Raw genomic sequence first — 48,246 nt, forward strand, 5'->3', positions numbered from 1 at the left:
GGCGTGTGTGCGCTTCTGGTTGTCGCGCTTGATCGCGGCGGAGTCGTTTGCCGGGCAGGACGTGTTGATTCACGATCCGATGGAGTTTGAGCTGCGGCTAGCCCAGCGGCAGACGGTCAATACCCCGCTGCCTTTCGCCCTGTAGGAGCGAGCATGTCGAATCGTCGCACCGTCGCGATGGTGGTTAACGATGACGCGGGGTGCCTGACACCCCGCGGTGCTGGGGATTTCTTCGCGAGCATGCTCGCTCCTACAGAGAGCTGGGTTGTTACAACGACTCCAGGCACCCCGCCAAATCATTCCCCAACTTCTCCAAAATCTGCTCATACCCCTGGGCGGTCGCCGGCGTATACCCGCCCAGCGCATCCAGCTCCGCCAGTTTCACCGGGAGCCCGGCCACCAGGGTTTCCGCCAGGCGCGGGCGTAGCGGTGGTTCGCTGAATACACAGGTCTTGCCGACTTCCTGCAGCCGCGCACGCATCGCCGCCACATGCTGGGCACCGGGCTGCACTTCGGCGGCGACACTGAACACACCGGCGTGCTTCAGGCCGTAGGCGTCTTCGAAGTAGTCGAACGCTTCGTGGAACACGAAGTAAGGTTTGCCTTCAATACCCCTCAGGCGTTTCTTCAGGCGTGCATCCAGCGCATCGAGGCGCTCGTCAAATGCCTTCAGGTTGCTCTGGTAGCGTGCCGCGTTGACCGAGTCGGCTGCACTCAGATCCGCCGCCATCTTCGCTGCGATAACCCGGGCGTTGGCCGGCGATAGCCACAAATGCGCATCCAGGCTGCCCGGGCGATGGTCATGGTCATGTTCGTCCGCTTCTTCAGCGTGGGAATGGTTGTCTTGGGCGAAATGTCGCAGTTTCAGGCCAGGAAGGTCCTGCACGGCAACGCTCGGCAGCGTACGACCATTGAGCACTCGCGGCATGAAACCTTCCATGTCCGGCCCGATCCAGTACAGCAGATCCACCGATTGCACCTTCCGTACGTCGGATGGGCGCAAGGCATAGTTATGCGGCGAGGCGCCGGGTGGCAACAAGACTTCCGGGATCGCCACGCCGTCCTGTACGGCAGCGGCGATCAGCTGTAGCGGCTTGATGCTGGTGAGGACCTTGACTTCGGCTTGCGCTGAGCCGATCAGCAGAAAACTTGTGAAAATTGCGACAAAGATGGAAAAAAGTCGGGACACGATGACCACTCGAAGAGGCGAGAACGGGTAACATAATAACGTCTCTCACAATACTCGTCGCCGCTCATGCCTAAAACACCGATAGCCAGCCGTCCTCACGACCACTCTCATTGCGTTCACAGCGCACTGTCTGAGGCCGACGCCCTGTGCGCGCGCCAGGGTTTGCGCCTGACCGCGTTGCGTCGGCGGGTGCTGGAACTGGTGTGGCAAAGCCATAAGCCACTGGGGGCCTATGATATTCTTGCGGTCCTCAGTGAGCAGGACGGGCGCCGGGCCGCACCCCCAACGGTTTACCGCGCTCTGGATTTCCTGCTGGAAAACGGCCTGGTACACCGTATCTCCTCGCTCAACGCCTTCATCGGCTGTAATCACCCGACGCACGCCCACCAGGGTCAGTTCCTGATCTGCCGTGAATGCCACGCCGCCATCGAACTCGAACAGAAGTCCATCAGCGACGCGATCATCGCCAGTGCCAGGGACGTCGGGTTTGTCGTCGAAGGCCAGACCGTTGAAGTGATCGGTCTCTGTTCGGGCTGCCAGGGGGCTTGATGAGCAACGCGCTGATCCGCCTCGAGCAGGTTGCCGTCACGTTTGCCGGGCAACCGGTGCTGGATAACATCGAACTGAGCGTCGAGCCGGGGCAGATTGTGACCCTGATCGGCCCCAATGGCGCTGGCAAGACCACACTGGTGCGCGCCGTGCTCGGTCTGCTGAAGCCCGACAGTGGCAGCGTCTGGCGCAAGCCGAAACTGCGGGTCGGCTACATGCCGCAAAAGCTGCATGTCGACCCGACCCTGCCGCTCTCGGTGCTGCGCTTCTTGCGCCTGGTGCCGGGTGTGGATCGCGCGATGGCGTTGGCCGCGCTCAAGGAAGTCGGCGCCGAGCAGGTGATCGACAGCCCGGTGCAAAGTGTTTCCGGCGGTGAGATGCAACGTGTCCTGTTGGCCCGGGCCTTGTTGCGTGAGCCTGAGCTGCTGGTGCTCGACGAACCGGTACAAGGCGTCGACGTGGCCGGCCAAGCTGAACTCTATAGCCTGATCACCCGCCTGCGAGACCGTCACGGCTGCGGTGTGTTGATGGTTTCCCACGATTTGCACCTGGTGATGAGCACCACCGACCAGGTTGTTTGCCTGAATCGCCATGTCTGCTGCTCCGGCCACCCCGAGCAGGTCAGCGGCGATCCGGCATTTGTCGAGCTTTTCGGAAAAAACGCACAAAGCCTGGCGATTTATCACCACCACCACGACCACGCCCACGATCTGCACGGCTCGGTGGTCAAGGCGCCCACATCGGGTCATACCCATGTTCACGGAGATAGCTGCAAGCATGGCTGATTTTCTGCTCTACGCCCTGCTTGCAGGATTGGCTCTGGCAGTTGTGGCGGGCCCGCTGGGCTCCTTCGTGGTCTGGCGGCGCATGGCCTATTTCGGCGACACCCTGTCCCACGCGGCATTGCTGGGCGTGGCGCTGGGCTTTTTGCTGGATGTCAGCCCGACAGTGGCCGTCACCGTCGGCTGCTTGCTGTTGGCGGTGTTGCTGGTGACCTTGCAACAGCGTCAGCCGTTGGCCTCCGACACGCTTTTGGGAATTCTCGCACCCAGCACCCTCTCTTTGGGCCTGGTGGTACTAAGCTTCATGCACGAAGTGCGGATCGACCTGATGGCCTATCTGTTCGGTGACTTGCTGGCGATCAGCCCGACCGATCTGGCATGGATCCTCGGGGGTAGCGCTGCGGTGCTGGCGTTGTTGGTGACATTGTGGCGGCCATTGCTGGCAATCACGGTGCACGAAGAGTTGGCGAGGGTCGAAGGGCTGCCGGTGGCGGGATTGCGCCTGGCGCTGATGCTGTTGATCGCCGTAGTGATTGCCGTGGCGATGAAAATCGTCGGTGTGTTGCTGATCACATCGTTGTTGATCATTCCGGCCGCCGCGGCACAACGTCACGCCCGCTCACCGGAGCAGATGGCACTGGGCGCCAGCCTGCTGGGCGTGCTCGCCGTGTGTGGCGGGTTGGCGTTGTCCTGGTTCAAGGACACCCCGGCGGGCCCGTCGATTGTAGTGGCGGCCGCCGCGCTGTTTCTGCTGAGTTTTGTTCTGCCCCGTCGAGGGGTGTAGACTTGCTCGTTTTTTGCGCAAATAGAGAGTCGCAGGAATGAAGTCGTTCGCCTCCCGTTATCTGCTCCTTGTCGCATTTTCTTTGCTGCTGGGCGCTTGCCAAAGCACGCCACCGGCAGCCACCGAGGCCCCGGATGCGCGGGCCACGGCCATTGCACAGCTGGAACAAAGCCTGGCCAGCAGCGAGCTGGCCACAGCCGAGAATCAATTGGCAGCGTTGCAGGCCGAGTCCCCCAACGATCAGTCCCTAGAGCAATACCAGCGTCAACTGGCCGAAGCCTATCTGCTACGTAGTCAGATCGTCCTGCAAAAGGGCGATGTAAACGCTGCTGCCACCGCATTGGCCCGGGCTCGGGTCTTGATGCCTAAAGCGCCTGCGCTGACCGGTGGTGTCAACGGTGCCATCGCACAAGCCCGCAAGGCTGAGCTGGAAAAGGCCGAAGCAGACCTCAAGTCCGCCGAAGCCAAGCGCAAGGCCAAGGTCATTGACCCTGAGGCTGAAAGCACGACGGTGAAGCTGAAAATCACCGATATGGGGAAAATGCGTCGTCAATTGGATGCTATTGCCGCCGATGTGGTGAATTTTCAGTGCGATGTGAGCCTTCAGGTTCCGCGTACCGATGATTATCCTTGGCTGGCCAATTTGTTGATCAAGCGCGTGCAGAAGCTCGATCCGCAGTTTGATCTGAAGCTGGATCGGCAGATTCTGCGCAGCGTTCCGGCGCAGATGGTATTGAGTCCCCGCAAAGCCCCTTGAAAGCATCGCGGGCAAGCCCGCTCCCACAGGGTTTCGGGTCGGCCGCACATTTTTTGGCCAACTTGTCCACTGTAGGAGCGGGCTTGCCCGCGATGGCATCCTATCCGACGATAAAGCTTTCTAGGCCGGAATCGCTTTAGCCTTCGGCTCCCTGTCCCAAACCCGATGCTGTCCAATCGCGGCAAAGAATGGCTTGGCCAACTTGCTATCCGCCCCTATGACCAACCCCGCATCAACCTCCAGTTTCAACACATCCAGCAACTGCTTCGCCTCACCGTGCAACGCAATCGCTTTCAAATGCTTGTAAGCCTCCAGTACGTAATGCAACGCCACACCGTCAGTGCTCAGCGCCTTGATCGATGCCGCGCCTCCAGGCACGAACACAGCGTCGAATGTTACTGAAGGCGAGCCTTCCATGGACGCATCTACCGGCAACGACTTGCCATCGGAGGTTTTCACCGGGGCCGAGGTCGGGCCGAGCAATTTGGCATGCGCCCCTTCAGCTTCCAGCGCTTTCTTCATGGCATCGATTGCTGCCCCGTCCACGCCGTCGGCCGCCAGGATCGCTACCTTCCGGGTTTTGATGTCGCCTGGCAGCAGGTTGGCCTGGCTCAGGGCCGGCGAGCGGTCCGGGGACGTTTTCGGTACATCGACGGTCCCCGCTTTCGGCGCCGCAAGCCCGAGGTTCTGTGCCACCCGTTTGGCCAGCTCCAGATCGATGTTGGCCAGGATTTCATTCACTTGCCTGGCCCGGATGAACTCACGCTCAACCTTGCCCAACTCAAAGCTGTATGCCGCGATGATGTGTTCTTGCTCATGCTTGCTCATGCTGTGGAAAAACAGCCGTGCCTGGGAGAAGTGGTCGCTGAACGACTCGCTGCGCTGCCGGATCTTGTTGGCGTCGATGCGCTCCGCATAACTTTCGAAACCGCCGTCCTGGGCGGCAGGAGGTGTTTCTTTCGGCCATCCGCCGTCGATGGAGTTGGGTTCGTAGGACGCACGCCCCTTGTCGATGGTGGTGCGGTGTAATGCATCACGCTGGCCGTTGTGGAGTGGTGTTACTGGACGGTTGATCGGGATTTCATGAAAATTCGGTCCACCAAGTCGGCTGATCTGCGTATCGGTGTAGGAAAACAGCCGACCTTGCAGCAACGGATCATTGGAGAAGTCGATCCCGGGCACGATATGCCCCGGGCAGAATGCAACCTGCTCGGTTTCGGCGAAGAAATTGTCCGGGTTGCGGTTGAGCGTCATTTTCCCCAGTGGCGTAATGGGCACGAGCTCTTCAGGAATCAGCTTGGTGGGGTCGAGGATGTCGAAATCGAAGGCGTGTTCGTTTTCCTCCTCAATAATCTGCACGCCGAGTTCCCATTCCGGGTAGTCACCCATCTCGATGGCTTCCCAGAGATCGCGGCGGTGATAATCGGTGTCTTTACCCGCCAGTTTCTGCGCTTCATCCCACACCAGCGAGCAGGTCCCGGCGGCGGGGCGCCAGTGGAATTTGACGAAACGCGATTTACCTTCGGCGTTGATCAACCGGAAGGTGTGCACGCCGAAACCTTGCATGCTGCGCAGGCTTTTCGGAATTGCCCGGTCGGACATGGCCCAGATCACCATATGGGCTGATTCAGGTTGCAGTGAGACAAAGTCCCAAAACGTATCGTGGGCCGAGCCGCCAGTAGGGATTTCATTGTGAGGCTCGGGTTTTACTGCATGGACAAAGTCGGGAAATTTGATGGCGTCCTGGATGAAAAACACCGGCATGTTATTGCCCACCAGGTCGAAGTTGCCTTCATTGGTGAAAAACTTCACAGCGAAACCACGTACGTCCCGCACGGTATCGCCTGAACCACGGGGCCCCTGCACGGTGGAAAAACGCACGAACACCGGCGTTTTCTGCGCCGGGTCTTGCAGGAAACCGGCCTTGGTCAGTACTGAGTGGTTCTCGTAAGTCTGGAAGAAACCATGGGCACCCGTGCCTCGGGCATGCACGATACGCTCGGGGATGCGCTCATGGTCAAAGTGCGTGATTTTTTCACGCATGATGAAGTCTTCCAGCAACGATGGCCCTCGGGCGCCGGCTTTCAAGGTGTTCTGATTGTCCGCCACCTTCACGCCCTGATTGGTACGCAAGGCCTGACCGGTGGCGTCGGAACGGAATTTTTCCAGGCTATCGAGCTTGGTATTGGTGTTGCTGCGGTCCAGGGTATCGGTCCCGGCCAGTGCGCTCTTGGGGGCGGCAGGCTTCTTGGTGCTCATCAGGCATGACTCCTCGGGGATTGTTTCGAGTGGCCTAATTAGTGACTGATGACGTTTCGAGCCGTTCCTTTTATCTGACCTTTGATCGCGTTATTGCCAAATGACTGGTTGAATACGAAATAAATGCTAAGAACTGCTATACGGACAGGCTAAAATGCGCGCCCGGCTAACCGCTGATCCTTTTCCAACGCGCCCCACAAGGTTCGCTACGTGATCGAGTTTCAAAACGTCCATAAAACCTACCGCGTCGCCGGTAAGGATATCCCCGCCCTGCATCCGACCAGTCTGACGATAGAGAATGGTCAGGTCTTTGGTCTGATCGGCCATTCCGGTGCGGGAAAAAGTACCCTGCTGCGTCTGATCAATCGCCTGGAAAACTCTAGCGGCGGCAAGATCATCGTGGACGGCGAAGAAGTCACTGCGCTCGATGCCAACGGACTGCGCCGTTTCCGTCAGCAGGTCGGAATGATTTTCCAGCACTTCAACCTGCTGGCGTCCAAGACCGTTGCCGACAACGTTGCGCTGCCGCTGACGCTGGCCGGTGAATTGTCCCGCCGCGAGATCGATCTGCGCGTGGCCGAGTTGTTGGCCCGGGTCGGTTTGTCCGATCACGCCAACAAGTATCCAGCGCAGTTGTCCGGCGGCCAGAAGCAGCGTGTAGGCATTGCCCGCGCCTTGGCGACCAAGCCGAAAATCCTGCTGTGCGACGAAGCCACCAGTGCACTGGACCCGCAGACCACGGCGTCGGTCCTGCAATTATTGGCTGAGATCAATCGTGAGCTGAAGTTGACCATCGTGCTGATCACCCATGAAATGGACGTGATCCGCCGAGTCTGCGACCAGGTCGGCGTCATGGACGCTGGCGTGATTGTCGAGCAAGGTTCGGTGGCCGAGGTGTTCCTGCATCCGAAACACCCGACGACCAAGCGTTTCGTGCAAGAAGACGAGCACATCGACGAAAGCGAACAGCGTGACGACTTCGCACACGTGCCAGGCCGCATCGTGCGTCTGACCTTCCAGGGCGAAGCGACCTACGCGCCCCTACTGGGAACCGTCGCTCGGGAGACCGGTGTGGACTACAGCATCCTGGCCGGTCGGATCGATCGCATCAAGGACGTCCCTTACGGGCAACTGACCCTGGCCGTGACCGGTGGTGACATGGAAGCGGCTTTTGCCCGCTTCACCGCGGCCGACGTTCACATGGAGGTGCTGCGCTAATGGAAGCCCTGACTAGTTTCTTCGCCAACATCGACTGGTTCGAAATCTGGCTGGCCACCGGTGATACGCTGCTGATGCTCGGTGGTTCGCTGCTGTTCACCGTGTTGCTGGGCCTGCCGCTGGGTGTGCTGTTGTTCCTCTGCAGCCCGCGTCAGTTGCTGGAAGCCAAAGGCGTCTACGCGATGTTGTCTCTGGTGGTGAACATCCTGCGTTCGCTGCCCTTCATCATTCTGTTGATCGTGATGATTCCGTTCACCGTGTTGATCACTGGCACTTCCCTGGGGGTCGCCGGCGCGATCCCGCCGCTGGTGGTCGGTGCCACGCCGTTTTTCGCGCGGCTGGTGGAAACCGCTCTGCGCGAAGTGGATCGCGGCATCATCGAAGCGACCCAGGCCATGGGCGCGACGACGCGGCAGATCATCACCAATGCCTTGCTGCCTGAAGCCCGCCCGGGCATTTTCGCGGCGATTACGGTGACTGCCATTACACTGGTGTCCTACACGGCAATGGCCGGTGTGGTCGGTGCCGGTGGTCTGGGTGACCTGGCGATCCGGTTCGGCTACCAGCGTTTCCAGACTGACGTGATGGTGGTGACGGTGGTGCTGCTGCTGGTGCTGGTGCAGGTCCTGCAAACCGTTGGCGACAAGCTGGTTGTGCATTTCTCTCGGAAATAAAACGTTCTCGTACATGACAAATGAGCCGGCCATTCGCTTGAGGCGCCGAAGACTGGCGCCTCAAGCGGGTACCCAAAAGGAGTTAGCTGAATGAAAAAACTACTCGTCGCATTCGCTGCTGTTGCAGCCTTTTCCGCCCACGCCGCCGACACCCTGACAGTCGCCGCGACTCCGGTTCCGCACGCGGAAATCCTCGAGTTCGTTAAACCGGCCCTGGCCCAGCAAGGCGTGGACCTCAAGGTTAAAGTCTTCACCGATTACATCCAGCCGAACGTGCAGGTCGCGGAAAAACGCCTGGACGCCAACTTCTTCCAGCACCAGCCGTACCTGGATGAGTTCAACAAGGCCAAGGGCACCAACCTGGTCTCGGTGGCCGGCGTGCACTTGGAACCACTGGGCGCTTACTCCAGCAAGTACAAGACCCTGGAAGAGCTGCCAAGCACCGCCACCGTGGTGATCCCGAACGACGCCACCAATGGTGGCCGCGCGCTGCTGCTGCTGGCCAAGGCCGGTGTGATCAAGTTGCAGGATTCGAACAACATCCTGTCGACGGTCAAGGACATTACCGAGAACCCGAAGAACCTGAAATTCCGTGAGCTGGAAGCCGCGACCATCCCGCGCGTGCTGACCCAGGTCGACCTGGCGCTGATCAACACCAACTACGCGCTGGAAGCCAAGCTCGATCCGTCCAAGGACGCGCTGGTCATTGAAGGTAGCGACTCGCCTTATGTGAACATCCTGGTTGCCCGTCCGGACGACAAGGACAGTGAAGCGATGAAGAAGCTGGTTGCTGCCCTGCACAGCCCGGAAGTGAAGGCCTTCATTCTCGAGAAGTACAAAGGCGCGGTGGTGCCTGCGTTCTGATTGGCTGACGCAACGAAAAAGGGGACGCCATAAGCGTCCCCTTTTTTGTGCCTGAAATATCGTTCCCGTAGGAGCGGTATGGTGGTTATTTGCGGTTGAGCATCACCGGCAATTGCGCCACCAGCTTCACATTGTTCAACGGCGCCCGAATGAAGCCGCGCTGGGTTCCGTCCGGGCCAATGACCGCGAGGTTACCGCTGTGGTCGACCGTGTAGTTCGGCTTGCTTGTATCGGCCGGAATGAACGGGATGCTCACGGCATTAGCGATCTTTTGCAGATCCTCGGTCGACGTCGCCGTTAGGCCGACAAACTGCGGATCGAAGTAGCCCAGGTACTGCTTGAGCTGCTTGGGCGTATCGCGGTGCGGATCGACACTGACCAGCACGATCTGCAACTTATCCACAGCCTCCGGCGGCAATTCACTCTTGATCTGGCGCAGTTGGGCGAGGGTGGTCGGGCAGATATCCGGGCAGAAGGTGTAGCCGAAGAACAGCAGGCTCCACTTGCCTTTGAGCTCGTTGATGGCCACCGGCTTGCCGTCCTGATCGGTCATCTTCACATCCGGCAGGTTGCGGCTTTGCGGCAGGAGAATGATCCCCGCGTCGATTAGTGCCGTCGGGTCGCCCTGGCCTTTGCCGGAGAGCACTTTGTTGATGGTCAGGCCCAGGACCAGCGCGATCAGGGCGACAAGGATGAAGACGGTTTTCTGGGTTCGGGTCATAGGTTCAACAATAAGTAGTGGTCAACGAGCAGGGCGATGAACAGCAGGAACAAGTAGTAAATAGAGTACTTGAAGGTGTTGATCGCCGCGTGCGGCCGAGTGCCACGGTACAGCACCACGGCCCATTGCAGGAATCTGGCGCCAAGACCGATGGCGCAGACCAGGTAGAGCAAGCCGCTCATGTGGATCACGTAGGGCATCAGGCTGACGGCCAGCAGCGCGCAGGTGTAAAGCAGGATGTGGATCTTGGTGTAGTGCTCGCCGTGGGTCACCGGCAGCATTGGGATGTCAGCCTTGGCATATTCCTCCTTGCGATGGATCGCAAGGGCCCAGAAGTGTGGCGGGGTCCAGGCGAAGATGATCAGCACCAACAGCAGCGGTTCGGCGCTGACGTGGCCGGTGGCGGCGGTCCAGCCGAGCAGCGGCGGAGCGGCCCCGGCCAGGCCTCCGATGACGATATTCTGCGGCGTCGCACGCTTGAGGAAACCGGTGTAGACCACTGCGTAGCCGAGCAGGGAGGCAAGGGTCAGCCATGCTGTCAGCGGATTGGTGAAGGCCAGCAACAAGGCCTGGCCAAGCAGTGCCAGCACCAGGGCAAAAGTCAGCGCGGCGGCCGGAGACACCCGGCCTTCGGCCAGTGGCCGTTTGTGGGTGCGAGCCATGACCGCATCGATCCTGCGGTCCACCACGTGGTTGACCGCTGCCGCACCGCCTGCACACAAGGCAATGCCCAGGTTGCCGAACACCAGCACGGTCCACGGCACTCCGGCGCGCGTTGCGAGGAACATCCCTACCAGTGAAGTGATGAGCATCAGCACCACCACCTTTGGTTTGGTCAGCTCCAGGTAGTCACGCCAGATTGCCTGGCTGTGACGTTCGCCGATCAGAATCGCCATGGCGTCTCTCCTTTTATTGTTATGGGCCCGGCTGAATGTTTACGCGGGCTGAAACGCCAGCGTGTCGGCTGCTTGACCCGAACCAGGCTGGTCCGGGCGTGGTAATTGACCAACACCATCGTCAGCAACAGCGCTGCGCCCCCGGCGTTATGGGCGACGGCAATCGGTAGCGGCAGGTGCAACAGCACGTTGCTGATGCCCAGGGTGATTTGCGCCGCGAGGGCGATCAGCACCAACCCGGCGAGTCGCGTCATGCCAACGACTTTCAGTTGCCAGGCGAGGCCAAGTAACACCAGGGTCACCAACAACGCGCCGATCCGGTGTGTCAGGTGAATCGCGGTGCGGGCGTCGCTGTCCAGTTGCCCGCCGAGGTAGTTCGGGCCGATGTGCTGGGTCAGGTGAAAGCCATTGGCGAAGTCCGCAGGCGGCAGCCATTGCCCGTGGCACGTCGGAAAGTCGATGCAGGCCACAGCGGCGTAGTTGGAGCTGACCCAGCCACCCAAGGCGATTTGCCCGATGACCAGCAACAGCCCCGCCGTCGCCCAGTACTGCAGGCGTCGCGGCACCGTCAATGCGGGCAGTACGCCGGACAGGCGCAAGGTCAGCAGAAACAGCAGGCTCAGGGTCGCAAAGCCGCCAAGCAGATGTCCGGTGACGACTTGCGGCCAGAGCTTGAGTGTCACCGTCCACATGCCGAACGCGGCTTGGGCAAACACCACTGCCAGCAGGAACAACGGCAGCTTCACCGGTTGCCCTGGATGCCGGCGATGGACCCAGGCCCTACCGGCCAACACCGATATCAGCAGCCCCAGCGTGCCGGCGAAGTAGCGGTGGATCATCTCGTTCCAGCCTTTATGGGCTTCTACAGGCGTGTCCGGAAAATGCAATTCGGCATGGGCCAGTTGTGCTTCGCTTTTGGGCACGCTGATAAAACCGTAGCAGCCAGGCCAGTCCGGACAGCCCAAGCCTGCGTGGGTCAGGCGGGTATAGGCACCGAGCAACACCACAATCAGTGCCAGAAAGGTGGCAAACAGCGCGAGGCGAAATCCAGGCTTGGCCATGACGATGCCCTTATCCGATGTTCGACAGTTTCAGCAGGTGCCGCAGGTCATTGAGCAGATCCTTGCCCTTGACTGACGGGTCGTAGCGCAAGACCAGATTGCCGTGGGGATCGATGATCCACAGGTGTGGAGAGTCATTACTCTGAGCTCCTTTGGTGTAGGTCGGCAAATCCAGTGGATAGCGCTGCAACTGCGGGTACTCGCGTTGAAGTTTAGTCTCGTAATCACTGCTCAGCGGCTGTGTCGCCGCCAGTGCGTGACTGGCGCGACCGGCATCGCGACCCAGGCCGATCTGGATTTGGCGCGCCAGATAAACCAGTTGCTGGCAGTCCACCGAGCACTCTTTCGGTGCCGTCACCAGCAACTGCCAGCGGTTTTCCTGCGCCCGTACGCCAAGGTCGGCGCGGCTCTGTCCGTTGCCGATCAGTTCGCCGTGATAGCTGCGGCCTTCCGGCACCCAGAAATTCAGTTTGTACATGCCGGTGGCCAGGATCATCGGACCGACCACCCCGAGCACAATCAGCAGTAACTGCAACCGTCCCTTGCGCCGGTTCACCGGCGTTTTGGCCTCAGACATGCTGGGTGGATTCATGGCCGCTCCCATGGTGTTTCTCCTTTGCGTTGTGCCAGCCGAGGTAGAGGTAAAGACCGAACAGGGCGATCGACATGGCGAACCACTGCACGGCATAAGCGATGTGTTTTTCCGGCCCCATGGCCACTACCGGCCAATCGGCCTGGTACGTCGCGGGCCCGGTTTCTGCGCGTAATTCGTAGGCAAAGCCTTCACGGCCCAGGGCTGCCCAGAGTGCATTCGGGTCAATGGCCGTGAGTAGTTTTGGCCAAGTGCTGGTGCTTGGGTCGGCGTGGAGCTGGAAGGTCGCGCCGGGTGAAACGTAGACCCATGCATCGAGACTCAAGGCATCGGTCGGTGTAGTGAATCGCGGCGGCGTCCGGCGGTCGGGCCAAGGCAGCCAGCCGCGATTGACCAGCAGCCACAGCCCAGTTGCCTGATCCTGAAACGGTTGCAGCAGCTCGACCCCGACTTTTCCGCCACGCTGACGGTTATCCAGCAACAGGCTGTGCGCGGCATCGAACTGGCCATGCAGGTGAATCCGTCTGAATGCCGGGTCTGCCGTGTGTTGCAGCTCGGTGCTGGCCATCGGTTCTGCAGCCCGGCGTTCAGTATAGGTTTGCAGTAGCGCGCTTTTCTCCGCACCCCGGCTCAATTGCCAGAACCCAAGCGACACCAGCAGGGGCAGCAACAGCGCAACCACCAATGTCGGAATGATGCCCGGCCGAAAGCGCTTCATGGCATCGCCAGAAAGTCGGTCGTCGCGATAGCTATACTCAGATGCATCGCTTGTCCCCCGGAGTCCCACCATGCTCAAAGCAGCCATCGTCCTGATGCTGATTGCCACGGTTGTCAGCCTGTTCAGCGGCCTGTTTTTTCTGGTCAAGGACGACAGCAGCTCGAACCGCCTCGTCATTGCCTTGAGTGTTCGTGTAGCACTGGCCGCCATTACCGTCGGCTTGATCGCCTGGGGCTTTTTCAGCGGCCAGCTTGTATCTCACGCACCCTGGTAACCGTAGGAGCGAGCATGCTCGCGAAAAACTCGAAAGCATCGCGGGGTATCAGGTTCCCCGCGTTATCGTTGGATACCATCGCGAGCATGCTCGCTCCTACAGCACATAGACGAAAACAAACAGCCCGATCCACACCACATCCACGAAGTGCCAGTACCAACTCGCTGCCTCGAAGCCGAACTGATGTTCGCTGTCGAAGTGCCCACGCATGACCCGCATCAGCATCACGAACAGGATGATGGTGCCGATCGTCACGTGGGCGCCGTGGAACCCGGTGAGCATGAAGAACGTGGCGCCGTAGATGCCCGAACCCAGGGTCAAGCCCAGTTCGTTATAGGCGTGCATGTACTCTTCGGCCTGAAAGCCGAGGAACGCAATGCCCAGCAGCACCGTGAGCGCCAGCCAGATTTTCAGCGCGCCGCGATGGCCCTTTTTCAAGGCATGGTGGGCGATGGTCACCGTGACGCTGGAGGTCACCAGTATCACGGTATTGAGCAGCGGCAATCCCCAGGGGCTGATGACCTCCTTCGGTGGTGGGAACAGCTTGGAATCGGGGTTGTTCAGCAGTGGCCAGGTCCACTCGAAGGCAGGCCACAGCATGTGGGCGAGGCCTTTGGTGCCTTCACCGCCGAGTGCCGGGCCGGATACATGGCGCACATAAAACAGTGCGCCGAAAAAGGCGATGAAGAACATCACCTCTGAGAAAATGAACCAGCTCATGCCCCAGCGGAACGAGCGATCCATCTGCGCGCTGTACAAGCCGCCGCGACTTTCCTTGATCACCGTACCGAACCAGCCAAAGAGCATGTAGGCCAGCAACAGGCCACCGACGAAAAAGATCAGCGGGCCGTGGGATTCCGGCCGCGCCGCTTTCAGATCGTTGAACCAGATGGCCAGGCCGAGCACCGTGACGAACATCCCGACCGTAGCGATGATCGGCCATTTGCTCTGGGCCGGAACGTAATAATGTTCATGAGTTGCCATTTATTGTTCTCCTTATCGGGCACGCTCAACCGCCAGTATTTACTGCGACCGGTGGATGTCGGGCGGTGATATCGAACAGCGTGTAGGACAGCGTCAGGTGCTTCACATCCTTGGGCATGTCACGGTCAACGATGAAACGTACCGGCATCTCGATTCGTTGACCGGGCTGCAGCACTTGTTGGGTGAAGCAGAAGCATTCGGTCTTGTGGAAGTACGCCGCCGCCGCGCTGGGCGCGATGCTCGGCACCGCCTGAGCGCTCATCGGGCGATTGGTAGGGTTGTGCGCGATGAAGATCATCTCGTTCACTGCCCCGGGGTTGGCCGTCAATTCATCATGCTTGGGATAGAAATCCCAGGACATGTCGGCGGAGTTGGTCGACAGGAACTGCACGCGAACCTGTCGCGAGGTATCGACCGTTTGCTCACCCTCATACTGCCCGGCGGTCTTGCCGTTGATGCCGAATGCCTTGCACATCACGTCGTAGATCGGCACCAGGGCAAAACCGAAGACAAACATCGCTACCACCACCAGTAACAGGCGGGTGACCAGTTTCTTCATCGAAATCGAGTCAGCCATGATTTCTCACCTGCGCCGAGAGCCCTGTGGGAGCGAGCCTGCTCGCGAAGCAGACGCCACGGTTTGGCAGGTAGACCGCGTCATCGTTTTTCGCGAGCAGGCTCGCTCCCACAAAGGCCATGGCGCTCATTTCATTTCACTTCCGGCGGCGTGGTGAAGGTGTGATACGGCGCCGGTGAGGGAACGCTCCATTCCAGGCCTTCGGCCCCATCCCACGGTTTGGCCGGTGCTGGCGGGCCACCGCGAATGGTCTTGATCACGATGAACAGGAAGAAAATCTGCGTTGCACCGAACATGAAGGCGCCGATCGACGACACCATGTTGAAGTCGGCGAATTGCAGGTTGTAGTCCGGAATCCGTCGAGGCATGCCCGCAAGCCCGACGAAGTGCATTGGGAAGAAAGCCAAGTTCATGCCGATGAACGACAGCCAGAAATGCAGCTTGCCGAGGGTTTCGTCGTACATGTGGCCGGTCCACTTCGGCATCCAGTAATAGGCCGAGGCGAAGATCCCGAAGATTGCACCCGGCACCAGCACGTAGTGGAAGTGCGCGACCACAAAATACGTATCCTGGTACTGGAAATCCGCCGGGGCGATGGCCAGCATCAGTCCGGAGAAACCGCCGATGGAGAACAGGATCACGAACGCCACCGCGAATAGCATCGGCGTCTCGAAGGTCAGCGAGCCTTGCCACATGGTACTGGCCCAGTTGAACACCTTGACCCCGGTGGGTACCGCGATCAACAACGTGGCATACATGAAGAACAGCTCACCCACCAGCGGGATACCGACCACGAACATGTGGTGCGCCCAGACGATGAACGACAGGAACGCGATACTCGCCGTGGCGTAGACCATCGAGGTGTAGCCGAACAGCGGCTTGCGCGAGAAGGCCGGAATGATCGAGCTGACGGCACCAAAGGCCGGCAGGATCATGATGTACACCTCGGGGTGGCCAAAGAACCAGAACACATGCTGGAACAGCACCGGGTCACCGCCACCGGCGGCGCTGAAGAAGCTGGTACCGAAGTGGATGTCCATCAGCATCATCGTCACGCAACCGGCCAGTACCGGCATTACCGCGATCAGCAGGAACGCGGTGATCAGCCAGGTCCAGACGAACAGCGGCATTTTCATCAGCGTCATGCCGGGGGCGCGCAGGTTGAGGATGGTGGCGATCACGTTGATCGCACCCATGATCGAACTGATCCCCATCAAGTGGATGGCGAAGATGAAGAAGGTCACGCTTTCCGGCGCGTACGTCGTCGACAGCGGCGCGTAGAACGTCCAGCCGAAGTTGGGTCCGCCTCCTGGGGTGAACAGGGTCGAAACCAGCAGGATGAATGCCGCTGGCAACAGCCAGAAGCTGAAGTTGTTCATCCGCGGCAGCGCCATGTCGGGTGCGCCGATCATCAGCGGAACCATCCAGTTGGCGAGGCCGACGAAGGCCGGCATCACCGCACCGAAGACCATCACCAGGCCGTGCATGGTGGTCATCTGGTTGAAGAATTCCGGCTGGACGATCTGCAACCCCGGCTGGAACAGTTCGGCGCGAATCACCATCGCGAACGAGCCGCCGAGCAGGAACATGGAAAACGCAAACCACAGGTACAGCGTACCGATGTCCTTGTGGTTGGTCGTCAGCACCCAGCGCATCAGGCCTTTGGCAGGGCCGTGGGCATGTTCGTGTGCGGTGCCGGTCTGAACATGGTCATCGACTACAACAGTCATGTCCTGTCTCCTGCAAGCAGATGGGCTGGGCAGGTCGGGGCGTGCTGCCCCGACGGGTTCCTTGGGTGCGCAATAGACTGGGTCATTTGCTTTCCGCCTGTTTCAGCTCCAGCACTTCTTTGGGGGTGACCATGTCGCCCTTGTTGTTGCCCCAGGCGTTACGCTCGTAGGTCACGACCGCTGCGATATCGACTTCCGACAGTTGCTTGCCGAACGCCGCCATGGCGGTGCCAGGCTTGCCGTGGAAGACAATGCTCAGGTGATCCTTGATGGGGCCGGTGGCGATTTTCGAGCCCTTGAGAGCCGGGAACATGGGCGGCAGGCCCTGGCCTTCGGCCTGGTGACAGGCCACGCAGGCGGTGTGATAGACCTTGTCGCCGCGCTCTTTGAGCTCGTCGAGGGTCCATTCCTTACTGGTCAGCTCCTTGAGTTGTGCAGCCTCTGCCTTGCGTTCAGCCAGCCACTTTTCGTAATCGGGCTTGTCCTTGACCTCAACCACGATCGGCATGAACCCATGATCCTTGCCGCACAGCTCGGCGCATTGGCCGCGGTAGACACCGGGTTTTTCGACACGGGTCCAGGCTTCGTTGACGAACCCCGGGATCGCATCGCGCTTGACCGCGAAGGCCGGCACCCACCAGGAGTGAATCACGTCGGCAGAGGTCACCAGGAAGCGCACCTTGGCGCCGATCGGAAGCACCAGGGGCTTGTCGACCTCGAGCAGGTAATGCTCGCTCTTGGCTTCCTTGTTGTGGATCTGATCGGCGGGAGTGGCCAGGTTGCTGAAGAACTCAACGTCCTGGCCCAGGTACTTGTAATGCCATTTCCACTGATAGCCGGTGACCTGGATATCGATATCCGGCTCACTGGCGTCGTACATCTTGATCAGGGTGGCAGTCGCCGGAACCGCCATGGCCACCAGAATAATGAAGGGCACGATGGTCCAGAGAATTTCGACGGTGGTACTTTCGTGAAATTTTGCCGCCACCTGCCCGGTAGAGCGGCGGTGCAAGATCATCGACCAGAACATGGCGCCAAAGACGATGATGCCGATCACTACACAGATCCAGAAAATGGTCATGTGCAGGTCAAACACAGCGTGACTGATTTCAGTCGCTCCAGGCGCCATATTCACAGTCCAGGCCGCTTGTGCCTGACTGAAAATCGACCACAACAGGAGGCCCATCCAGACATGTGGATGTCGCATCATTGCGGGTTCCCCTTATCGTTCTTGTTATCCCGCCGGCTTTCACCTGCGGCAAGGGAGCGGCTGCATCAGACTACGAACTTGAATCGCCGGGCCTTGCTGCATTGCAGTCGGGCGTCATCAGCTAACTCCATTCCAACCCGAGTATAGACAGCGACTCCCACCTCGCAATGTGCTGGCGTAAATCATCTGAAACAGCATTAACTTGCTTTGCAGGGCACGAATGGAGAAGGATGCAGACGAGTGGTGGCAAACCGATATAACGGAGGCGTCTCAAGGATGAAATAATTATGACAAATGCGTCTTAGCATTTTTCGTATGCCAGCTAAGTTATGTCTTCCCTATTTCATTGCCTTGTTTCCTGGAGTTTTCATGAACACCGCCGCATTGCGCGAGCAGATCCAAAAAGCACAACAACACGAAGCCGAGAGCGGCCTGCTGACGCGTCAGCTGGAAAACCAACTGCCTCACCTACACCGCGCGATCCAATTACCGGAGGCGGATGCCAACGGCGTCCTGACACGTTTTGTCGCCGCCTACATTGAGGAAGTACCTGATCTGCTGGATGCAGCCAATGAAGTCGCCAGGGAAGCGGGTATCGAATCGCAGGTAAAACCGGTGCTGAAAATCGCCGAACAGTACTTCCTCCAGCCGCCGGCGATCATGGCCGGGCACGTCGGGCTCGACAGCCTGCTGGACGAAGCCTATCTGGCGCACCGGTTCGTCGAAGAGGTCAACGACCTGTACATCAAGCATCTTGGCCAGCCACTGATCCCCTTGGACATGACTGTCGCCAACCTGATTGCTCACCAGTTGATCGGTGAGGAGTTCGCCAACCAACTGGACGAGGCGGTGCATCACGCTGTGGACGAGATGCTCAACGACGAAAGCTTTGCGCTGGAGTCGGTCGAAGCCTACCGCGAGAAACTCAGCAGCCCGGACACCGGCGCCGCGTGGAAGCGCTGGCCGTGCATGTCCCGCCGCCTGGGTGTGGGCCTGGAGCTGGAACAGCCGGTGGCGTAGGTTCGCATTACCCTTGTAGGAGCGAGCATGCTCGCGATGGTCGACAACGATTCCGCGGGTATTCTGACACCCCGCGGTGTTCTTTGGTCCATCGCGAGCAGGCTCGCTCCTACAGGTGGGTTATTCAGCCAGCCGCACCAATTCCGATATTGGTCCGCACCCGGCCCTCCAGCCTTCGCTTCAACCCGCGCGACTCGATCAACAATTTCGAGCCCTTGGCCGCATTCGCCCGTCCCCATTCCTCCAGCAATTCCAGGCACGAATGGTCGATGTAGCTCAGGTTATTGAGTGGCACATGCACCGTCGCACCTGCCGGAATGCTACCCAGTACCCGGGTCAACGCCGGCACCTTGAGAAAGGTCGCCGCCCCCACCAGACGCAGCTCCATTTCGCCGTCCTGCGGAAGGTCGATCAGGCTTATTTTCAGTCGTGAGGCTTTCAGCGCCAGCTTCACCAAGGTCAAGCCGAAGCCGACCAGCACGCCCGTCAGCAAGTCGGTGAAGATGATCGCCAGCGCTGTCGTGGCGTAGGTGAACATCGGCATTCGACCGTATCGACCCAAACCGCGAAAAGCCTTGAGATCCACCAGTTTGAAACCGGTGTAAACCAACACACCGGCCAGGCTCGCCACGGGAATGCTTTGCAGCACGCTCGACAACAACATTACGAACGCCAGCAGCCATAATCCATGGAAAATCGTCGAGTAACGCGTGCTGGCACCGGCCTGGACATTGGCCGAGCTGCGTACGATCACTCCGGTCATCGGCAACGCGCCGAGCATTCCGCAAAGCATGTTACCGACGCCTTGGGCAGACAGCTCGCGGTCGAAGTCCGAGCGTTGACCACTGTGCATGCGGTCGACTGCGGCAGCGGATAGCAGGGTTTCAGCGCTGGCGATGAACGCTACCGCGAATGCGGCAATCAGCAACGCAGGGTCAGCCAGGTTCAGCAAGTCGGCAGGTTTCAGCCAGTCGATGGCTTCGGCCAGGTTTGCGGGTACTTCCACCCGTTTGACTTGCAGCGCCAAGGCCAGGCTGACGACGGTGGCGATCCCAACCCCCAGTAGCGCGCCGGGAACGAAGCGCAGGGAATGGGGGCGCAGCTTTTCCCACAACCACATGACTGCAATCGTTCCCAACCCAAGCAAACCGGCCTGCCAGCCAAAGGATGGCAAAGCCTGAGCCACGGCGGCCGGGAAGGCTGCCAGGTTATCCAGCCCCGAGGGCTTGGGCGTGGCGTCCAGCATCACGTGCAGCTGTGACAGGACGATCAGCACCCCGATCCCGGCGAGCATGCCGTAGACAACGGCAGGTGCTGTCACGCGAAACCAGCAGCCGAGTTTCAAGCGACCAGCGACCAACTGTAAAAAGCCCGCCAACAGCAGGATCGGCCCGAGCATGACCACGCCATGCTGGCGTACCAGTTCGAACACCAGCACCGCCAGACCTGCCGCAGGACCACTGACTTGCAATGGCGAGCCGGCCAGCCAACCGACTACCAGTCCACCGATGATCCCCGTGATCAGGCCTTTGGCTGGTGGCAGTCCCGAAGCAATGGCAATGCCCATGCACAATGGCAGGGCGACCAGAAACACCACCACCGAAGCCAATAGCTCCCGTGGCAGCACAGCTTTAAGTTGTGCAGCACGCATGATGATTCTCCCGAAGTTTTCTTCAGGCATGGCGAAGCCGGGCCGCTGAAACAGCGGCTGGCGTCAAACCACACAGATGGTTAGGAGGATTTAGAAGCGCGCTTTGGGCGTCGCCACCGGAATCGGATGGCTGCCGTCGAGCGGCAGGAAACGACCCTGATCCGCGTCGTAAGCTTTGATTTCGCTGGTTTCGATGTCATAGACCCAGCCATGGATGAACAGTTGACCGTTCGCCATGCGCGAGGCTACCGAAGGATGGGTCCGCAAGTGCTGCAACTGGGCGATGACATTTTCATCAGTGAGGACGTGCATGCGTTCGTTTTCGTCGGCGCAGTTGCAGTTGTCGTGCACCATGGTTTTCGCGACTTCCGCATGCCGCAGCCAGGCTTTGACCGTAGGCATTTTTTCCAGGCTGTCGGGATTGAGTACCGCACGCATCGCTCCGCAATCGGAGTGGCCGCAGATGATGATGTGTTGCACGCCCAGTGCCAGCACCGCGTACTCGATGGCGGTGGACACACCACCGTTCATCTGGCCGTACGGTGGTACGACGTTGCCGACGTTGCGAGTGACGAACAGGTCGCCCGGCGAGCTGTGGGTGATGAGCTCGGGGACGATGCGCGAGTCAGCGCAGGTAATGAACATCGCCCGTGGCTGCTGGGCCGTGGCGAGTTTTTTGAAGAGTTCTTCCTGTTGTGGAAAGATCTCATGATGAAAATGCAAAAAGCCGTCAACGATATGCTTCAGCGCTGCATCGGCGCTTTCCGCCCCGGGTTGGGCAGAAGCCGACGCAGCCAACGGCTGTTTATCCTTGTCACTCATGATTCATCCTCTTTGGCGGAGTCAGGGATATTCCCGTTTTGTCCGGTGTGAAGCCAGTGGCTGTCTAAAAAAACATCCAGGTCGTCGATCGACCCGTCAGTCACTCGATGAACAAGGTAGCCGTCGAATCTTAACTCAAACTGAAAAGACCGCTCTAGAACCTGTGTTCCAGGTCACAAAAAACGTGACTGGCGAAAAATTGAGGGCGATCCTCGTACTCAACCATAGGCTAATTGTCCTCAAATCAACGACATTTGGCGACCCGGCGGACAGAAGGCATCGCAGTCCAGGTTGAAACCTTCCCGATGGTTGAGCCCCAGGCGTTTGATGGCTTTGGCAAAACGTTGTGCCAACAAATCGGCAAAGGGGCCTTCACCACGCATGCGTGCGCCAAAGCGACTGTCGTACAACTCGCCGCCACGGCTCTGGCGAATCAGGCTCAGGACATGGGCCGCACGTTGCGGATAGTGGGCCGCCAGCCACTCTTCGAACAGGGGCGCGACTTCCAGGGGTAACCGCAACATCATGTAGGCGGCGCTTTGTGCCCCGGCGGCATGGGCCTCTGTGAGCAGGTTTTCGATTTCGCTGTCGTTGATCATCGGAATCATGGGTGAACACAGCACCCCCACCGGAACGCCCGCTTCGCGCAACACCCTGATCGCCCGCAGTCGGGCCTTGGGGGCCGCAGCGCGGGGTTCGAGGATGCGCTTGAGCTCGTCGTCCAGCGTGGTCAGGCTGATCATCACAGCCACCAGCCTTTGACGGGTGAGTTCGGCCAGCAGGTCCAGATCGCGCAGAATCAACGAGCCTTTAGTCACGATGGTTACCGGATGACGATAGCGCAGCAGCACTTCGAGGGTCTGGCGGGTGATCTTGTACTCGCGCTCGATGGGCTGGTAAGGATCGGTGTTGGACCCCAGGTTAATGGGTGCACATTTATAGCCACGTTTGGAGAGCTGTTCTTCCAATATGTCCGCTGCATTGGTCTTGGCGATCAGCTTCGTCTCGAAATCCAGACCTGGCGACATGTCCCAATAGGCGTGGCTGGGCCGTGCATAACAGTAGATGCAACCGTGCTCGCAGCCACGATAAGGGTTGATCGAGCGATCGAAGGGCAGGTCCGGTGAATTATTGCGGGTGATGATGGTTTTCGCGGTCTCGATGGACACCTCGGTGCCTTGGGTCATCGGCGCTTCCTGGTACCAGCCGTCGTCCTCGGCCACCGAGCGATGGGGGGCGAAGCGGTTATGCGGGTTGGTGGCGGTGCCGCGACCGCGTGGGGGCAATGGCGCGTTCATGGGGATGGCTCGCATGCTGTATGCCTATACAGTATACGTGAAAGATTCGAGTGACCAGTGCCGTTGGGCAGCTCTTGGTTTCGAAAGTCATTGAACGATACACATCGCGTCTGGTTGAAACGCTCCAGCGACCGGTATTGTTATGGTCGCTCCATGCATTGATTGGAGCATTAATTAAAAGGATTTAATTATGTCGATGTTTAATCGCCGCGGTATTTTTTTGCAGAAACTTGGTCCGACTGTCGTCGATCCAAATGAAGTGCTTGTATCGATGCAGTTCGCATTGAAGGAAGAGGACTGGAGTGCTGGAAACTCCGTGCAGACTACTGCTTTGCTGGACGCCACCACCCTCATCGCCTCCTCAAATGATGGGGGACAATCATTCAAGATCCGTAACCTCAAAAAAGATGTCGATGGTGACGGCGATATTGATGCCGAGGACATGATGAAACTGCTGGCGCTGGCCAAAGCCTACGTCAGCATTTCCACGCCTTGACGGAATCTCGATACCTCTCACGGCGTTGCGCCGTGAGAGGTATCGCTTTCCTCTCAGTGTTGCTCGTCAGGCTTTTTCTTCAGCTTCGGATTCGGAAAAAACTGCACGGCCTGAACCTTGGTGTCCGCAGGCTTGAGTGCGGAAGTGTTGACCCGGGTACCCAGTTCCTTGGGAACGGACAGGCCTTGTTCATTCAGCGTATCGGAGTAACCGCAAGCCACGCATTCGCGATGCGGTACGTCGTCTTCGCTCCACATCATCAACTTGTCCGGCTCGCTGCAGGCTGGACAAACCGCGCCGGCGATAAAGCGTCGTTTGGTAATCACGGGACTCTCGCTCATGCTGCCGCGCCCTCACTCAGGCCGCTGTGGCGCAAGAGTGCGTCAATCGACGGCTCACGACCACGAAAATCGACGAACAGCACCATCGGCTCTTGAGAACCGCCGCGCGCGAGGATCGCTTCGCGGAACGCCCGGCCGGTGTCGGCATTGAGCACGCCCTCTTCCTCGAATTTGGAGAAAGCATCGGCCGAGAGCACTTCAGCCCATTTGTAGCTGTAGTAACCCGCCGCGTAACCACCGGCGAAGATGTGCGCGAAGCTGTTAGGGAAGCGGTTGTAGGCCGGAGGACGCATCACCGACACTTCGTCGCGCACGCCTTCAAGCACTTGCAATACGCTGCGACCGTCACCATGGGTGGCGTGCAGTTCGAAGTCGAACAGCGAGAACTCCAGTTGGCGAACCATCATCAGGCCGGACTGGAAGTTTTTCGCCGCCAGCATTTTCTGTAGCAGGTCCTGGGGCAGTGGTTCGCCGGTTTCATAGTGACCGGAGATCAGCGCAAGCCCCTCGGGCTCCCAGCACCAGTTTTCCATGAATTGGCTTGGCAGCTCGACCGCATCCCAGGCCACACCGTTGATGCCGGACACCCCGGCGTGTTCGACGCGGGTCAGCAGGTGATGCAGGCCATGACCGAACTCGTGGAACAGAGTGGTGACTTCATCGTGGGTCAGCAGCGCAGGCTTGCCGCTGTCGGCCGGAGTGAAGTTGCACACCAGGTTGGCCACCGGGCTTTGCAGCACCCCTTCGGCGGTGCGGCGACGATCGCGGGCACCGTCCATCCAGGCACCACCGCGTTTGTTGGCGCGGGCGTAGAGGTCGAAGAAGAAGCGGCCTACGTGCTGGCCGTTTTCCTTGATTTCGAACAGGCGCACATCCGGGTGCCAGGTGTCGAAGCCTTGCTGCTCGGCGATTTCGATGCCGTACAGGCGTTGCACGATGGCAAACAGGCCGCCCAGTACTTTATCGATCGGGAAGTAGGCACGCAGGGCTTCCTGGGCAACGCTGTAACGTTGTTCGCGAAGTTTTTCGCCATAGAAGCCGCTGTCCCAGCTTTGCAGGTCCGGGCAGCCCTGTTCGGCCGCATAGGCCTTGAGCTGTTCCAGGTCCTGGGCGGCGAACGGCTTGCTGCGCTTGGCCAGGTCGCGCAGGAAGCTCAGCACCTGATCGCTGGATTCCGCCATTTTGGTGGCCAGGCTCAGTTCCGAGAAACTGGCGAACCCCAGGAGCTTGGCCAGCTCCCGACGCAGGTCGAGGATTTCCTGCATGACCGGGCCGTTGTCGTTCTGGCCGGCATTCGGGCCCTGATCCGAGGCGCGGGTGCAGTACGCAGCGTAGACTTCTTCACGCAGGGCGCGATCGTGGGCGTAGGTCATTACCGCGTAGTAGCTCGGGAATTCCAGGGTGATCAGCCAGCCATCGAGGTCCTTGGCTTGCGCGGCGGCGGCCATTTGCGCCTTGGCCGAATCGGTCAGGCCGGCGAGGGCAGCTTCGTCGGTGATGTGCTTGGTCCAGGCCTGGGTGGCATCCAGCAATTGGTTGGAGAAGCGGCTACCCAGCTCCGACAGTTTGCTCTGCACTTGGGCGTAGCGCTTCTGCTCGGCTTCCGGCAGGTCGATACCCGACAGACGAAAATCGCGCAGGGCGTGTTCCAGGATAGTTTTCTGCGCTACGTCGAAACCGGCGGCTTCCGGACTGTTGGCCAAGGCCTCATACGCCTGGAACAGTTCACGGTTCTGGCCCATTTCCGTGGAGTAGGCGCTCAATGCAGGCAGGCAAGCCTCATAGGCTTCACGCAGTTCGGCACTGTTGCACACGGCATTCAAATGGCTGACCGGACTCCACGCCGCACCCAGGCGGTCATTGAGCTCGTCCATGGCCAGCACCAGGCCGGCCCAGGTCGGTTGTTTGCCCTGGGTCTTGAGGATCTCGATAATGGCGGCGCGGTTGTCAGCCAGGATCTGTTCAATGGCCGGTTGCACATGCTCGGCACGGATCGCGGAGAACGGCGGCAGGTCGTAGGACTGCAAAAGAGGGTTGTTCACGCTCACGGTTGGCACCTTGGCTGGAAGAAACATGCAGCCATCTTAATTACAATCGACACTCACCGCAGCTATCAGCGACAGAGAGAGAACCTATCGTGTCCCTTCGCAAGTACCAGAACCACACGCCGTTGCTCGGCAAAGGCGCTTTTGTCGACAGTTCGGCGGTGGTGATCGGCGATGTTGAAATCGGCGAAGACAGCTCGGTATGGCCATTGACGGTGATCCGTGGCGACATGCACCGCATCCGCATTGGCGCGCGTACCAGCGTGCAGGATGGCTGCGTGCTGCACATCACCCATGCCGGGCCGTTCAATCCGGATGGTTTCCCGTTACTTATTGGCGACGACGTGACCATCGCCCACAAAGTCATGCTGCATGGCTGCACTGTGGGCAGCCGGGTCCTGATCGGCATGGGCAGCATCGTCATGGACGGCGCGGTGGTCGCCGACGACGTTATTATTGGTGCCGGAAGCCTGGTACCTCCGGGTAAACGCCTGGAAAGCGGTTTCCTGTATGTGGGCAGCCCGGTGAAACAGATCCGGCCACTGACTGACAAGGAACAAGCCTTTTTCACCTACAGCGCGGCGAACTACGTGAAGCTCAAGGATTTGCATCTGGCCGAAGGCTACGACCAGATCTGAAATGTCTCGCTATCGCCCAGGAATCTTCATGCATTACCAAACCGTTCTGTTTGACCTTGATGGCACCCTGACCGACCCGCGCGAAGGCATCACCCGTTCGATCCAGTTTGCCCTGGGTAAGCTGGGCATCGATGAACCCGACCTGACCAAACTCGAACACTTCATCGGTCCGCCCTTGTTACAGGCTTTCATGCAGTTTTATAGCTTTGACGAGCCCAGGGCCTGGGAGGCGGTGAACTTCTATCGGGAACGCTTCAAGGTTACCGGGCTTTATGAAAACCGCGTATTCGACGGTGTTACACCGCTGCTCGAAACCCTGGGTGGGCAAGGACGACAGCTGTACATCGCGACCTCTAAACCCTGGGTTTTCGCCCGGGAAATCGCTCGCCATTTCGACTTCGCCAAACACTTCAAGGTGATCTATGGCAGCGAACTGGACGGCACCCGGACCAACAAGGTCGAACTGATCGCCCACCTGATGGCCGAAGAAGGCCTCGACCCGGCCAGTACCCTGATGATCGGCGACCGTAAGCACGACCTGATCGGCGCGCGCAGTAACGGGCTGGATGCGGCAGCGGTGGGTTATGGGTTTGGTAGCCGGGAGGAGTTGAGTGCCGAAGCGCCAACTTATCATTTTGAAACGTTGGACGAGATGCATCAGGCGTTTTTGCGCGAGTAGGAGCGAGCGGACGGCGATCCGACTTGCCGGCGAAAAACGATGACGCGGGGCAACAGACACACCGCGGCGCCCAATTCGCCTATAGGAGCGAGGCTTGCCCGCGAAGAACGATAACGCGGTTCAACAGGTACAACCGCGGCGCCTGGTTCGCCGGCAAGCCTGGCTCCTACAATGCCTTCAATGCCGCTTTACGCTGTTCAACCGGCAACGCACCCAACTTTTCGACCTGTGCATAAAACTTCACCCAATCCCCACCTACTTGCCTGAACAACGCCGCAAACGCCGGCACCCATTGGTCATACAGACCGAACGGCAGCAATCGTGCATTGTTCATCGGCGCATTAATCCAAGCGTCGTAGCGTTTGTCCCCGGCCCATTGTTCATCACGCATCTGGCGGTATTCGGCGCGCAACTGTTCGAACGCCTCAGCTTTACGCTGGCGCATTTGTTCGGGCGGCAGCGGCAGGGTGTATAGCTTTTCAAGCCGGGTGCGGGTGTCCAGAATCAGCTGAATGAATTGGCCCCGTTGTTTCTCCTGTGTTCTGTTTACGGGTGGAAGGCTACGGTAAGCCCGCCATTGGCGGGTGCCTTCCTGCTCGACAAAGGTGGCGAATGACTCGTTGAACTCAGTGTCATCCTTCACATAAACACGCTGATGCGCGAGTTCATGAAAGATCAGCGTGGCCAGTCGTTCATCACCCCAGCCCATCATTGAGTTCATGATCGGATCGTTGAACCACCCCAGGGTCGAATAGGCCTCTACTCCACCGATGGACACGTCCATGCCTTGCATGCGCTGCAGCGCCGCCTCACCGCGAGCCGCACTCTGGCTGTAATAGCCGCGATAAGCCACGCAACCGGCGACGGGGAAGCAGTGGTTTTGTGGCTTCAGGGAAAATTCCGGTGTGACAAACACGTTCCAGACCACGTAGGGACGGCCAATGTCGGCATACAGGCGGTAACTCTGATTATCCGGCAGGTGCAGTTGCTGGCTGGCAAAGGTCCTGGCTTTTTGTGATTGGACCAGGTGCGCGCGCAATTTCTGATCGCGCTGTGGGTCGGCAATGACGCGGGCAACGGGTTCTCGGGCCCGCAGCAGTTGCAGTTGACCACTGGCCAACTGGCTGTAGTAGCTGACGCTGGAACAACCGTTGAGTAACAAAAACAGCACACCCGGAAACAAAATGCGTAAAACGCGATCAAGTAACCCAAGGCTTCGATGCGGCCTGATCAAAATAAAAAAATCCCTGGAAAGTCTGCTCGCAAGACTATCCCGCTTGACTGGAGCTCCGCTATGCGCAAGTTGATGCTGACGGGAGGCCTGCTGATGCTGGCCGGATGTGCTGGATTCGGATTACCTCGCCATGATCCGACGCAAGCCTGGATCGATCTGGAGTCACATCAGGAAGACACGGCCCTGCTGGCGTTTGAAGTGGACAACAAAGCGGCAACCGACAAGCGCTATTTCGAGGTTCAACCCGGCAGCCATGAGTTGACCGTTCGCTACCAGTTCCCCGTCCAGCCCACCAATATCGGTCCCGATGCGCAACCGCTGTGGCGAGACTGTCAGATGAATGTGAAATTCAACGACTTCAATGCAGGCGAGCGCTATCAATTGCAGGCGGGGAATATTGGTTTCCGGCCATGGGCCAAGCTGTATGATCAACAGCGAAAAGTGATTGGCCAGGGCACACCAGCGGGCTGTCAACGATCCTGATCGGCGCTATCCTGAATATCCTGACATAGGGATATTTATCATGCGCAGGTTGATGCTGTTACTGGCTGCAAGTGCCGTGGCCGGCTGTTCGACGCCTATGCCGGCGGCCAATCCGCACATGGCGTGGGTAGACTTCTCTACGCCATTTCCTAACGATAAATTGCTGATGGCGGAGCGACTGGATAACCAGCGCTTGCGTGACGGGCGTTTTTTCCAGGTCACTCCCGGTAGCCACGAGCTGACCGTGCGCTTCGATTTTGAAGTGCCAGGCGGGAGCTCGGACTTGTTCGGCGGTACTACGGAGCGGCTATGCTACATAATCGTTAAATACGATCATTTCGAAGCCGGTCAGCGTTATCTGTTACAAGCCCGTTCCATGGCGTTCACCCCTGAAGCGCGCCTGTATAACGCCAGGCGCGAGATCGTCGCCGAAGCGAGCCAGATCAACTGTGTGCCTTGATTCAGGTCAGCGGTCATTCTTCTGGTAGATGATTTTCTTGGTGCCGCCGTCGCAGGAGCCAACGACCATGTTCTGATCGTGCACTTCGTCGTTGGTAACGATTTCCAAGGTGTAGGACGTCACGCCTCGGGCCTGGATCTTGGCTTCGATTTCGGCCTTGAGCTCTTCACAAGGTTTGGGTGCCGCCAGGGCCGAAGTGGCCAGGGCGCAGCAGATAATCGCCAAGGTAAAACGTTTCATGGTTGAAGCTCCTTGAGGCAGCGCGCATAGGTCATGCGTTTGTGCTGCTGTCATTTATTCGACCACAGTTTTACCGGGCAAATCTGTTTCAAATCAAAAAAGATCGCAGCCTGCGGCAACTCCTACAGGATCAAGAGTTGCCGAAGGCTGCGATCATGCGAACTTAGTTGACCAGCGTCGCATCCAGGCTGATTTTCGCATTCAGCACCTTGGAGACCGGACAACCCTCTTTGGCCTTGTTGCTCAACTCATCGAACTGCGCCTGGCTCGCGCCGGGGATTTTTGCCTTGAGGATCAATTTCACGGCCGTGATCGCGAAACCACCTTCTACCTGGTCCAGGGTCACTTCGGCGTTGGTATCGATGCTGTCGGCCTTGAGGCCGGCCTCACCGAGAATCATCGAAAACGCCATGGAGAAACAGCCCGCATGGGCCGCACCGATCAACTCCTCCGGATTTGTGCCCTTTCCGCCCTCAAAGCGGGCCTTGAAGCCATAGGGCGCGTCCCTGAGCACACCGGTTTCGGTGGAAATCGAGCCGATGCCGGTTTTCAGATCACCTTCCCAATGGGCCGATGCTTTCTTGGTGATAGCCATGCCTGTCTCCTCAAGATCCGGCGCGAAGCGTCGCGCCGTTGTGGTTTCGGTCGTTAGGGTTCTGAGGGTAGACCGGGGAGCAAAGTTCAGCGCATCTGATCGTTCGGTTTTTTGTCGCTAAATTTCGCCTTGCTATTGAAACTCGGGTATATGCCCTCATTGCATGAAACACGCTTATGGATTCGGCAGGTTTTCGTTTGTAAAAAAACCTGCGCCCTCAATTGGAGAAGCAGGTTTATGAAACGACTGTCCGATATCAAGTTCTCGACCCTCGACCTGGTGCCCGTGCGCGAAAACGGCAGCGCCGCCCAGTCGTTGCGCAACTCGCTGGACCTGGCGCAGCACGTCGAGAAGTTCGGCTATAACCGCTTTTGGGTGGCTGAACATCACAACATGGACGGTATTGCCAGTTCTGCAACCTCCGTGCTGCTTGGCTATCTGGCCGGTGGTACGTCGACCATCCGTGTCGGGTCCGGTGGGGTAATGCTGCCAAACCATGCACCGCTGGTCATCGCCGAACAATTCGGCACGCTGGAAAGTCTGTATCCAGGGCGCATCGACCTGGGGCTTGGCCGTGCGCCCGGTTCCGACCAGATGACGGCCCGTGCGCTGCGTCGCGAACGTTCCGGCAGTGCCGACGACTTCCCGGAAGATGTGGCCGAACTGGTGCGTTATCTCGGCCCGCGCACCCCGGACCAGCGCGTCATCGCAATGCCGGGTACCGGCACGAATGTGCCGATCTGGTTGCTGGGCTCAAGCCTTTTCAGTGCGCAGCTGGCAGGGGAGCGCGGTTTACCTTATGCGTTCGCGTCACATTTCGCTCCGCGCTTCATGCATGAGGCCATTCGCGTCTACCGCAATCACTTCAAGCCTTCCGCCGTGCTGGACAAGCCGTACGTGATGCTTGGCGTGCCTCTGGTCGCCGCCGACACGGATGAACAAGCCGACTATCTGGCGACCTCGGTATTCCAGCGTATTCTTGCGCTGATGCGTGGTCAGAGCCTGGTGCAGCGCCCGCCGGTGAAGACGATGGACGGGCTGTGGTTGCCTCATGAGAAAGAGGCGGTCAGCGATTTCCTGGGATTGGCGATGATCGGCAGCCCGCAAAAAATCCGCGCCAAGCTGGACGTGCTGATCGAGCAGACCCAAGCCGACGAGCTGATTTTTACCTGCGACCTGTACGAACATGCGGATCGGCTGCATTCCTATGAGCTGCTGGCGCAAGTCATGAAGGGCTGAACACGTTGACCGCAAAAAAAGCCGACGCGATGGCGTCGGCTTTTTGCTGGCAATCGATTGGTGCTACCGTTTTCTGGTGCTACCGCTTATAGACTATTTCCTTGCTGCCCTTCTCGCAGGTGCCGACGATTTTCCCGCCAGACGCATTGCCTTTGTCGACAATTTCCAGCGAATAACCGGAGATGCCCTTGGCATCGAGCTTCGCTGCGATTTCGGCTTTCAATTCTTCGCAGGATTTGCCGTCAGCTAAGACAGTACCCGCCAGGCTCAACAAACCTACCGCCAAAATAAATTTCTTCATCGGTCGCATTTCTCTGGTCGGATCAAAAAAAGGCATCCAGCCATTGGCCGGAAACGCATCTAGCGCACTGCCATTCCTTATGGCATTCGGCCAGCGCTCAAGTTCAACAGACTAGAGCCAACGTCAGCTACTGGCAATCCGGAACCCGACCTTGAGCGTCACCTGGAAGTGCGCAGCCTTGCCATCCTTGATATGGCCACGGGTCTCTGTGACTTCAAACCATTCCATGTACTTGAGACTTTTGTTGGCCTCGGCCAGTGCGTTGTTGATCGCGTCTTCAATACTGCTGGTGGACGAACCGACGAGTTCCACTTTCTTATAGGTGTGATGGTCAGTCATGGCGTTCTCCTTAGGGTGTGAAATACAGCCTAGCAGTGATTTTCTGTCTTACTTCCTTCGGTCGTTGCGACATTGATACTCACATTTACTGCACTTTCTCGAGTCCCTGAAGTCCCAACCAACACACGCCACTCATCAACAATGCAGGAGAGCCACCATGGCCAACAGCTCGTTACGTAAAGCCTCATTGCAAAGCATGGAAGCGGAGATCGAGAGTCTGCTCAAATCCTTGGAAAGCCTGAAGGACGACGCCTCGGACGAGTCGCGTAAAACCCTCAAGGTGCTTAAAGGCAATGCCGAGAACGCTCTGAGGCATTCACGCCATCTGCTCTCGGATGCCTATGAAGAGGTCAAGGTCAAAACCCGTGAAACCGGAATTGCCACTCGGGATTACGCGCAGGAACACCCTTGGACGACTGCTGGTGTTGCCGTTGGTGCGCTGGGCCTGTTGGCGGCCTATTTGCTGTTTAAGCGCGGGGAATGATCTGTCTGGCGCAGCTCAGTCTTGAGCCATTGCGCCAGTTGCCTGGCGCGCCCGTCCGCGGCGCGCTTGGGTAGCCACAGGGCCAGTTGAGCGGGTGTTTCGCAAAATCCCCAAGGGGCGACCAGGCGACCCGCCTTCAGGTCCTCGGCCACCAGCGGCTCGGGAGCAATCGCAACACCCAGTCCGGCTACGGCCGCTTCCAGCAAATAATACAAATGCTCGAAACCTTGGCCGTACTTCAACGCTTTGGCGTCGAGGCCGCTTTGCTGCGCCCAACTGGGCCAGGCTTGCGGTCGCGAAGTGGTATGCAGCAAGGGTTCAGTGAGCAGCGCTGCAGCCGGCGCTGTTTCCAGGTGCTCATAACCGGCGAACCGTGGGCTCATGACCGGGCCGATCCGTTCGCTGGCCAGTTCGAAGACCTGCATATCAGCGGGCCAGGGCGGTTCGGCAAATACGAGCAGGGCATCCAGGCCGGGGCGACGGGGATCGAGATCGCCTTCGCCGGCTGACAGGTGCAGGCGCAAATCAGGCAGATCAGCGTTCAGTCGGCCCAGGCGCGGTATGAACCAGCGTGCCAGCAGGCTTCCTGAGCAGCCCAGGACGAACGGTGCATCGGCAGTGCTTTGCGTGAGCTCGGCGCACACCGTGCGCAGGCGTTCGAAGGCGTCGGCGCTGGCATCGCGTAAACGCATGCCGGCATCTGTGAGTTTCAGGCCACGGCCTTCCTTGGTGAACAGGCTCACCCCGAGGTGTTCTTCAAGCACCTTCAGTTGGCGACTGACAGCACCGTGGGTGACATGCAGCTGCTCGGCAGCCTGGCTGACGCTGTTCAGGCGGGCAGTGGCTTCGAAGGCGCGCAAGGCGTTCAGGGGTGGCAGATCGTGGCTCATGATATCTGTGAGTTTTCCTGACAGGTTGTGGCGATCTTATCGGTTTTCAGAGCCTGGCGTCAGGGGTAGAGTTAAGCCCATTGTCATATCACGCATTCAATTGGAGCGCCCCATGACCCAGACTAATCTGCGCAACGGCCCTGACGCCAACGGCCTGTTCGGCGCGTTTGGCGGCCGTTACGTCGCTGAAACCCTGATGCCACTGATCCTTGACCTGGCCCGCGAATACGAAGCGGCCAAGGAAGATCCGGCATTCAAGGAAGAGCTGGCGTACTTCCAGCGCGACTACGTCGGTCGTCCGAGCCCGCTCTATTTCGCCGAACGTCTGACCGAATTCTGTGGCGGCGCGAAGATTTATCTCAAGCGCGAAGAGCTGAACCACACTGGCGCGCACAAGATCAACAACTGCATCGGCCAGATCCTTTTGGCGCGACGCATGGGCAAGAAACGTATCATTGCCGAAACCGGCGCTGGCATGCACGGGGTGGCGACCGCCACCGTGGCTGCGCGTTTTGGCCTGGACTGCGTGATCTACATGGGCACCACCGACATCGAACGCCAGCAGGCCAACGTGTTCCGCATGAAGCTGTTGGGCGCTGAAGTGATCCCGGTCGTGGCCGGCACCGGCACCCTGAAGGATGCGATGAACGAAGCCCTGCGCGACTGGGTGACCAACGTCGACAGCACCTTCTACCTGATCGGCACCGTCGCCGGTCCACACCCTTATCCGGCAATGGTCCGCGACTTCCAGGCCGTTATCGGCAAGGAAACCCGTGACCAGTTGCAAGCCCAGGAAGGCCGCCTGCCGGACAGCCTGGTGGCGTGCATCGGTGGCGGTTCCAATGCCATGGGCCTGTTCCACCCGTTCCTGGATGACAAGAGCGTTGAGATCATCGGCGTGGAGGCGGCCGGCCACGGCATCGAGACCGGCAAGCACGCGGCCAGCCTGAACGGCGGCGTACCGGGTGTGCTGCACGGCAACCGGACCTTCCTGCTGCAGGACGACGATGGCCAGATCATTGACGCACACTCGATCTCCGCTGGCCTGGACTACCCGGGCATCGGCCCGGAGCACGCCTGGTTGCATGACATCGGCCGTGTCCAGTACACCTCGGTGACCGACGACGAAGCGCTCGCTGCATTCCACCAGTGCTGCCGTCTGGAAGGGATCATTCCTGCCCTGGAAAGCGCCCATGCCCTGGCTGAAGTGTTCAAGCGCGCGCCGACGCTGCCGAAGGATCACCTGATGGTGGTCAACCTGTCGGGTCGCGGCGACAAAGACATGCAGACCGTGATGCACCACATGGAACACTCTCAACACGAGCAATCCAAGCAGGAGAAACACTGATGAGCCGCCTGCAAACGCGTTTTGCCGAACTCAAGGAACAGAACCGCGCCGCCCTGGTGACCTTCGTCACCGCCGGCGACCCGGAATACGACACCTCCCTGGCGATCCTCAAGGGTTTGCCAGCCGCTGGCGCCGACGTGATCGAATTGGGCATGCCTTTCACCGATCCGATGGCCGACGGCCCGGCGATCCAGCTCGCCAATATTCGCGCGCTGGCGGCCAAGCAGAACCTGGCGAAAACCCTGGAAATGGTGCGTGAGTTCCGCAAGGACAACAACGAGACGCCACTCGTCCTGATGGGTTACTTCAACCCGATCCACAAGTACGGTGTACCGCGTTTCATCACCGATGCAAAAGAGGCCGGTGTCGATGGCCTGATCGTGGTGGACATGCCGCCCGAGCATAACGGTGAGTTGTGCGACCCGGCCCAGGCCGCCGGTCTCGATTTCATTCGCCTGACTACCCCGACCACTGACGATGTGCGTCTGCCAACAGTCCTTAATGGTAGCTCCGGGTTTGTTTATTACGTATCGGTGGCCGGTGTGACCGGTGCTGGCGCAGCAACCCTGGAACACGTCGAAGAAGCGGTCACTCGTCTGCGCCGTCACACCGATCTGCCGATCAGCATCGGTTTCGGCATTCGCACGCCAGAGCAAGCGGCGTCCATCGCGCGCCTGGCGGACGGAGTGGTGGTGGGTTCGGCACTGATCGATCACATCGCCAATGCCACGACGCCGGAACAGGCGATCGATGGTGTGCTGAGCCTGTGCTCGGCATTGGCCGATGGCGTGCGTAAGGCCCGCGTCAGCTAACGGAACAGTTGCTACACAGAGGAATCAAACCCTCTCGTCACAGGTTGATCAGCAAGACCGAGGGCTTCAGGACAATGTTCTGAAGCCCTTTTGCTTTTTTAGCCTCAAGGCAATTGAAGGCCACCTGCTGCCTTGTGCAATTTACGCAGATGCTCACCGATCTGTTTCACGTTGGCTTCGTTGGCCGCCATTTCCGCTGCGCGGTCTGGATCGAGCAGGGCCCGGACTTCCTTGTCCAGATCCCCGGTCAGTGCCTGAAGCTGCTTCTGCCGCAGGCTGGTCTCCGATTCCAGGCGTTGCCATTCAGCAGGTTGTGGCAAGCCATACCCGCCGCTGCCGAGTAATTCCGCCGGACGACTGAGGAAACCGCTGTTATCGAGAATTTGCCTCAGTGTCGCGTTGGCTTTGTCCATTCCGCCGTTTTTCAGGTCACGGGCACCCAAGTAACGTTGTTTGACTTCGTCCTGGGCCAGGAGCAACTGCTGGCGATAGCTTGCCTGTTCCAGCAAGAGCAATGCCGCGCTGGTGCGCAAATCTGCCTGATCGAACCATTGGCGGCGTTGTGCGGCGGTCAGGGACAGCCAGTCTTCGACCTTCTCCTGTTTGATCGGTAGCTGTTTTCTCAATACCTCGAACATTGCTTGATAGCGATCGCGGAAAGAGTCAAAGCGATAGCCCAGGCGAAGCGCCTCACGTGGATCGTCCAGCACGCTGGTATCCGCCAGACCGCGCCCCTTGAGCACCTCCAGCAAACCATTGGGCATGATGTTGTCCAGGGCAACCAGTTTTGAGTTGTTGGTGCCGCCACGCAATAACTTCAGCTCTTCGACAGCGCAGTTGTTCGACAGGAAGAAGTAGTTGCCGTCGTAACTCCAGTGCATCTCTGCGGCACGCTCCACCACGTTTTCAACCTCTTCACGAGACAGGTTCAGTGGCACGGAGGCGAGGCTGCGTAACTCGGTCTTGGTGTATTCGTCGATCACTTGGGCCAGCGGCAACACGAACAGGCGTGAGGGGTATTTACCCACCAGTCCATCCCAACTCGATAGTTGCACGTCGCCCACGAACGCACGGTAGGACAACACCAGGTGCTGGTCCAGGTCCAGGCGGCAATCCGGCCCGCGTGGCCGGCCAGGTGCACAGATCACCAGGCGCAACATGCTGTGGCCCCAACGGCTGACCCAGTTCTGATTGGCCTCTGCCAGTAGATAGTCGACGGCGTAGACCCGCTCCGGATCGACCTGGCCCAAAGGCGTCTTGGCAAAGTCATTGCCGGCGTTGAGGAATGCGAAGGTCTTGCCGCAATCGTTCTTGGCCGCAGGTGCCCAGCCGAAACGCTCCTTGTAGTAGCGGTACAGCGCAGGGCGACGACAGGCGTAGCTCGGGTCGAGGAGGAAATACTCCATGTTGACCGCGACGAATTCCTTGGGGCTGCTGGTCTCGTAGATATCCGGGCTGCGGGCGATCTGACGGTTGTGCTGTTCGCGCTCGCCCCGACGGCCAACGTACTGTTGCCAGCCGGCAAGGTCGAGCAGGCGCGGATCATCGCTCAAGGTAAAGCGTCTATCGGACTGCCCACGGCATTGATCGGGAATACCGATCAGCCCTGAACTGCCGCTGCGTTGGGTGCAGCGCTGGATCAGCGTGCGTTCCGCGTTTGGCCAGAGGCGCGAGCGATCATAAATATGGGTCAGCTCATGCAGCACCGTCGCGAGCATTTCCCGGCGCACAGTGCCATGGGGGCGATAGGTTTTCTTGGTGGAGGCGCTGCCATCGGTGAGGCTCGCCAACAAATTGCGATTCAGATCGAGTTCGGAAACCAGCGACGCCTGACCGTAGGCATCGCTGCGCATTTTATCGGTCCAGCCGACGTCGATACGCCGGTCGAGTTGCTCGATGAACCGTGGCGGCAATGCCTGCATGGCTTCATCAAGCAACGCCTGGCTGGCCCGCTGTTGCGCCGGGCTAAGGCCTTCGGTCTTGAGGTGTAGTTCGAGGTCGGCGTGGGCCGTGCTGCCAAACAGCAGCAGGGCCCCGGCCAACAGCCAGGAAGCTGGAGACCTCACAGTGCGAGGATGGCTTCGGCGAGATCCTGATCACTGGCATCGCGGGCTTCAGGAACGCGAGTGCGCAACAAATTGAGTGCAGATTCCAAGTGTGCACCACGAATATCGCCGTTGCTGGCGACGAAACTGGCGGCATCGTCCTGGGCTTCACGGACGATTTTAGAGTCTCGGATCGACGTCGTGGTGTCGGAAGTGAAATCCAGTGTGCGCTGGGTGGCACGAATGAGGATGTTGCTGGTGGCAACCAGGGTTTGGGCCTGGGCCACATCAGCCAACAACAATAGGCCAAGGGTGGCAACAATCAGCGGGTTACGCATGGAACGACTCCGGAGAAACATGGGATAACTATTGGACGAGAATTGCTCGTGCCAGTTCAAGGTCACTGGCATGAAGTTTTGGCTGGGCCTGGCGCAGGTAATCCAAGGCCGACTCCAGTCGTGCGCCTCTCATTCGACCATCACTGGCGATGAATACCGCGGCGTCATACCGGGCGTTGAGGAGCAGTTTATGATCGAAGGGGGCAGAGGTCACCAGGCCTGTGGCATAAACGCTAGCCACGATGCCTTGGGTAGACAGGTTAAACGCGTCGAAGGCATGGGCTGCCCCCGAATAGCAGGCTGCTAGAAAGACTGGAGCAACCAGCAGGTTTGAAAGAAAACGCATGAGACTCGACAGTTAAGTGTGAGTCCCAAGGCTAGCGCAAGGCCCGGGCTAGAGCCAGCGCTGAAACATTGGGACACGTCACGCGTGTCCCCCATCATGGAAAACGCTTAGATAGTCAGGATGGCTTGCGCCAGCTGGGCGTCTGTTGCATTCAGTTGCGGAGCCTGGTGGCGAATGTGATCGAGTGCACTTTCCAGTTTAACCCCACGGATCGAACCTTCGCTGGCGACGAAGCTGGCAGCGTCGTCACGGGCCGCGAGCACGATCTTGTCGTCCTTGAACGAAGACGTCACGTCGGAGGTGGCATCGGACGTGGCTTTGAGTGCACCGACGACGGCATCGGTGGTCACGATGAAGCTGGTGGCGTGGGCATTGGCAGCCACGGCAAGCAGGGCTGCAGCGCTGAGCAGACGAAGACGGGACATGGTGTAACTCCTTTGGATAAGACGATAAAGGTGGCGCAGTGTCTGGTGATTCAGACGCCAAACACTCGGGGGGCGCCACGTTCTGGCTTGATATTAGGCCTGAGCAGGTCGTTTCGAACAGCCTATAAGAGAAAAGGTTGCTAAAAATCAGTTCGAGCGGTCGATAGTCGATTGCAAACTGTAATGGTCTGATCCTGAACTATAAAAACTGTACCTGTTTGCGCATTGATAACACCTGAAACGACAAAGCCCGTCGTGGAGTCCCACGACGGGCTTTGTTTGTGCAATTCGGGTTGCTGGCGGTGGACCCTGCGGGTCAGAGCCAGCGACGCTGACTTAGCGCCAGAACGGCTTGCTCAGCTCTTCGTAGCGTTGTGCTTCGCTAATCCCGGCGTCAGCCAGCAGACGCGAATCCAGGCGAGCCAGTTGGTGGCGGCTGGAGATGCGGCGCTGCCACAGCATCAGGTTGGCGATAACGCGCAGAGGCATGGAAGCCTGGGTTTTTGCAGCAGTGTCTTCGAAGAACAGTTCGGAACTGAGTGTACGTTCCATGGTTTTCATCCTTCCGCTTATGGCGGGATTAGGTAGTGGCTTAACTGGTGCCCATGATCCTCTTGTTTGCCTAGTCTCTGTAGATACAGTTCATCTGTATTGTGAGAGCTCAGTTAACTGTTTATAGGGGGTGTACTGGTCAAAAATGAGGCAACTGTATCTATCTGCGCCATTATGGTGCGATTTTACTGATTTGGCGGAGTGGAGTAGGAAAATTCGGTAGGAAATGACCGGTACAGCAGTACAGTTTTTGTCAGATTACGAGGTGACAACAGCGAGCTGACGAAACTGTGTTTGCGTCAGCTGCCATCTGTATCAATTAAACAGCGATCATTCTCCCGGTTTCTTCCAGGTTCATGTGCCAGCTCAGTGCATCACGCAGGATATGGGGCGTGTGTCCGCCGATGGCGCAGGCGGCCGTGAAGTAGTCGTTCAGTGCCTGGCGATAATCTGGATGTACGCAGTTGTCGATGATGACGCGTGCCCGCTCCCGGGGTGCCAGGCCGCGCAGGTCCGCCAGGCCGACTTCGGTGACGAGGATGTCGACATCATGTTCGGTATGGTCAACGTGGCTGACCATCGGCACCACGCTGGAAATCGCCCCGCCCTTGGCGATCGACTTGGTGACGAAAATCGCCAAGTGCGCGTTGCGCGCGAAGTCGCCCGAGCCGCCAATGCCGTTCATCATCCGCGTGCCGCAGACATGGGTGGAGTTGACGTTGCCATAGATATCGAATTCAAGGGCGGTGTTGATGCCGATGATGCCGAGGCGGCGGACCACTTCCGGGTGGTTGGAGATTTCCTGAGGGCGCAGCACCAGTTTGTCCTTGTAGCGCTCCAGGTTGCCGAATACGTCAGCGTTGCGGCGACTCGACAAGGTGATCGAACTGCCAGAGGCAAAACTCAACTTGCCGGCATCGATCAAGTCGAACGTCGAGTCCTGAAGCACCTCGGAGTACATGGTCAGGTCTCCGAATGGCGAATCGATCAAACCACACATCACGGAGTTGGCGATGGTGCCGATCCCGGCCTGCAGTGGGCCGAGCTTGTTGGTCATGCGTCCCGCGCCGACTTCTTGCTTGAAGAAGTCGATCAGATGATCGGCGATCGCTTGGGTATCCACGTCCGGTGGCAGCACGGTGGACGGTGAGTCGGACTGATTGGTGACCACGATCGCGACGATCTTTTCCGGTGGAATCGGGATGGCGGTGCTGCCAATGCGATCGTCGACCTTGACCAAGGGAATCGGCGTACGGGTCGGGCGATAGGTCGGGATATAGATGTCGTGCAGACCTTCGAGGTTGGGGTTGTGCGCCAGATTGATCTCGACGATCACGTGCTTGGCGAAAATCGCGAAGCTGGCCGAGTTGCCCACGGAAGTGGTCGGCACGATATGACCTTGCTCGGTAATGGCCACGGCTTCGATCACCGCGATGTCCGGCAGCTTCAGTTGCTGGTTGCGCAATTGCTCGACGGTTTCCGAGAGGTGCTGGTCAATGAACATCACATCGCCAGCGTTGATCGCCTTGCGCAAGGTGCTGTCCACCTGGAACGGCATGCGTCGTGACAATACGCCGGCTTCTGTGAGCTGTTTGTCGAGGTCGTTGCCCAGGCTGGCGCCGGTCATCAGGCTGATCTTCAGCGGGGAGGCTTTGGCCCGTTCGGCCAGTGCGTGGGGCACGGCCTTGGCTTCGCCGGCACGGGTGAAGCCGCTCATGCCGACGGTCATGCCGTCCTCAATCAGAGCGGCAGCCTCGGCGGCGCTCATCACTTTATCCAACAACGAAGGCAGGCGAATACGGTCACGGTACATGGATTGTTATCTCGGGCAACGGGTAGCAGGACATGCAGTCTATTGAATTTCACGGCGCTGTGTCCCGCTACCAAGGTCGCAAACGAGGTGTCTATTCCGGTGCTTTCAGACAAAACACCGTTACCGTTTCGGTAACAACGCGACGGTTTGACCATTGATTTGCACAAACAAAAACGCCCCGACGAGTCGGGGCGTTGTGGCACTGCGAAACGGTCTTACTCGACGGCTTTAACCATGTCTTCGATGACTTTCTTGGCGTCGCCGAAGACCATCATGGTTTTGTCCAGGTAGAACAGCTCGTTGTCCAGGCCGGCATAGCCGCTGGCCATCGAGCGCTTGTTGACGATGATGGTCTTGGCCTTGAACGCTTCGAGGATCGGCATGCCGGCAATCGGCGATTTCGGATCGTTCTTCGCCGCCGGGTTGACCACGTCGTTCGCGCCCAACACCAGTACCACGTCGGCCTGGCCGAACTCGGAGTTGATGTCGTCCATCTCGAACACCTGGTCGTAAGGCACTTCGGCCTCGGCCAGCAGTACGTTCATGTGGCCAGGCATGCGACCGGCAACCGGGTGGATCGCGTACTTCACGGTCACGCCACGGTGGGTCAGCTTCTCGGTCAGTTCCTTCAGCGCATGCTGGGCCCGCGCTACCGCCAGGCCGTAGCCCGGAACGATGATCACGGTGTCGGCGTTGGTCAGCAGGAAGGTTGCATCGTCAGCCGAACCGGATTTCACCGGACGCGCTTCTTTCGAGCCTGCAGGGCCTGCGTCCGCCGTGTTGCCGAAACCGCCGAGCAATACGTTGAAGAACGAACGGTTCATCGCCTTGCACATGATGTACGAAAGAATCGCGCCGGACGAACCGACCAGCGAGCCGGCAATGATCAGCATCGAGTTGTTCAGCGAGAAGCCGATACCCGCCGCCGCCCAGCCCGAGTAGCTGTTGAGCATGGACACGACGACCGGCATGTCGGCACCGCCGATCGGGATGATGATCAGCACGCCAAGCACGAAGGCCAGCGCCAGCATCACGGCGAAAGCGGTGTAGTCGCCGGTGAGCATGAAGGTCACGCCCAGGGCCAGTGTGGCCAGGCCGAGCAGCAGGTTCAGCTTGTGCTGACCGCCAAACTGTACTGGCGCGCCCTGGAACAGGCGGAACTTGTATTTGCCCGCCAGTTTGCCGAAGGCAATGACCGAACCGGAGAAGGTGATCGCACCGATGGCAGCGCCGAGGAACAACTCCAGGCGGTTACCGGCGGGGATCGCATCGCCGAGGTTCTGGACGATACCCAGCGACTGTGGCTCGACCACGGCGGCCACGGCGATAAACACCGCCGCCAGGCCGATCATGCTGTGCATGAAGGCGACCAGTTCGGGCATCTTGGTCATTTCAACGCGTTTGGCCATGATCGTACCGACAGTGCCGCCGATCAGCAGGCCGACGATCACGTAGACGATACCGTCGTGGGCCAGCTCGGCGCCCAGCTTGTAGATCAGGCCAACCGTGGTGAGGATCGCCAGGCCCATGCCGAGCATGCCGAACAGGTTGCCGCGACGCGACGTGGTTGGGTGCGAGAGTCCCTTGAGCGCCTGGATGAAGCAGACCGAGGCGATCAAATACAGGGAAGTAACCAGATTCATGCTCATGCTTGCTGCACCTCAGCCTTGATTGCTTCGGCCTTGGCTGCCGGAGCTTTTGCTGGAGCCGCTTTCTTCTTGAACATTTCCAGCATGCGCCGGGTAACCAGGAAGCCACCGAACACGTTCACTGCGGCCAGGGCCACGGCGAGGGTGCCCATGGTCTTGCCCAGTGGGGTCACGGTGAGGGCGGCAGCCAGCATGGCGCCGACGATGACGATGGCCGAGATCGCGTTGGTCACGGCCATCAGAGGGGTGTGCAGTGCAGGGGTCACGTTCCAGACCACGTGGTAGCCGACATAGATGGCCAGCACGAAGATGATCAGGTTGTAGATACCGTGAGAGATCAGCATGTCTTCCATTGTTTTTATCCTCAGCCGTTCTTGCGCACGATCTGGCCGTCGCGGCACATCAGGCACGCGGCGACGATATCGTCTTCAAGGTTGATCACCAGTTGTCCTTCTTTATCGAACAACAGTTTCATGAAGTCCAGCAGGTTGCGTGCATACAGTGCCGAGGCGTCGGCAGCGACTGCGGCCGCCAGGTTGGTCGGGCCAACGATGGTCACACCGTTTTCGACAACCACCTGGTCGGCCACGGTCAGCGGGCAGTTACCGCCTTGGGCAGCCGCCAGGTCGATGACCACCGAGCCCGGTTTCATCTGTGCCACGGTCTCTGCACTGAGCAGCGTCGGTGCCTTGCGACCCGGAATCAGCGCCGTGGTAATGACGATGTCAGCCTGTTTGGCGCGTTCGTGCACGGCCACGGCCTGGCGCTGCATCCAGCTGGCAGGCATCGGGCGAGCGTAACCGCCGACACCGACAGCGCATTCACGCTCTTCATCGGTCTCGTAAGGCACGTCGACGAACTTGGCGCCCAGGGATTCGATCTGTTCTTTTACCGCCGGACGCACGTCAGACGCTTCGATCACCGCACCCAGGCGCTTGGCCGTAGCGATGGCCTGCAGCCCGGCAACACCGGCGCCGAGAATCAGCACCCGCGCCGCTTTCACGGTGCCCGCGGCGGTCATCAGCATCGGCATGAAGCGCGGATAGTGATGAGCGGCCAGCAACACGGCTTTATAGCCGGCGATGTTGGCTTGCGAGGACAGCACGTCCAGGCTCTGTGCGCGCGAGGTGCGAGGAGCAGCCTCCAAGGCAAAGGCAGTAATGCCGCACTCAGCCATCTTGGCGATGGTTTCGTTGTTGAACGGATTGAGCATCCCCACCACAACGGTGCCGCTCTTAATCAGCGCAAGCTCGCTGTCGCTGGGGGCGACCACCTTCAAAATCAGCTCTGCACCAAACGCCTCGCTGGCACTGCCAATGGCCGCGCCTGCGGCTTCATAGGCACTGTCGACAACACTGGCATTGACGCCGGCGCCGCTTTGTACAGTGACCTTATGACCCTGGCCGATCAGCTTCTTGATGGTTTCGGGGGTTGCAGCAACCCGTGTTTCACCGGTCTGGGTTTCGAGAGGAACACCAATGTGCACGTCAAATCTCCTGCGTGATCTTATTGAGTAAACCCATGCACTACGGATGGTGCGGCTGGGGCGGCCGATCAGCACGACCCCGCTAAATTCAGGCGGGGCGCGGCATTTTGCAGGCGAACTTTGTGCCCTTACAAGGGATTATGACGGGTGACGGAAAATTAACTACAAGTCACCCCGTGACCGAATGTCGCAACCAAACGGCTCAATCCCTTGTAGGCCGTGCCTTTCGGGCATTTTGGCGCAAATCCAACAATTTACACATCGGCCATATGAATGATGCGGAATCGACCTGGAATAGTGGCGCAAAGCCGCGTCTTCAGGCGCTTGTGGCACGTTTGTACTGCTTCGTCGTACAGTTTCTCTCTATGCGACAATTACTTATATCTGTAGGGTTTTCAGTTTTCTGACTACGAGGTCAGATAAGTTCTGCAGGCCTTTATCCTTCTAGGCTGTAGCCATGGGCCTGATTTACCAGCCAGTCCCGAAAAGCCCTTAAAGACGCCGATTCGACCTTTCTCTCCGGAATCATCAGGTAATAGGCCTTTATGCTGGAGAGCGCCTGCGGGTTGGCGATCACCAGGCGAGCCTCGGCCAATTCGCGCTGAATCAGGAACGGCGGGATCAGTGCAATCCCCATGTCGTGCATCGCCGCCTGGGCCAGCATGGAGAATAGCTCGTAGCGCGGCCCTGTCATGTCGCGTGGGACGTTCAGGTGCTGAGAGTCGAACCATTGGCGCCAGGCGTAGGGGCGGGTGGTCTGTTGCAGAAGGGGAAGGTCGGCGATTTCAGCGGCTGTCAGGGCATTTTTTTGGCCCAATAGGTTGGGGCTGCACACGGGCATCGGATTTTCGCCCATCAGCCTGTGGGATTCAGTACCCGACCAATCCGCATCACCGAAGTAGATCGCTGCGTCGAAATCGGTGTCGGCAAACAGAAACGGCCGTGTGCGGTTGGTCAGGTTGACTGTTACTTCCGGGTGTTTCTGTTGAAAGTCCTTGAGCCTGGGCAGCAGCCACTGGGTCCCGAACGTTGGAACTACGGCCAGTTCTATGACGTTGGCCCCCTGTTGGCCCATCACGGACAGGGTGTCGCGCTCAACCGCATCGAGTTGGGTGGCAACCCGGCGACTGTAGGAAAGACCCGCCTCCGTCAGCTTGACCCCGCGTCGGGAGCGTCGGAACAGTTCCACGCCCAGGAACTCCTCGAGGCTGGCGATCTGTCGACAAATTGCCCCTTGGGTCAGCGAAAGCTCCTGGGCTGCCTTGGTAAAGCTTTCATGGCGGGCGGCGGCTTCAAAGCTGATCAGGGCCGTTGTACTGGGTATTTTCCTGCGCATGTACGTCAACCTCACTAATACATCGCCTTAAATGGCTTTTGCGACATCTCGGAGTGAGAAATTAGCACAACAGTATGCGAAATCCTCGTTTGCCCAGACGGCGAACCCGGCCTAGGATCACTGCACGTTATTTGACCTGTTTCGAGAGGACACACTCATGGCCGGTAAAGCTAGCTTCAACTGGATCGATCCCCTGCTGCTGGATCAACAGCTCACCGAAGAAGAGCGCATGATCCGCGACACCGCTGCGCAGTTCGCTCAGCAGAGTCTCGCGCCGCGTGTGCTCGAAGCCTTCCGCCATGAAAAGACCGATCCGGCGATCTTCCGTGAAATGGGCGAAGTGGGTCTGCTGGGTGCAACCATTCCCGAGCAGTACGGTGGCAGCGGCCTGAACTACGTCAGCTACGGTTTGATTGCGCGTGAAGTCGAGCGCGTCGACTCCGGCTACCGTTCGATGATGAGCGTGCAATCCTCGCTGGTAATGGTGCCGATCAATGAATTCGGTACTGAAGCCCAGAAACAGAAGTACCTGCCAAAACTGGCGTCGGGCGAGTGGATCGGCTGCTTTGGCCTGACCGAGCCAAACCATGGCTCCGATCCAGGTGCAATGATCACCCGTGCACGGAAAGTGGAAGGCGGCTATAGCCTGACCGGCAGCAAGATGTGGATCACCAACAGCCCGATCGCCGACGTATTCGTGGTTTGGGGCAAGGACGATGCCGGCGACATCCGCGGCTTCGTTCTGGAGAAGGGCTGGAAAGGCCTGAGCGCTCCGGCGATTCACGGCAAGGTTGGCCTGCGGGCATCGATCACCGGCGAGATCGTCATGGACAACGTGTTCGTTCCGGAAGAAAACATCTTCCCTGACGTCCGAGGCCTGAAAGGTCCTTTCACCTGCTTGAACTCGGCCCGTTACGGCATCTCCTGGGGGGCGCTGGGCGCCGCTGAGTTCTGCTGGCACACCGCTCGCCAATACACCCTGGATCGTCAGCAGTTCGGTCGCCCATTGGCCGCTACCCAGTTGATCCAGAAGAAGCTGGCCGACATGCAGACCGAAATCACCCTGGCGCTGCAAGGCTGCCTGCGTCTGGGGCGCATGAAGGACGAAGGCACCGCGGCGGTTGAAATTACCTCGATGATGAAGCGCAACTCCTGCGGCAAATCCCTGGATATCGCGCGCATGGCCCGCGACATGCTGGGCGGTAACGGTATCTCGGATGAATTCGGCGTTGCTCGTCATCTGGTCAACCTGGAAGTGGTGAATACCTATGAGGGTACGCATGACGTCCACGCGCTGATCCTCGGTCGCGCTCAGACCGGCATCCAGGCGTTCTATTAATAGGAGAACGTCATGGGCGCGCTTTCACATCTACGGGTACTGGATTTATCGCGGGTGTTGGCTGGGCCATGGTCCGGCCAGATCCTCGCCGACCTTGGCGCTGAAGTGATCAAGGTCGAGCGTCCGGGCAATGGCGATGACACGCGCGCCTGGGGCCCTCCGTTCCTCAAGGACGCCTATGGCGAGAACACCAGCGAGGCTGCCTATTACTTGTCGGCCAACCGCAACAAGCAATCGGTCACCATCGACTTCACGCGTCCAGAGGGGCAGAAGCTGGTGCGTGACTTGGCGGCCAAGTCGGACATCCTCATCGAGAATTTCAAGGTCGGCGGTCTGGCGGCCTACGGTCTGGACTATGAGTCGCTGAAAGCGATCAATCCTGATCTGATTTATTGCTCGATCACCGGGTTTGGGCAAACCGGTCCCTACGCCAAGCGCGCAGGTTATGACTTCATGATCCAGGGCCTTGGTGGCCTGATGAGCTTGACGGGTCGACCTGAAGGCGAAGAGGGTGCTGGGCCGGTCAAGGTGGGTGTGGCGCTGACGGACATCCTCACGGGGCTGTATTCCACTGTGGCTATCCTGGCCGCGCTTGCGCATCGAGACCACGATGGTGGTGGGCAGCATATCGATATGGCATTGCTGGATGTTCAAGTCGCCTGTTTGGCCAATCAGGCGATGAACTACCTGACAACGGGCAATGCGCCAAAGCGCCTGGGCAATGCACACCCGAACATCGTGCCTTATCAGGACTTCCCTACGGCTGATGGCGACTTCATCCTGACGGTCGGGAATGACGGGCAGTTTCGCAAGTTTGCCGAAGTGGCTGGGCAGCCTCAGTGGGCGGACGATCCGCGTTTTGCAACCAACAAGCTGCGGGTGGCAAACAGGGCGGTGCTGATCCCCCTGATCCGTCAGGCTACGGTGTTCAAGACTACCGCCGAATGGGTCGCTCAGTTGGAACAGGCCGGTGTGCCGTGTGGCCCCATCAATGACCTGGCTCAGATGTTTGAAGATCCGCAGGTCAAGGCGCGCGGGTTGGCCATCGAGTTGCCTCACGTGCTGGCTGGCATGGTGCCCCAGGTGGCCAGTCCTATACGGTTGTCCAAGACGCCAGTGGAGTATCGCTATGCACCGCCTTTGCTGGGCGAGCATACGCTGGAGGTTTTGCAGCGGGTGCTGAGTCTGGACGCTGGGGCCGTGTCTGCACTCAGAGATTCGGGAGTCCTCTGATAGGCCCTTCTATATAGAGGAGTGCTTAATCCTCTATATAGGTTTCAATCTGAGTTTTTGGCGCTTGCTGCAAGTTGTTGATAGAAAAGCGGAATCAATGCTTGACGGCAGATTCTGGAAGCCTATAATTCGCCCCACTTCCGGTGCAGTCGAAACGGAAAACTCCTTGGTAAGCAACGAGTTAGGCAGTTTTCGGCAGCAGGTTGCTTCAGCTCATCGAAGCGCCAAGGACGTTGAAAAAGAGGTGTTGACAGCAGCGTGTAACGCTGTAGAATTCGCCTCCCGCTGATGAGAGATCTGAAGCGCAAGTGGTTGAAGTTGTTAAGGATTCCTTGAAAACTTCTGAAAAATACCACTTGACAGCAAATGAGGCTGCTGTAGAATGCGCGCCTCGGTTGAGGCGAAAGATCTTAACCAACCGCTCTTTAAC

53 protein-coding genes and 1 pseudogene (1 of these 54 only partly in view) are annotated in these 48,246 nt (G+C 58.9%); 21 read left to right on the forward strand and 33 right to left on the reverse strand.

The window, feature by feature from the left end; genetic code table 11:
• Positions 1–145: the 3' portion of a homoserine kinase gene (locus tag AC3WWR_RS00800; RefSeq protein ID WP_020798043.1), read on the forward strand. 806 nt of this gene lie to the left of the window's left edge; only the last 145 of its 951 coding nucleotides appear in the window; its start codon lies off the left edge, out of view; it ends in the stop codon at positions 143–145.
• A 123-nt stretch (positions 146–268) separates the two neighbouring features.
• Here the strand turns inward: AC3WWR_RS00800 and AC3WWR_RS00805 are convergent, their stop codons facing one another.
• Complete coding sequence (locus tag AC3WWR_RS00805; protein WP_042955429.1) at positions 269–1,189, reverse strand: zinc ABC transporter substrate-binding protein; 921 nt, start codon at positions 1,187–1,189, stop codon at positions 269–271.
• Between the two features lie 66 nt (positions 1,190–1,255).
• Here AC3WWR_RS00805 and zur point away from each other — a divergent pair, with 66 nt between their 5' ends.
• From zur to AC3WWR_RS00825, 4 genes are read left to right on the forward strand one after another with little or no spacing between them, the layout of a single operon-like run.
• The gene (gene zur / locus AC3WWR_RS00810; protein WP_033038868.1) at positions 1,256–1,738 is read left to right on the forward strand and encodes a zinc uptake transcriptional repressor Zur; all 483 of its coding nucleotides are present in this window, start codon (positions 1,256–1,258) and stop codon (positions 1,736–1,738) included.
• Positions 1,738–2,523 carry a zinc ABC transporter ATP-binding protein ZnuC gene (gene znuC / locus AC3WWR_RS00815; protein WP_020798046.1) on the forward strand — a complete coding sequence of 262 codons (786 nt, stop codon included), beginning with the start codon at positions 1,738–1,740 and terminating at the stop codon, positions 2,521–2,523. Before zur ends, znuC begins: the two co-directional genes overlap by 1 nt.
• Positions 2,516–3,304, forward strand: a complete 789-nt coding sequence (znuB, locus tag AC3WWR_RS00820; protein ID WP_020798047.1) for a zinc ABC transporter permease subunit ZnuB — start codon at positions 2,516–2,518, stop codon at positions 3,302–3,304. The genes znuC and znuB overlap by 8 nt, the downstream gene beginning before the upstream one ends.
• A gap of 37 nt (positions 3,305–3,341) precedes the next feature.
• Entirely contained in the window at positions 3,342–4,061 is a 720-nt protein-coding gene (locus tag AC3WWR_RS00825; protein WP_151143780.1) for a PA5502 family lipoprotein, read from the forward strand.
• Positions 4,062–4,181: 120 nt separating this feature from the next.
• Here the strand turns inward: AC3WWR_RS00825 and katE are convergent, their stop codons facing one another.
• On the reverse strand, positions 4,182–6,341 hold the full coding sequence (gene katE, locus AC3WWR_RS00830; RefSeq protein ID WP_277352214.1) for a catalase HPII: 2,160 nt from the start codon (positions 6,339–6,341) through the stop codon (positions 4,182–4,184).
• A gap of 189 nt (positions 6,342–6,530) precedes the next feature.
• On the opposite strand from katE, the gene AC3WWR_RS00835 reads away from it, so the two are divergent.
• From AC3WWR_RS00835 to AC3WWR_RS00845, 3 genes are all read left to right on the forward strand, one after another.
• On the forward strand, positions 6,531–7,538 hold the full coding sequence (locus tag AC3WWR_RS00835; RefSeq protein ID WP_033038874.1) for a methionine ABC transporter ATP-binding protein: 1,008 nt from the start codon (positions 6,531–6,533) through the stop codon (positions 7,536–7,538).
• Positions 7,538–8,212, forward strand: coding sequence for a methionine ABC transporter permease (locus AC3WWR_RS00840; protein ID WP_008002212.1), 675 nt, complete (start codon positions 7,538–7,540; stop codon positions 8,210–8,212). The genes AC3WWR_RS00835 and AC3WWR_RS00840 overlap by 1 nt, the downstream gene beginning before the upstream one ends.
• Before the next feature lie 90 nt (positions 8,213–8,302).
• Positions 8,303–9,076, forward strand: coding sequence for a MetQ/NlpA family ABC transporter substrate-binding protein (locus tag AC3WWR_RS00845; protein ID WP_020798051.1), 774 nt, complete (start codon positions 8,303–8,305; stop codon positions 9,074–9,076).
• A gap of 85 nt (positions 9,077–9,161) precedes the next feature.
• Here AC3WWR_RS00845 and AC3WWR_RS00850 read toward each other — a convergent pair whose 3' ends face one another.
• Genes AC3WWR_RS00850 through AC3WWR_RS00870 form a run of 5 tightly spaced genes read right to left on the reverse strand, consistent with a single transcriptional unit; the run spans position 9,162 to position 13,064 of the window.
• Positions 9,162–9,797 carry an SCO family protein gene (locus AC3WWR_RS00850; protein WP_020798052.1) on the reverse strand — a complete coding sequence of 212 codons (636 nt, stop codon included), beginning with the start codon at positions 9,795–9,797 and terminating at the stop codon, positions 9,162–9,164.
• Positions 9,794–10,693, reverse strand: a complete 900-nt coding sequence (cyoE, locus tag AC3WWR_RS00855) for a heme o synthase (RefSeq protein ID WP_020798053.1) — start codon at positions 10,691–10,693, stop codon at positions 9,794–9,796. The genes AC3WWR_RS00850 and cyoE overlap by 4 nt, the downstream gene beginning before the upstream one ends.
• A complete protein-coding gene (locus AC3WWR_RS00860) occupies positions 10,681–11,754 on the reverse strand; it encodes a COX15/CtaA family protein (protein ID WP_020798054.1) in 1,074 nt (357 codons plus the stop codon). Before AC3WWR_RS00860 ends, cyoE begins: the two co-directional genes overlap by 13 nt.
• Before the next feature lie 10 nt (positions 11,755–11,764).
• Entirely contained in the window at positions 11,765–12,358 is a 594-nt protein-coding gene (locus AC3WWR_RS00865) for a PA_0111/PP_0108 family redox-active disulfide protein (RefSeq protein ID WP_020798055.1), read from the reverse strand.
• Positions 12,324–13,064, reverse strand: coding sequence for an SURF1 family protein (locus tag AC3WWR_RS00870; protein WP_020798056.1), 741 nt, complete (start codon positions 13,062–13,064; stop codon positions 12,324–12,326). The genes AC3WWR_RS00865 and AC3WWR_RS00870 overlap by 35 nt, the downstream gene beginning before the upstream one ends.
• Positions 13,065–13,134: 70 nt before the next feature.
• Here AC3WWR_RS00870 and AC3WWR_RS00875 point away from each other — a divergent pair, with 70 nt between their 5' ends.
• Positions 13,135–13,338: a twin transmembrane helix small protein gene (locus AC3WWR_RS00875; RefSeq protein WP_008064738.1), complete on the forward strand. Its 204-nt coding sequence runs from the start codon at positions 13,135–13,137 to the stop codon at positions 13,336–13,338.
• Positions 13,339–13,434: 96 nt separating this feature from the next.
• Here the strand turns inward: AC3WWR_RS00875 and AC3WWR_RS00880 are convergent, their stop codons facing one another.
• From AC3WWR_RS00880 to coxB, 4 genes are all read right to left on the reverse strand, one after another.
• Positions 13,435–14,322 carry a cytochrome c oxidase subunit 3 gene (locus tag AC3WWR_RS00880; protein WP_454865569.1) on the reverse strand — a complete coding sequence of 296 codons (888 nt, stop codon included), beginning with the start codon at positions 14,320–14,322 and terminating at the stop codon, positions 13,435–13,437.
• Positions 14,323–14,347: 25 nt separating this feature from the next.
• A complete protein-coding gene (locus AC3WWR_RS00885; RefSeq protein ID WP_020798058.1) occupies positions 14,348–14,899 on the reverse strand; it encodes a cytochrome c oxidase assembly protein in 552 nt (183 codons plus the stop codon).
• A 131-nt stretch (positions 14,900–15,030) separates the two neighbouring features.
• Entirely contained in the window at positions 15,031–16,629 is a 1,599-nt protein-coding gene (gene ctaD / locus AC3WWR_RS00890; RefSeq protein WP_020798060.1) for a cytochrome c oxidase subunit I, read from the reverse strand.
• Between the two features lie 82 nt (positions 16,630–16,711).
• On the reverse strand, positions 16,712–17,839 hold the full coding sequence (coxB, locus tag AC3WWR_RS00895; RefSeq protein ID WP_020798062.1) for a cytochrome c oxidase subunit II: 1,128 nt from the start codon (positions 17,837–17,839) through the stop codon (positions 16,712–16,714).
• A gap of 369 nt (positions 17,840–18,208) precedes the next feature.
• Between coxB and AC3WWR_RS00900 the strand changes: the two genes are divergently transcribed.
• Entirely contained in the window at positions 18,209–18,859 is a 651-nt protein-coding gene (locus AC3WWR_RS00900; RefSeq protein WP_020798063.1) for a hypothetical protein, read from the forward strand.
• A 124-nt stretch (positions 18,860–18,983) separates the two neighbouring features.
• Here AC3WWR_RS00900 and AC3WWR_RS00905 read toward each other — a convergent pair whose 3' ends face one another.
• The 3 genes from AC3WWR_RS00905 to AC3WWR_RS00915 form a co-directional block, all read right to left on the reverse strand.
• The gene (locus AC3WWR_RS00905) at positions 18,984–20,510 is read right to left on the reverse strand and encodes a SulP family inorganic anion transporter (protein WP_492598397.1); all 1,527 of its coding nucleotides are present in this window, start codon (positions 20,508–20,510) and stop codon (positions 18,984–18,986) included.
• 90 nt (positions 20,511–20,600) lie between these two features.
• On the reverse strand, positions 20,601–21,332 hold the full coding sequence (locus AC3WWR_RS00910) for a carbonic anhydrase (RefSeq protein WP_020798065.1): 732 nt from the start codon (positions 21,330–21,332) through the stop codon (positions 20,601–20,603).
• 239 nt (positions 21,333–21,571) lie between these two features.
• Positions 21,572–22,630, reverse strand: a complete 1,059-nt coding sequence (locus AC3WWR_RS00915; RefSeq protein WP_432668807.1) for a PA0069 family radical SAM protein — start codon at positions 22,628–22,630, stop codon at positions 21,572–21,574.
• 190 nt (positions 22,631–22,820) lie between these two features.
• Between AC3WWR_RS00915 and AC3WWR_RS00920 the strand changes: the two genes are divergently transcribed.
• Entirely contained in the window at positions 22,821–23,126 is a 306-nt protein-coding gene (locus AC3WWR_RS00920; protein ID WP_083349957.1) for a hypothetical protein, read from the forward strand.
• 53 nt (positions 23,127–23,179) lie between these two features.
• On the opposite strand, the gene AC3WWR_RS00925 is transcribed toward AC3WWR_RS00920, so the two are convergent.
• On the reverse strand, positions 23,180–23,467 hold the full coding sequence (locus tag AC3WWR_RS00925; RefSeq protein WP_008064765.1) for a YheV family putative zinc ribbon protein: 288 nt from the start codon (positions 23,465–23,467) through the stop codon (positions 23,180–23,182).
• A complete protein-coding gene (gene prlC / locus AC3WWR_RS00930; protein ID WP_492598398.1) occupies positions 23,464–25,515 on the reverse strand; it encodes an oligopeptidase A in 2,052 nt (683 codons plus the stop codon). Before prlC ends, AC3WWR_RS00925 begins: the two co-directional genes overlap by 4 nt.
• Before the next feature lie 89 nt (positions 25,516–25,604).
• On the opposite strand from prlC, the gene AC3WWR_RS00935 reads away from it, so the two are divergent.
• Both AC3WWR_RS00935 and AC3WWR_RS00940 read left to right on the forward strand, forming a co-directional pair.
• A complete protein-coding gene (locus AC3WWR_RS00935) occupies positions 25,605–26,150 on the forward strand; it encodes a gamma carbonic anhydrase family protein (RefSeq protein ID WP_008064772.1) in 546 nt (181 codons plus the stop codon).
• Between the two features lie 28 nt (positions 26,151–26,178).
• Positions 26,179–26,829, forward strand: a complete 651-nt coding sequence (locus AC3WWR_RS00940; protein ID WP_020798070.1) for an HAD family hydrolase — start codon at positions 26,179–26,181, stop codon at positions 26,827–26,829.
• 166 nt (positions 26,830–26,995) lie between these two features.
• On the opposite strand, the gene AC3WWR_RS00945 is transcribed toward AC3WWR_RS00940, so the two are convergent.
• Entirely contained in the window at positions 26,996–28,063 is a 1,068-nt protein-coding gene (locus AC3WWR_RS00945; protein ID WP_020798071.1) for an aminopeptidase, read from the reverse strand.
• 60 nt (positions 28,064–28,123) lie between these two features.
• On the opposite strand from AC3WWR_RS00945, the gene AC3WWR_RS00950 reads away from it, so the two are divergent.
• Positions 28,124–28,546 carry a PA0061/PA0062 family lipoprotein gene (locus AC3WWR_RS00950; RefSeq protein WP_033038893.1) on the forward strand — a complete coding sequence of 141 codons (423 nt, stop codon included), beginning with the start codon at positions 28,124–28,126 and terminating at the stop codon, positions 28,544–28,546.
• Between the two features lie 40 nt (positions 28,547–28,586).
• The gene (locus AC3WWR_RS00955; RefSeq protein WP_033038895.1) at positions 28,587–29,006 is read left to right on the forward strand and encodes a PA0061/PA0062 family lipoprotein; all 420 of its coding nucleotides are present in this window, start codon (positions 28,587–28,589) and stop codon (positions 29,004–29,006) included.
• 6 nt (positions 29,007–29,012) lie between these two features.
• On the opposite strand, the gene AC3WWR_RS00960 is transcribed toward AC3WWR_RS00955, so the two are convergent.
• The gene (locus AC3WWR_RS00960; RefSeq protein WP_020798074.1) at positions 29,013–29,246 is read right to left on the reverse strand and encodes a DUF1161 domain-containing protein; all 234 of its coding nucleotides are present in this window, start codon (positions 29,244–29,246) and stop codon (positions 29,013–29,015) included.
• Between the two features lie 163 nt (positions 29,247–29,409).
• Positions 29,410–29,841: an OsmC family protein gene (locus AC3WWR_RS00965; RefSeq protein ID WP_020798076.1), complete on the reverse strand. Its 432-nt coding sequence runs from the start codon at positions 29,839–29,841 to the stop codon at positions 29,410–29,412.
• A 237-nt stretch (positions 29,842–30,078) separates the two neighbouring features.
• Between AC3WWR_RS00965 and AC3WWR_RS00970 the strand changes: the two genes are divergently transcribed.
• On the forward strand, positions 30,079–31,080 hold the full coding sequence (locus AC3WWR_RS00970; protein ID WP_020798077.1) for an LLM class flavin-dependent oxidoreductase: 1,002 nt from the start codon (positions 30,079–30,081) through the stop codon (positions 31,078–31,080).
• 79 nt (positions 31,081–31,159) lie between these two features.
• Here the strand turns inward: AC3WWR_RS00970 and AC3WWR_RS00975 are convergent, their stop codons facing one another.
• On the reverse strand, positions 31,160–31,381 hold the full coding sequence (locus tag AC3WWR_RS00975; protein ID WP_492598402.1) for a DUF1161 domain-containing protein: 222 nt from the start codon (positions 31,379–31,381) through the stop codon (positions 31,160–31,162).
• A 123-nt stretch (positions 31,382–31,504) separates the two neighbouring features.
• Positions 31,505–31,720: a dodecin gene (locus tag AC3WWR_RS00980; protein WP_007940746.1), complete on the reverse strand. Its 216-nt coding sequence runs from the start codon at positions 31,718–31,720 to the stop codon at positions 31,505–31,507.
• A 157-nt stretch (positions 31,721–31,877) separates the two neighbouring features.
• On the opposite strand from AC3WWR_RS00980, the gene AC3WWR_RS00985 reads away from it, so the two are divergent.
• Positions 31,878–32,204 carry an ElaB/YgaM/YqjD family protein gene (locus tag AC3WWR_RS00985; protein ID WP_020798079.1) on the forward strand — a complete coding sequence of 109 codons (327 nt, stop codon included), beginning with the start codon at positions 31,878–31,880 and terminating at the stop codon, positions 32,202–32,204.
• On the opposite strand, the gene AC3WWR_RS00990 is transcribed toward AC3WWR_RS00985, so the two are convergent.
• Complete coding sequence (locus tag AC3WWR_RS00990; RefSeq protein ID WP_020798080.1) at positions 32,177–33,094, reverse strand: LysR family transcriptional regulator; 918 nt, start codon at positions 33,092–33,094, stop codon at positions 32,177–32,179. The two genes, AC3WWR_RS00985 and AC3WWR_RS00990, sit on opposite strands and share 28 nt — an antisense overlap.
• Positions 33,095–33,206: 112 nt before the next feature.
• Here AC3WWR_RS00990 and trpB point away from each other — a divergent pair, with 112 nt between their 5' ends.
• Positions 33,207–34,442 carry a tryptophan synthase subunit beta gene (gene trpB, locus AC3WWR_RS00995; protein ID WP_020798081.1) on the forward strand — a complete coding sequence of 412 codons (1,236 nt, stop codon included), beginning with the start codon at positions 33,207–33,209 and terminating at the stop codon, positions 34,440–34,442.
• Positions 34,442–35,254, forward strand: a complete 813-nt coding sequence (gene trpA, locus AC3WWR_RS01000; protein ID WP_020798082.1) for a tryptophan synthase subunit alpha — start codon at positions 34,442–34,444, stop codon at positions 35,252–35,254. Before trpB ends, trpA begins: the two co-directional genes overlap by 1 nt.
• Positions 35,255–35,358: 104 nt before the next feature.
• Here trpA and AC3WWR_RS01005 read toward each other — a convergent pair whose 3' ends face one another.
• The 10 genes from AC3WWR_RS01005 to AC3WWR_RS01050 form a co-directional block, all read right to left on the reverse strand.
• Positions 35,359–37,320, reverse strand: coding sequence for a DUF7844 domain-containing protein (locus AC3WWR_RS01005; protein ID WP_492598399.1), 1,962 nt, complete (start codon positions 37,318–37,320; stop codon positions 35,359–35,361).
• Positions 37,317–37,637: a DUF2388 domain-containing protein gene (locus AC3WWR_RS01010; protein WP_020798084.1), complete on the reverse strand. Its 321-nt coding sequence runs from the start codon at positions 37,635–37,637 to the stop codon at positions 37,317–37,319. The genes AC3WWR_RS01005 and AC3WWR_RS01010 overlap by 4 nt, the downstream gene beginning before the upstream one ends.
• A gap of 28 nt (positions 37,638–37,665) precedes the next feature.
• Complete coding sequence (locus AC3WWR_RS01015; protein ID WP_492598400.1) at positions 37,666–37,983, reverse strand: DUF2388 domain-containing protein; 318 nt, start codon at positions 37,981–37,983, stop codon at positions 37,666–37,668.
• 107 nt (positions 37,984–38,090) lie between these two features.
• Positions 38,091–38,408 (reverse strand): DUF2388 domain-containing protein, encoded by a 318-nt coding sequence (locus AC3WWR_RS01020; protein ID WP_008064820.1) that lies wholly within the window; start codon positions 38,406–38,408, stop codon positions 38,091–38,093.
• A 336-nt stretch (positions 38,409–38,744) separates the two neighbouring features.
• Entirely contained in the window at positions 38,745–38,960 is a 216-nt protein-coding gene (locus AC3WWR_RS01025; RefSeq protein ID WP_007902752.1) for a DUF1127 domain-containing protein, read from the reverse strand.
• Between the two features lie 319 nt (positions 38,961–39,279).
• A complete protein-coding gene (gene scpC / locus AC3WWR_RS01030; protein ID WP_492598401.1) occupies positions 39,280–40,773 on the reverse strand; it encodes a succinyl-CoA:acetate CoA-transferase ScpC in 1,494 nt (497 codons plus the stop codon).
• A 215-nt stretch (positions 40,774–40,988) separates the two neighbouring features.
• Entirely contained in the window at positions 40,989–42,422 is a 1,434-nt protein-coding gene (locus tag AC3WWR_RS01035; protein WP_083349961.1) for an NAD(P)(+) transhydrogenase (Re/Si-specific) subunit beta, read from the reverse strand.
• Positions 42,419–42,775 (reverse strand): NAD(P) transhydrogenase subunit alpha part 2, encoded by a 357-nt coding sequence (locus AC3WWR_RS01040; protein ID WP_008064823.1) that lies wholly within the window; start codon positions 42,773–42,775, stop codon positions 42,419–42,421. The genes AC3WWR_RS01035 and AC3WWR_RS01040 overlap by 4 nt, the downstream gene beginning before the upstream one ends.
• Positions 42,776–42,786: 11 nt before the next feature.
• Entirely contained in the window at positions 42,787–43,908 is a 1,122-nt protein-coding gene (locus AC3WWR_RS01045) for a Re/Si-specific NAD(P)(+) transhydrogenase subunit alpha (protein WP_020798088.1), read from the reverse strand.
• A 436-nt stretch (positions 43,909–44,344) separates the two neighbouring features.
• On the reverse strand, positions 44,345–45,244 hold the full coding sequence (locus tag AC3WWR_RS01050; RefSeq protein WP_020798089.1) for a LysR family transcriptional regulator: 900 nt from the start codon (positions 45,242–45,244) through the stop codon (positions 44,345–44,347).
• Positions 45,245–45,401: 157 nt separating this feature from the next.
• Between AC3WWR_RS01050 and AC3WWR_RS01055 the strand changes: the two genes are divergently transcribed.
• Positions 45,402–46,583, forward strand: a complete 1,182-nt coding sequence (locus AC3WWR_RS01055) for an acyl-CoA dehydrogenase (protein ID WP_008064832.1) — start codon at positions 45,402–45,404, stop codon at positions 46,581–46,583.
• Between the two features lie 12 nt (positions 46,584–46,595).
• Positions 46,596–47,816, forward strand: a complete 1,221-nt coding sequence (locus tag AC3WWR_RS01060; protein WP_168757040.1) for a CaiB/BaiF CoA transferase family protein — start codon at positions 46,596–46,598, stop codon at positions 47,814–47,816.
• A 208-nt stretch (positions 47,817–48,024) separates the two neighbouring features.
• On the opposite strand, the pseudogene AC3WWR_RS01065 reads toward AC3WWR_RS01060, so the two are convergent.
• Positions 48,025–48,246 (reverse strand): annotated as a pseudogene (locus AC3WWR_RS01065) (hypothetical protein); the annotation flags it as partial.

The sequence above is a fragment of the Pseudomonas sp. EB271-G4-1 genome (genome assembly GCF_058791355.1).

What these genes read in the sequence shown, in the direction of transcription:
- trpB (WP_020798081.1), top strand. Translation starts at nt 33,207, where the DNA reads ATGACCCAGACTAATCTGCGCAACGGCCCTGACGCCAACGGCCTGTTC.
- AC3WWR_RS00980 (WP_007940746.1), bottom strand. Translation starts at nt 31,720, where the DNA reads ATGACTGACCATCACACCTATAAGAAAGTGGAACTCGTCGGTTCGTCC.
- AC3WWR_RS00960 (WP_020798074.1), bottom strand. Translation starts at nt 29,246, where the DNA reads ATGAAACGTTTTACCTTGGCGATTATCTGCTGCGCCCTGGCCACTTCG.
- AC3WWR_RS00885 (WP_020798058.1), bottom strand. Translation starts at nt 14,899, where the DNA reads ATGGCTGACTCGATTTCGATGAAGAAACTGGTCACCCGCCTGTTACTG.
- ctaD (WP_020798060.1), bottom strand. Translation starts at nt 16,629, where the DNA reads ATGACTGTTGTAGTCGATGACCATGTTCAGACCGGCACCGCACACGAA.
- AC3WWR_RS01020 (WP_008064820.1), bottom strand. Translation starts at nt 38,408, where the DNA reads ATGTCCCGTCTTCGTCTGCTCAGCGCTGCAGCCCTGCTTGCCGTGGCT.
- AC3WWR_RS01055 (WP_008064832.1), top strand. Translation starts at nt 45,402, where the DNA reads ATGGCCGGTAAAGCTAGCTTCAACTGGATCGATCCCCTGCTGCTGGAT.
- AC3WWR_RS00875 (WP_008064738.1), top strand. Translation starts at nt 13,135, where the DNA reads ATGCTCAAAGCAGCCATCGTCCTGATGCTGATTGCCACGGTTGTCAGC.
- AC3WWR_RS00870 (WP_020798056.1), bottom strand. Translation starts at nt 13,064, where the DNA reads ATGAAGCGCTTTCGGCCGGGCATCATTCCGACATTGGTGGTTGCGCTG.
- AC3WWR_RS01035 (WP_083349961.1), bottom strand. Translation starts at nt 42,422, where the DNA reads ATGAGCATGAATCTGGTTACTTCCCTGTATTTGATCGCCTCGGTCTGC.
- AC3WWR_RS01060 (WP_168757040.1), top strand. Translation starts at nt 46,596, where the DNA reads ATGGGCGCGCTTTCACATCTACGGGTACTGGATTTATCGCGGGTGTTG.
- zur (WP_033038868.1), top strand. Translation starts at nt 1,256, where the DNA reads ATGCCTAAAACACCGATAGCCAGCCGTCCTCACGACCACTCTCATTGC.
- AC3WWR_RS00900 (WP_020798063.1), top strand. Translation starts at nt 18,209, where the DNA reads ATGAACACCGCCGCATTGCGCGAGCAGATCCAAAAAGCACAACAACAC.
- AC3WWR_RS00975 (WP_492598402.1), bottom strand. Translation starts at nt 31,381, where the DNA reads ATGAAGAAATTTATTTTGGCGGTAGGTTTGTTGAGCCTGGCGGGTACT.
- AC3WWR_RS00955 (WP_033038895.1), top strand. Translation starts at nt 28,587, where the DNA reads ATGCGCAGGTTGATGCTGTTACTGGCTGCAAGTGCCGTGGCCGGCTGT.
- AC3WWR_RS01040 (WP_008064823.1), bottom strand. Translation starts at nt 42,775, where the DNA reads ATGGAAGACATGCTGATCTCTCACGGTATCTACAACCTGATCATCTTC.
- AC3WWR_RS01015 (WP_492598400.1), bottom strand. Translation starts at nt 37,983, where the DNA reads ATGCGTTTTCTTTCAAACCTGCTGGTTGCTCCAGTCTTTCTAGCAGCC.
- AC3WWR_RS00910 (WP_020798065.1), bottom strand. Translation starts at nt 21,332, where the DNA reads ATGAGTGACAAGGATAAACAGCCGTTGGCTGCGTCGGCTTCTGCCCAA.
- AC3WWR_RS00915 (WP_432668807.1), bottom strand. Translation starts at nt 22,630, where the DNA reads ATGAACGCGCCATTGCCCCCACGCGGTCGCGGCACCGCCACCAACCCG.
- AC3WWR_RS00990 (WP_020798080.1), bottom strand. Translation starts at nt 33,094, where the DNA reads ATGAGCCACGATCTGCCACCCCTGAACGCCTTGCGCGCCTTCGAAGCC.
- znuB (WP_020798047.1), top strand. Translation starts at nt 2,516, where the DNA reads ATGGCTGATTTTCTGCTCTACGCCCTGCTTGCAGGATTGGCTCTGGCA.
- AC3WWR_RS00880 (WP_454865569.1), bottom strand. Translation starts at nt 14,322, where the DNA reads ATGGCAACTCATGAACATTATTACGTTCCGGCCCAGAGCAAATGGCCG.
- AC3WWR_RS00860 (WP_020798054.1), bottom strand. Translation starts at nt 11,754, where the DNA reads ATGGCCAAGCCTGGATTTCGCCTCGCGCTGTTTGCCACCTTTCTGGCA.
- AC3WWR_RS01050 (WP_020798089.1), bottom strand. Translation starts at nt 45,244, where the DNA reads ATGCGCAGGAAAATACCCAGTACAACGGCCCTGATCAGCTTTGAAGCC.
- trpA (WP_020798082.1), top strand. Translation starts at nt 34,442, where the DNA reads ATGAGCCGCCTGCAAACGCGTTTTGCCGAACTCAAGGAACAGAACCGC.
- AC3WWR_RS00840 (WP_008002212.1), top strand. Translation starts at nt 7,538, where the DNA reads ATGGAAGCCCTGACTAGTTTCTTCGCCAACATCGACTGGTTCGAAATC.
- AC3WWR_RS00970 (WP_020798077.1), top strand. Translation starts at nt 30,079, where the DNA reads ATGAAACGACTGTCCGATATCAAGTTCTCGACCCTCGACCTGGTGCCC.
- coxB (WP_020798062.1), bottom strand. Translation starts at nt 17,839, where the DNA reads ATGATGCGACATCCACATGTCTGGATGGGCCTCCTGTTGTGGTCGATT.
- znuC (WP_020798046.1), top strand. Translation starts at nt 1,738, where the DNA reads ATGAGCAACGCGCTGATCCGCCTCGAGCAGGTTGCCGTCACGTTTGCC.
- AC3WWR_RS00940 (WP_020798070.1), top strand. Translation starts at nt 26,179, where the DNA reads ATGCATTACCAAACCGTTCTGTTTGACCTTGATGGCACCCTGACCGAC.
- AC3WWR_RS01010 (WP_020798084.1), bottom strand. Translation starts at nt 37,637, where the DNA reads ATGCGTAACCCGCTGATTGTTGCCACCCTTGGCCTATTGTTGTTGGCT.
- AC3WWR_RS00950 (WP_033038893.1), top strand. Translation starts at nt 28,124, where the DNA reads ATGCGCAAGTTGATGCTGACGGGAGGCCTGCTGATGCTGGCCGGATGT.
- AC3WWR_RS00985 (WP_020798079.1), top strand. Translation starts at nt 31,878, where the DNA reads ATGGCCAACAGCTCGTTACGTAAAGCCTCATTGCAAAGCATGGAAGCG.
- AC3WWR_RS00865 (WP_020798055.1), bottom strand. Translation starts at nt 12,358, where the DNA reads ATGGGAGCGGCCATGAATCCACCCAGCATGTCTGAGGCCAAAACGCCG.
- AC3WWR_RS00965 (WP_020798076.1), bottom strand. Translation starts at nt 29,841, where the DNA reads ATGGCTATCACCAAGAAAGCATCGGCCCATTGGGAAGGTGATCTGAAA.
- AC3WWR_RS00845 (WP_020798051.1), top strand. Translation starts at nt 8,303, where the DNA reads ATGAAAAAACTACTCGTCGCATTCGCTGCTGTTGCAGCCTTTTCCGCC.
- AC3WWR_RS00850 (WP_020798052.1), bottom strand. Translation starts at nt 9,797, where the DNA reads ATGACCCGAACCCAGAAAACCGTCTTCATCCTTGTCGCCCTGATCGCG.
- scpC (WP_492598401.1), bottom strand. Translation starts at nt 40,773, where the DNA reads ATGTACCGTGACCGTATTCGCCTGCCTTCGTTGTTGGATAAAGTGATG.
- AC3WWR_RS00920 (WP_083349957.1), top strand. Translation starts at nt 22,821, where the DNA reads ATGTCGATGTTTAATCGCCGCGGTATTTTTTTGCAGAAACTTGGTCCG.
- AC3WWR_RS00925 (WP_008064765.1), bottom strand. Translation starts at nt 23,467, where the DNA reads ATGAGCGAGAGTCCCGTGATTACCAAACGACGCTTTATCGCCGGCGCG.
- AC3WWR_RS00825 (WP_151143780.1), top strand. Translation starts at nt 3,342, where the DNA reads ATGAAGTCGTTCGCCTCCCGTTATCTGCTCCTTGTCGCATTTTCTTTG.
- cyoE (WP_020798053.1), bottom strand. Translation starts at nt 10,693, where the DNA reads ATGGCGATTCTGATCGGCGAACGTCACAGCCAGGCAATCTGGCGTGAC.
- AC3WWR_RS01025 (WP_007902752.1), bottom strand. Translation starts at nt 38,960, where the DNA reads ATGGAACGTACACTCAGTTCCGAACTGTTCTTCGAAGACACTGCTGCA.
- AC3WWR_RS00905 (WP_492598397.1), bottom strand. Translation starts at nt 20,510, where the DNA reads ATGCGTGCTGCACAACTTAAAGCTGTGCTGCCACGGGAGCTATTGGCT.